Origin of the sequence: Paraburkholderia aspalathi (assembly GCF_900116445.1) — a bacterium.
Lineage (GTDB): Bacteria > Pseudomonadota > Gammaproteobacteria > Burkholderiales > Burkholderiaceae > Paraburkholderia > Paraburkholderia aspalathi.
Genome location: NZ_FPBH01000006.1, coordinates 173015 through 230685 on the forward strand (window position 1 = coordinate 173015; position 57671 = coordinate 230685).

General features: G+C 57.9%; 47 protein-coding genes (2 of these 47 running past the window's edge). 24 read left to right on the plus strand and 23 right to left on the minus strand.

The genetic code is table 11. The features are described 5' to 3' along the window. The 3 genes from BM438_RS12505 to BM438_RS12515 form a co-directional block, all read right to left on the minus strand. A protein-coding gene (locus BM438_RS12505; RefSeq protein WP_167378376.1) for an ImmA/IrrE family metallo-endopeptidase crosses the window boundary here: on the minus strand, nucleotides 1-47 show its start. Its footprint begins 1195 nt before the window's first position; only the first 47 of its 1242 coding nucleotides appear in the window; its start codon is at nucleotides 45-47; the stop codon falls past the left edge of the window. Nucleotides 48-337: 290 nt separating this feature from the next. Then, the gene (locus tag BM438_RS12510; protein WP_093634572.1) at nucleotides 338-1900 is read right to left on the minus strand and encodes an SIR2 family protein; all 1563 of its coding nucleotides are present in this window, start codon (nucleotides 1898-1900) and stop codon (nucleotides 338-340) included. A 172-nt stretch (nucleotides 1901-2072) separates the two neighbouring features. After that, a complete protein-coding gene (locus tag BM438_RS12515) occupies nucleotides 2073-2693 on the minus strand; it encodes a helix-turn-helix domain-containing protein (protein WP_093634573.1) in 621 nt (206 codons plus the stop codon). Between the two features lie 756 nt (nucleotides 2694-3449). Between BM438_RS12515 and BM438_RS12520 the strand changes: the two genes are divergently transcribed. The 8 genes from BM438_RS12520 to BM438_RS12555 all read left to right on the plus strand — a co-directional run bounded on the left by BM438_RS12520 (nucleotide 3450) and on the right by BM438_RS12555 (nucleotide 11367). Next, nucleotides 3450-4235 (plus strand): hypothetical protein, encoded by a 786-nt coding sequence (locus BM438_RS12520; RefSeq protein WP_093634574.1) that lies wholly within the window; start codon nucleotides 3450-3452, stop codon nucleotides 4233-4235. Further along, complete coding sequence (locus BM438_RS12525; RefSeq protein ID WP_093634575.1) at nucleotides 4232-6220, plus strand: DDE-type integrase/transposase/recombinase; 1989 nt, start codon at nucleotides 4232-4234, stop codon at nucleotides 6218-6220. Before BM438_RS12520 ends, BM438_RS12525 begins: the two co-directional genes overlap by 4 nt. Next, nucleotides 6217-7194: a TniB family NTP-binding protein gene (locus BM438_RS12530; RefSeq protein WP_093634576.1), complete on the plus strand. Its 978-nt coding sequence runs from the start codon at nucleotides 6217-6219 to the stop codon at nucleotides 7192-7194. The genes BM438_RS12525 and BM438_RS12530 overlap by 4 nt, the downstream gene beginning before the upstream one ends. Next, the gene (locus BM438_RS12535) at nucleotides 7191-9047 is read left to right on the plus strand and encodes a TniQ family protein (protein ID WP_093634577.1); all 1857 of its coding nucleotides are present in this window, start codon (nucleotides 7191-7193) and stop codon (nucleotides 9045-9047) included. The genes BM438_RS12530 and BM438_RS12535 overlap by 4 nt, the downstream gene beginning before the upstream one ends. 144 nt (nucleotides 9048-9191) lie before the next feature. Continuing rightward, a complete protein-coding gene (locus BM438_RS12540) occupies nucleotides 9192-9695 on the plus strand; it encodes an HAD domain-containing protein (protein ID WP_244179358.1) in 504 nt (167 codons plus the stop codon). 384 nt (nucleotides 9696-10079) lie between these two features. After that, nucleotides 10080-10841 (plus strand): hypothetical protein, encoded by a 762-nt coding sequence (locus BM438_RS12550; protein WP_143131701.1) that lies wholly within the window; start codon nucleotides 10080-10082, stop codon nucleotides 10839-10841. 99 nt (nucleotides 10842-10940) lie between these two features. After that, nucleotides 10941-11066: a hypothetical protein gene (locus tag BM438_RS47190; RefSeq protein ID WP_482811912.1), complete on the plus strand. Its 126-nt coding sequence runs from the start codon at nucleotides 10941-10943 to the stop codon at nucleotides 11064-11066. Continuing rightward, nucleotides 11053-11367 (plus strand): hypothetical protein, encoded by a 315-nt coding sequence (locus BM438_RS12555; RefSeq protein ID WP_093634581.1) that lies wholly within the window; start codon nucleotides 11053-11055, stop codon nucleotides 11365-11367. The genes BM438_RS47190 and BM438_RS12555 overlap by 14 nt, the downstream gene beginning before the upstream one ends. A 1341-nt stretch (nucleotides 11368-12708) precedes the next feature. On the opposite strand, the gene BM438_RS12565 is transcribed toward BM438_RS12555, so the two are convergent. From BM438_RS12565 to BM438_RS45485, 5 genes are all read right to left on the minus strand, one after another. After that, a complete protein-coding gene (locus tag BM438_RS12565; RefSeq protein WP_093634583.1) occupies nucleotides 12709-13611 on the minus strand; it encodes a plasmid partitioning protein RepB C-terminal domain-containing protein in 903 nt (300 codons plus the stop codon). Continuing rightward, entirely contained in the window at nucleotides 13608-14477 is an 870-nt protein-coding gene (locus tag BM438_RS12570) for a plasmid partitioning protein RepB C-terminal domain-containing protein (RefSeq protein ID WP_425270735.1), read from the minus strand. The genes BM438_RS12565 and BM438_RS12570 overlap by 4 nt, the downstream gene beginning before the upstream one ends. 29 nt (nucleotides 14478-14506) lie before the next feature. Further along, complete coding sequence (locus BM438_RS12575; protein ID WP_093634585.1) at nucleotides 14507-16072, minus strand: recombinase family protein; 1566 nt, start codon at nucleotides 16070-16072, stop codon at nucleotides 14507-14509. Nucleotides 16073-16240: 168 nt separating this feature from the next. Continuing rightward, entirely contained in the window at nucleotides 16241-16684 is a 444-nt protein-coding gene (locus BM438_RS12580) for a hypothetical protein (RefSeq protein ID WP_093634586.1), read from the minus strand. Between the two features lie 1054 nt (nucleotides 16685-17738). Further along, nucleotides 17739-17876 (minus strand): hypothetical protein, encoded by a 138-nt coding sequence (locus BM438_RS45485; RefSeq protein WP_167378378.1) that lies wholly within the window; start codon nucleotides 17874-17876, stop codon nucleotides 17739-17741. Nucleotides 17877-18250: 374 nt separating this feature from the next. Here BM438_RS45485 and BM438_RS12595 point away from each other — a divergent pair, with 374 nt between their 5' ends. From BM438_RS12595 to BM438_RS12615, 5 genes are all read left to right on the plus strand, one after another. After that, nucleotides 18251-20722: a type VI secretion system Vgr family protein gene (locus BM438_RS12595; RefSeq protein ID WP_093634587.1), complete on the plus strand. Its 2472-nt coding sequence runs from the start codon at nucleotides 18251-18253 to the stop codon at nucleotides 20720-20722. Nucleotides 20723-20743: 21 nt separating this feature from the next. Further along, entirely contained in the window at nucleotides 20744-21622 is an 879-nt protein-coding gene (locus tag BM438_RS12600) for a DUF4123 domain-containing protein (protein WP_093634588.1), read from the plus strand. Between the two features lie 10 nt (nucleotides 21623-21632). Next, on the plus strand, nucleotides 21633-24191 hold the full coding sequence (locus tag BM438_RS12605; protein ID WP_093634589.1) for a T6SS effector BTH_I2691 family protein: 2559 nt from the start codon (nucleotides 21633-21635) through the stop codon (nucleotides 24189-24191). A 3-nt stretch (nucleotides 24192-24194) separates the two neighbouring features. Then, on the plus strand, nucleotides 24195-25268 hold the full coding sequence (locus BM438_RS12610) for a DUF6708 domain-containing protein (RefSeq protein WP_093634590.1): 1074 nt from the start codon (nucleotides 24195-24197) through the stop codon (nucleotides 25266-25268). A gap of 179 nt (nucleotides 25269-25447) precedes the next feature. Then, the gene (locus BM438_RS12615) at nucleotides 25448-25972 is read left to right on the plus strand and encodes a PAAR domain-containing protein (protein WP_167378379.1); all 525 of its coding nucleotides are present in this window, start codon (nucleotides 25448-25450) and stop codon (nucleotides 25970-25972) included. A gap of 218 nt (nucleotides 25973-26190) precedes the next feature. Here the strand turns inward: BM438_RS12615 and BM438_RS12620 are convergent, their stop codons facing one another. Both BM438_RS12620 and BM438_RS12625 read right to left on the minus strand, forming a co-directional pair. Next, nucleotides 26191-26622 (minus strand): hypothetical protein, encoded by a 432-nt coding sequence (locus BM438_RS12620; RefSeq protein ID WP_093634592.1) that lies wholly within the window; start codon nucleotides 26620-26622, stop codon nucleotides 26191-26193. Then, nucleotides 26609-27208 carry a lysozyme gene (locus tag BM438_RS12625; protein WP_167378380.1) on the minus strand — a complete coding sequence of 200 codons (600 nt, stop codon included), beginning with the start codon at nucleotides 27206-27208 and terminating at the stop codon, nucleotides 26609-26611. Before BM438_RS12625 ends, BM438_RS12620 begins: the two co-directional genes overlap by 14 nt. A 631-nt stretch (nucleotides 27209-27839) precedes the next feature. Between BM438_RS12625 and BM438_RS12630 the strand changes: the two genes are divergently transcribed. After that, entirely contained in the window at nucleotides 27840-28259 is a 420-nt protein-coding gene (locus BM438_RS12630) for a hypothetical protein (protein ID WP_093634594.1), read from the plus strand. Between the two features lie 285 nt (nucleotides 28260-28544). Beyond that, nucleotides 28545-29117, plus strand: a complete 573-nt coding sequence (locus tag BM438_RS12635; protein ID WP_093634595.1) for a hypothetical protein — start codon at nucleotides 28545-28547, stop codon at nucleotides 29115-29117. Between the two features lie 566 nt (nucleotides 29118-29683). Here BM438_RS12635 and BM438_RS12640 read toward each other — a convergent pair. From BM438_RS12640 to BM438_RS12650, 3 genes are read right to left on the minus strand one after another with little or no spacing between them, the layout of a single operon-like run. Then, nucleotides 29684-32359, minus strand: a complete 2676-nt coding sequence (locus tag BM438_RS12640; protein WP_093634596.1) for a DEAD/DEAH box helicase — start codon at nucleotides 32357-32359, stop codon at nucleotides 29684-29686. Beyond that, on the minus strand, nucleotides 32349-34268 hold the full coding sequence (locus BM438_RS12645; RefSeq protein WP_093634597.1) for a phospholipase D-like domain-containing protein: 1920 nt from the start codon (nucleotides 34266-34268) through the stop codon (nucleotides 32349-32351). Before BM438_RS12645 ends, BM438_RS12640 begins: the two co-directional genes overlap by 11 nt. Further along, entirely contained in the window at nucleotides 34265-35677 is a 1413-nt protein-coding gene (locus tag BM438_RS12650) for a hypothetical protein (protein WP_093634598.1), read from the minus strand. Before BM438_RS12650 ends, BM438_RS12645 begins: the two co-directional genes overlap by 4 nt. Nucleotides 35678-36271: 594 nt before the next feature. Here BM438_RS12650 and BM438_RS12655 point away from each other — a divergent pair. Beyond that, entirely contained in the window at nucleotides 36272-37027 is a 756-nt protein-coding gene (locus tag BM438_RS12655; protein ID WP_093634599.1) for a hypothetical protein, read from the plus strand. A gap of 338 nt (nucleotides 37028-37365) precedes the next feature. Here BM438_RS12655 and BM438_RS12660 read toward each other — a convergent pair whose 3' ends face one another. The 6 genes from BM438_RS12660 to BM438_RS12685 all read right to left on the minus strand — a co-directional run bounded on the left by BM438_RS12660 (nucleotide 37366) and on the right by BM438_RS12685 (nucleotide 44058). After that, the gene (locus BM438_RS12660) at nucleotides 37366-38268 is read right to left on the minus strand and encodes a plasmid partitioning protein RepB C-terminal domain-containing protein (RefSeq protein ID WP_093634600.1); all 903 of its coding nucleotides are present in this window, start codon (nucleotides 38266-38268) and stop codon (nucleotides 37366-37368) included. Next, the gene (locus BM438_RS12665) at nucleotides 38265-39167 is read right to left on the minus strand and encodes a ParB/RepB/Spo0J family partition protein (RefSeq protein WP_093634601.1); all 903 of its coding nucleotides are present in this window, start codon (nucleotides 39165-39167) and stop codon (nucleotides 38265-38267) included. The genes BM438_RS12660 and BM438_RS12665 overlap by 4 nt, the downstream gene beginning before the upstream one ends. Continuing rightward, complete coding sequence (locus BM438_RS12670) at nucleotides 39164-40729, minus strand: recombinase family protein (RefSeq protein ID WP_244179359.1); 1566 nt, start codon at nucleotides 40727-40729, stop codon at nucleotides 39164-39166. Before BM438_RS12670 ends, BM438_RS12665 begins: the two co-directional genes overlap by 4 nt. A gap of 167 nt (nucleotides 40730-40896) precedes the next feature. Then, nucleotides 40897-41361 carry a hypothetical protein gene (locus tag BM438_RS12675; protein ID WP_093634602.1) on the minus strand — a complete coding sequence of 155 codons (465 nt, stop codon included), beginning with the start codon at nucleotides 41359-41361 and terminating at the stop codon, nucleotides 40897-40899. A 602-nt stretch (nucleotides 41362-41963) separates the two neighbouring features. After that, a complete protein-coding gene (locus BM438_RS12680) occupies nucleotides 41964-42536 on the minus strand; it encodes a hypothetical protein (RefSeq protein ID WP_208620652.1) in 573 nt (190 codons plus the stop codon). A gap of 655 nt (nucleotides 42537-43191) precedes the next feature. Continuing rightward, complete coding sequence (locus BM438_RS12685) at nucleotides 43192-44058, minus strand: AraC family transcriptional regulator (protein WP_093634680.1); 867 nt, start codon at nucleotides 44056-44058, stop codon at nucleotides 43192-43194. Nucleotides 44059-44313: 255 nt separating this feature from the next. Between BM438_RS12685 and eat the strand changes: the two genes are divergently transcribed. Genes eat through eutC form a run of 3 tightly spaced genes read left to right on the plus strand, consistent with a single transcriptional unit; the run spans nucleotide 44314 to nucleotide 47937 of the window. Next, entirely contained in the window at nucleotides 44314-45717 is a 1404-nt protein-coding gene (gene eat / locus BM438_RS12690) for an ethanolamine permease (RefSeq protein ID WP_054037086.1), read from the plus strand. Between the two features lie 43 nt (nucleotides 45718-45760). Further along, the gene (locus BM438_RS12695; protein WP_093634603.1) at nucleotides 45761-47155 is read left to right on the plus strand and encodes an ethanolamine ammonia-lyase subunit EutB; all 1395 of its coding nucleotides are present in this window, start codon (nucleotides 45761-45763) and stop codon (nucleotides 47153-47155) included. Beyond that, a complete protein-coding gene (gene eutC / locus BM438_RS12700; protein WP_093634604.1) occupies nucleotides 47152-47937 on the plus strand; it encodes an ethanolamine ammonia-lyase subunit EutC in 786 nt (261 codons plus the stop codon). Before BM438_RS12695 ends, eutC begins: the two co-directional genes overlap by 4 nt. A gap of 16 nt (nucleotides 47938-47953) precedes the next feature. Here the strand turns inward: eutC and BM438_RS12705 are convergent, their stop codons facing one another. Both BM438_RS12705 and adh read right to left on the minus strand, forming a co-directional pair. Then, nucleotides 47954-48349 (minus strand): DUF779 domain-containing protein, encoded by a 396-nt coding sequence (locus tag BM438_RS12705; RefSeq protein ID WP_093634605.1) that lies wholly within the window; start codon nucleotides 48347-48349, stop codon nucleotides 47954-47956. A 64-nt stretch (nucleotides 48350-48413) separates the two neighbouring features. Beyond that, entirely contained in the window at nucleotides 48414-49934 is a 1521-nt protein-coding gene (gene adh / locus BM438_RS12710) for an aldehyde dehydrogenase (protein ID WP_093634606.1), read from the minus strand. A 324-nt stretch (nucleotides 49935-50258) separates the two neighbouring features. Between adh and BM438_RS12715 the strand changes: the two genes are divergently transcribed. After that, nucleotides 50259-51302: a helix-turn-helix domain-containing protein gene (locus tag BM438_RS12715; protein WP_093634607.1), complete on the plus strand. Its 1044-nt coding sequence runs from the start codon at nucleotides 50259-50261 to the stop codon at nucleotides 51300-51302. Here the strand turns inward: BM438_RS12715 and BM438_RS12720 are convergent. Continuing rightward, nucleotides 51299-51622: a double zinc ribbon domain-containing protein gene (locus BM438_RS12720; protein ID WP_093634608.1), complete on the minus strand. Its 324-nt coding sequence runs from the start codon at nucleotides 51620-51622 to the stop codon at nucleotides 51299-51301. The genes BM438_RS12715 and BM438_RS12720 overlap by 4 nt on opposite strands. A gap of 45 nt (nucleotides 51623-51667) precedes the next feature. Next, nucleotides 51668-54172, minus strand: a complete 2505-nt coding sequence (locus BM438_RS12725) for a heavy metal translocating P-type ATPase (RefSeq protein WP_234488020.1) — start codon at nucleotides 54170-54172, stop codon at nucleotides 51668-51670. Nucleotides 54173-54252: 80 nt separating this feature from the next. Between BM438_RS12725 and cadR the strand changes: the two genes are divergently transcribed. From cadR to BM438_RS12745, 4 genes are all read left to right on the plus strand, one after another. Next, entirely contained in the window at nucleotides 54253-54684 is a 432-nt protein-coding gene (gene cadR, locus BM438_RS12730) for a Cd(II)/Pb(II)-responsive transcriptional regulator (protein WP_093634609.1), read from the plus strand. A gap of 111 nt (nucleotides 54685-54795) precedes the next feature. Then, nucleotides 54796-54996, plus strand: coding sequence for a hypothetical protein (locus BM438_RS12735; protein WP_028197690.1), 201 nt, complete (start codon nucleotides 54796-54798; stop codon nucleotides 54994-54996). Between the two features lie 53 nt (nucleotides 54997-55049). Further along, nucleotides 55050-56453, plus strand: coding sequence for an ATP-dependent RNA helicase DbpA (dbpA, locus tag BM438_RS12740; RefSeq protein WP_093634610.1), 1404 nt, complete (start codon nucleotides 55050-55052; stop codon nucleotides 56451-56453). Nucleotides 56454-56840: 387 nt separating this feature from the next. Next, a protein-coding gene (locus tag BM438_RS12745) for a pyridoxal phosphate-dependent aminotransferase (protein WP_093634611.1) crosses the window boundary here: on the plus strand, nucleotides 56841-57671 show its 5' portion. 324 nt of this gene lie beyond the right edge of the window; the window shows 831 of its 1155 coding nt (coding positions 1-831); the start codon lies at nucleotides 56841-56843; its stop codon lies off the right edge, out of view.

Consider the following 57671-nt stretch of genomic DNA (forward strand, 5'->3'; position numbering starts at 1 on the left):
CCGTCATCCATTGCTCGGAGCACCAGTTGGCGTGCTCTCTGTTCCATTGTCTCTACAGGGTCCTTGCCATCGGCGAATGCGGTAACCGATGCGTTGGTCCAGTGAAATCTTGTCGTCATGGAAGGTGAGAGTTCGGAGTGGGTTGCGCGACAAAAAGTATCCTCATTGTACTCTTCGCGTGCGGCCATCCGACGGCAGACATCATCTGCCAAAGCGCCTTCAAATCGTTCACGCGCCTCACCTTACAACATCGCCCCCAGCCCTCGAGCCGGCGTGCACGACCGCCTTGGGTGCTTGCAGCGTCCATACGATAGTCTCGGGCGCGAAGCGCCGACGTTTACTCCCACCCGTAGTTCGCGCGGTCGTACAGGCAGGCCAACTTCCGGAACGCTGTTGAATAATTCGAGTTGCGAAACCGGTCGGCGTGCGCCGCGAGAAATTCATGGATGACTTCGTAATCGTCACGAGTCCACTCGGTGAACGGAAGATACTGCGCCACAATCTCCGGCGTGCATCGCTGAATCATCTCCGAGACGGTCAGGTCGCGGTAGTTGCGCATGAATCCTTTCGCCAAGCTTTTCGGCTTGAATGCGGCTGGCGTCAACTGCACGTACTTGTCGACGTCGAACCCCGATGCGGCATATTCAGCAGTGGAATTGATGCCAGCAGCCCGAAGTAAGAAGAACACGGGCAGATAGGTGAGCCCCTTCGACAGTCGGGGCATCGCCTCCTGAAGCACACGCCCCGCTTCGTAGCCCTTGTCCTTGAAAACCAGGTCGTCGAAGAGGTCCAGTGGTGTGATGCCTCGATACCCGACGTCGCCGAGGCGGCGGCGCTCCTCCTCCTCGCGTTCAGCCGCAACACCGACGCCGACGACAAACTCAATGTCCTGGCGCCCGTTGACCTGGTCCACGTCGACGACTACGAGTTTGCCATGCGGTTCGGTCGTCTTGACGAGCTCGTAAAGCTGTTCCTTGCAATACCGCAGCACCCGTGCCGGAATCTTCCGCTTCGTTGATTCGATGGCCTCATAAATCCCGACGAACGAACTCGCCTTGACCAGGGTGATGGGAATCTGGACCCGTTCGAGAGCGATAATGGTTTGCGAAATCGAATCGTCTTCGCCATCGCGCGCCCGCTGAACAAAAATCAGGTTGTTGTTGAGCTGCTGTAGTTTGTCCTGCCCGATGCAGGCGCAGATTGCCCGCAACAGCGAGATGATGTTGGGGTCGTTCAGAGAGTAACCCATGAAAATCACGGGATGCTCCACGAAAATCGTGATTAGCTTCGCCGCAAGGTAGGCATTGCGTTCATTGAAGTCCTGGTAGTCGTGGCTGGTGAGCACGAGACTCCGTGGCGTGTTCACGCAACCGTGAATCTTGTAGATTTCGCCGATTGACTGCGGGTTCGAGAACAGTAGTTCGTCTTGGCCCACGTACACGCGATAGTCCGGGAACAGGGACTGCAGGAATGTGTCCCAGTTCGTGGTGATGATGCCGTCGACGTTCAGCCGGCTCAAAGCCGCAATCTCGTCGCCGTACTTGCTCTGGCTCAGGTCAGCGAGGCCAACGCTCTTGAGGTAATCGCAAATCTCGACACGAAGCGGCCCGGTCCGGTCGTAAATGTTCTTCGAGTGCTTTTCACGGCTGGCCGCGTAGTCCTCTTGAGTCCACCAGACTTCGTGGAACTCTTCTGCCATCGTTGCTGCGACGGTCGGCAAGTCTCCGTTGGCCGAAGATAGGTAGTACTCGTACGGCTTGATGTGCCGGCAAAAGCGGCGAAGCAGGCCCGCCCAATCTTCCAATCCGAGGTATCTGCGCGAAAGTCCGGAGCCGGCAAAGAGAAAGGGACCGGCGTTATGAGCACGCAGTTGCGTTGCGAGAACTTCAGATATGGTCATGACTCGTCGCCGGAAAAGAGGTACGGACAGCGGGGCAAAGGGATTTTAGACTGTTGCCGCTCATTGACCTCAACGTTGCTTGTTCGTAAGGCCACGGTAGATTGCTATCCATCCGTCGAAGGTGCAACCCTTCCAGTCATGTTTTTCCAAGCGGTCGTTTGTTGTTCGGACTTCAACGGTTCCGCCGAACGGGCACGCCTTCAAGTTCCTCGTTGTAGAGGCCGAGCCGTCGACTTGCGTTCATCATCTTGTTCAAGCCATCTCGCTGTCGGTTCTTGCTGTCTTTCCTGTAGGCGAGCAACGCCGCCTTCGAGATTCGGCGATGGCCGCCGGGAGTGCGTCGAATCTCTCCTAGGGCGCCCGAGTTAACCAGGGCGTTGAGGTGCGTGCGCGAAACGTGCAAAAGCCGTGCAGCGGATTCGCTCGTGAGTTCGTCGTCATCGCCCTCAGGTTCTTCCTGACAAGACTCGACGGCTTTTCCGGTTACACCAGGAATGCTTCGCAGGTTCGCAGTGGTCAGTAGATGAGTTAGCAACGCTCTGCGCCGACGCGTCGACGGCCTGCGGTCCAGAAACGTCTTAACGAACACCTTTTCCACGTAAGAGGGAAGAGCTTGTTCGAGCAACCGTTCAAGTGACTTGCGGTCCCTTCTCGCGGCGACGTCCGGTTCGACGATGAGAGTGCGCAGCTCGGTGACCAGGGAGCTTGCGAAGTCATTCAAAGCGGCACGGGCGGCCCCGAGAAGCTCGGCATCAAGTTTGTCGGTGGCAGAGTCACGAGGACGCTTGGTCATGGAAACCTCCCGGGTCTGCTACATAGTTTAGTGAAATTCGCCAGAATCGTTAAATTCGTCAGTTCCGACCGAGCCAGGCTTCATCAGTCTGATGGCGGTCATGTTGAACTTATGTCCCGCCGCACAATGCTTGCGATACGGGTTCTCAACGGACTACCGTGTCCAAGCGGCGCCAATGCCAAGGGGTTTTCGTACTGCATCGGCAAGAACGCTTGCACTGAGCTTTCAAGACTGGCCACGCCCCGGATTGACGCTTCGCGCGAGCGGCTTCTCCTTTCGGTAGCTTTCCCGCGCCGAGGGGTAGGAAGGAAAGACCACTGTCGCAGCGGCGATTCCCGTCGCACCTGGCGGTCGCTCGAGCAGACCCTCCAGACCCCGGCGATGTGTAGGGGCGCGTATCAACTGGGCGACAAGTGTCGATTGCGGTCTTGTCATCACGCCGTAGGGTCGTGTAACATTTTCGTCGACCAGATACAGATGGTCGAGGTGAGAAGGGCGGCGCACCCCCACCGTGGAACGGACAGTTGGGTCCGATGGTAAAGTGCGAAAAAGTAAAAACTCACCTTTTGATTGAACGGCTGACTGAGGCCGGTGACCAAACGGTCATAAACCACGCGTCGATAACCTCCACCTCGAAGCGTCCTTTTAAAAGCCTGCTTGTTAGCGGGCTGGGATGCTTATGCTCAGAGCTTACGGAAGCGTTTCATATCGTCGTTCGCCGACCGATTCGGCGAGCGGTCGCACGGGGTGCCTGCAATGAGGCGCCCGCAATCCATCAAAGTCCAGTATGGCTCGCGAGAGCAACGCGTAGCGAGCGCAGACGCGGGTGTCCGGCGTGTCGCGCCGACGTTTGGTAAGGCGCTGTTCCTCACCTACAGCACGAAATCGACTGGCCAGCTCGTGGTCGAGTGCGACGCCGAGCGCCTGGTCGCTCACATGCTCACCTTGGACCCCAGAGTCCGAGCGTTCAAACCCCAGCCTTTCAAAGTCGACTTGATTGACCGACGTCTCTTGAAGACGCCGGAAGAAGTAGTCGAGGCGCGCCTCAAGCACAAGCACCGGGAGGGGCGGAAGTTCTACACCCCGGACTTCTCGGTCGACTGGCACAACCGCCCACGAAGCATTACGGAGGTGAAAATTGAAGGGCGCGTGCTCAACGAGGAAGACGAGTTAGCACTTGAACGGGCTTCGGAAATTCTGGAGGCACACGGATACCGGTTCTCCACGGCAATAATGCCCGCCAGCCCTAAGCATCCGCTACGCAGCAACCTTCCGCTGCTCAAGAAGGCGGCCTCTCGCAGTGACCTGTGGCCTTCTCCGGAATTGCTTCGAAAAATCGAGGCGGTCTGTACCGGTCGGCGCGTGACACTACGCATGCTATGCGCTGAACTCGACCTATCCCCCAATCTCGTACCGGCGCTGCTTGTTAGTGGCGCTGTTGGCGCCGACGTGGTGCGGAACGCCATTCACGGGGAAATGATATTGGCGCCCGCTTTGGGCGACCTGAGCCATCTTGAATTGCTCGAGGAAATCACGTTATGAAGCGTTCCCTGCTACATAACGACGAATTGCGCGAGCAGGGCAAGGAGACTGCGCGCTGGCAAGTGGTTGACCCGACGCCGCGCGATGGGTGGATAAAGGTATTCGACCGTGAAACGCATCAGGAGGCATACAAGGCCCTATCGGAAATCAGCGACGGCATCGCTGACGACCGGCTGGTGCTGGTCCGACATCGGGCCCCGCGTGTCAGCGCGGCGGCGCAGGATGACCCCGAACTGGACAAAGAACTGCAAGCGGCGCAGGCGTGCCTGCGCAAAGTCGAGCAGACTCAGAAGAAGTACGGAGTCAGTTTTCGAAAAGCGTGCGAGATTGCCGAGGAAGAACACAATCCTGAGGCTGACTCCGCAGACCCATTTCCGTCTCGAGCCACCCTTTATAGATATGCCGAGGCAAGACGAAATGGCTTGCCGCTGTTGCGAGGTGACAAGAACAAGGGGAATCGCAAGCAAAGGTATGACCAGCAAATCGTTGACCTGATTTGCAATGCGGCAAAAGCTCTCTTCCTGAAGCAGGGGTCAAGGTGGACTTTAGTCGACCTCGCCGAGTACGTAAATGACCGAGCCCGAGAGTCAGGGTGGCTCGCTTCAGGCAAACCCATCAGTCGCCGGTTCGTCGCGAAAACGATTCTCCTCAATCTAAGTGCCGACCCGGAAATCGACCGGATGGACCCCAAGGACGTCGCAGCCGCGAAGTCCATCGCGAAAAACCGCATCATCGTCGCTCTGCCGTTTGACCGGGTGGAGCAGGACGCTTTGCACTTGCCATTTGTTGTAATGACCCGGCATGGCGCGACTAGCAACGTGTACCTGGTTCATGCCATCGATTGCTGCACCGGTCTCCCCGTCGGCTGGCACATGGTAATTGGCGCCGCGACCGAGTCCGACGGACTTCGATGTGTCGAATCTATCCTGTTTTCGAAGAGGACCCGGCTGGCGAAGCTCGGTCTGGCTTACGACCTTGACGTCTTCGGCGCGCCGCACCAACTGATATTCGACAATGGCCCGGAGACAAAGGGCGAACGGATGGACAGGCTGACCCGTCTCGACATCGACCCCATGCATTGCAAATCGCGTCATGCGCACGGGAAGCCGTTCATTGAACGGCTGAACCGGTCGCTCAAGGATGCCCTGCAAACGCTCCCCGGCTGCACCCGCGTCGACGGCAAAGATGGTCAGCGTGACCCGGTCGCGCTGGGCGACAAGCTGATGTCGGAAGAGGAACTGGAACAGTGGATTGTCCGCTGGTATTTCGAGGACTGGGCAAATACCGAACTCGAGCGCCATGTACGCAGCGATTTCCGCGATATCACGAAGTTAGGTAGCACGCCAGCGATGCGCTGGAAGAGCCTGACGCAGGAACACCTCTTTGCCATGCCTTTACCGCCGCCCAGGTCGGAGTGGCTAATGACGTTATACGAGCATGAAGTCAGGACCTTGAGCCGCAAGACGGGCATCTCCTGCAGAGGCTTCAATTACAAGGGGGACAACCTGCCCTACCTGCTGAACAGATACGGCGAAGTGCCACTCGGTGTGTTGGTCAACCCCGACGACTATCGGCAAATATATATCGACGATGGCCCTGACCGGCCACTTGTCGCGTTGACGGAGGAGTTTGTCGATGAGACGACACCTGCGTACTCCTTCGCTCACGTTAAGGAACTCCTTAAGGACACGATACCGATGAGTAATGAGTCACCCGTGAAAACGGCATTTCGTCGTGACGTGCATACACATGCCATTGCATCGACGGGAACGCCAGCTTCGAAAAAGCAGAGCAAGGCCGAGAAGAATCGGGCGACCGCTAACCGCGTCAAGGAATCCATGGCCATCCGTCGCGCCGCCGAGAACCCAATCCCACCAAGGAGCGATATCCCTCGTGCGAGCGACCTAGGGTTCGAACAGCCGTCCTTCGATAATGTGCCTCCGCTGGCAGTGCTGAATCGAGTCGACGGAGAAAAACAGAAGTGAATCAGGCTCAGAAACTTCGGAAAAGTATCGAAGGCTGCGAACTGCAGCACCTCGCGTTTAAGGAGCACCTCGATGTGCTCACGAGGTACATCGCGGATGCGAAAGACGGCTATGCATCACGCATCGAATGGATTGTGGGGCCATCACGCGTGGGCAAATCGATGCTCCTCAACGCGCTTGCGCGGGCCAATCCAGAATCGAAACCCGATGGCAAGCGGCGGGTGCCCGTCCTGGTTGTGCCCGTGTTGCCCAATATCTCGCCTCTGCTGCTCCCCAGCAGCGTCCTGTCTGCGTTGGGTGTTCCTCTACAGCAGAAGGGCCTTACCTCGGGGGTGATGTTCAATCGCATGGTGGACCAATTGCGACTTGCAGCGACGCGGGTTCTATTGTTTGAAGAGGCGAGTCACCTCGTTGAACCCGGGGCCAGGGTTCCCCCGCGAGCGGCAGGAGACTGGTTCAAGTCTCTCGCAGACGCTCTCAACATCACCATCATGATGTTCGGCGTGCCTCGGCTGGCGAAACTGTTTGAGAGCAACCAACAACTGCGTCTGCGCGCTTCGGCAAAAAGGGAGTTCAGGCCTTACGACTATCGCAGCCAGTCGGACCAGACGGCGTTCGCGTCATGCGTACGCACTTACGCTGACCTGTTCAGCGAATTCGGCTGGCCCATTGAGCTTCCTCTTGGATTGCTGGTGACCCAGTGCTATCTGCTGACTGGCGGCCTGGTGGGTGTGTTGAGCAAATTCATGCAGGAACTCGCTAGCCAGCTGAGGTATGAAGCACCTCGCCCGCTGACCATGGAAGACTGCCTGCTCGCGGCCGGCGCAATCGAGGCCGCCGGACATCCGGACTTTCCCGCCTTCGTGAGGTCTGAGGTCCCACCGATTGAACTCACTACCGCTCATGCCTACGTGCTGGAGACTAACGGCATGTCGATGAAGCGCATCGTCACCCCTTCAGGAGATGTCCGATGAGCCTGGTCAGCACCTTCCCCCCGTTCGACGACGAGTCAGGATTCGGTTACTACAGGCGTCTTGCCGCGAACAATGCTCTCTGGGGATGGCGCGAGCTGGCGGGCCTCGCAAACGTGACGCGCGGCCGGAGCGCGCTTCTCGGACATCCGGACCATATCGCCGCAGAGCTGGGTCTCGACGACAAGTGGTCCCGCTTCGCAAGCCGGCAGGAAAAGCAATGCCGTAGCTGGCGGGGGCTGCATCGTTCGCAGTCCGACGCCGTATGCCCGGCATGCCTCGCCGATGAGGTGTATCTGAGACATTACTGGGAACACGCGTATGTCACCGTCTGTCCGGTTCACAGTACGTTGCTCGTTGACCGTTGTGAGGGGTGTGGCGACCATCTTTCGACGAATCGCGAGCGCATTGAGCAATGCGCGTGTGGGCACGACCTGCGCACTTTCGTGGCCGTTGCTTCGGCGCCGTCCCAGCGTTGGTTATCCACGATGATTGCGAGCGACGGGCGTTCGTCGAGCAGTGTCTCTCCGAAGCTTCGCCACGTGAAGGTTGACGCGTTGTGCGCGCTAGTGCGAATCCTCTGCCTGCATGCCGACCCGTCGACGCCTCCACCTCGTCGAAGCGCTGCAAGCCCGAAATCTGTTTCACACGCTGTTGAGTTCCTCGCTCCGCTCGAACGCCTGCTAGTCGACTGGCCAATGGGATTCGAAAAGCACGTCGCAGAGCGTATTGCGGCTGGCAATGCGCAAGCTCGTACGCTGAATACGCTGCTCGGGCAGTGGTATGTGTCCGCGAAAAAGATTTGCCAGGGAAATGCACTTGAGCCGTTTCTCAAAGTCGTCATCGAAGTAGCTGCCAAAAATTTCGACGGTGTGCTCGGCCTGGATGTTGCGAAGGAAATCGCAGTTGATGTCACCGAGTATGTTCGGCTTCCCGACGCAGCCAAGGGCATTGGTGTCAGTCGGGACCGACTGCTCAAGGCTGCAAATGCCGGCGAATGCATGTACCGAACTCGCCGGCTGGGCACGAGGGGGCTCGTCTACGAAATCCCGGAAGCAGAGATTGAACGCATCAATCAACGACGCAGTGAATGGGTCAGCGACACGCAGGCTTGCGAAATCGCGAAGGTGCCTCAATCGGTTCTCAATCATATGGTCCACGCTGAGGTCATTGCCGCTGACGCGAACTGGAGGCATGACATCCACAAAGGCGGACCGATTCAGTTGCAGTCGTTACAGAGCCTGTTTGAAAACGTGAAGCGGTTCGCGAAGGACGACGCACAAAACGATGACGAGCGCATGACTCTGGCAGAGCTGACAAGCCGGCGTATGGGCGACAAGAGGGCGATTCAGACAGTCATGAAAGCTATCGCCGCCGGCAAGATGGTTGCAGTTGCTCGCGGACGCCATCTCGGCCAGATGGCGTTCCTGCGTTCCGATGTATCAGGGTACTTTGGTACACCCCTGCTCGAGTCGGGCATGTCGGTTCAGCAACTGGCGAAGTCTACCGGCTGGAAGTGGGAGAGCATTGCTTACTGGATAAACGTTGGCTTGCTGGAGTCGCGGGAAATCATGCTGCGCGGGCAACCATGCCGAGTTGTATCACCTCAACACCTGCTTGCGTTTCGGCAAACCTACGTCCCGCTTGCCGACCTCGCAAAAGCCATGGGTACCACGTCATCATCGCTTTCCACCACGCTCACCGGCGTCGATATTGTCGGGGCACTGTTGTTGTCGAACGGTTCCAGAAGAGGCGGTCTTGTTCTAATGGCCGACATCGGACGACTGGCGGTCGTCGGTGCGCGGGCCAGACGTGCCTTTGCTTCGGCGGACTCTGGTAGCCAATCACTGACATAGATAGGAGGATGCCGTGCGGTACGTTCCAGACGATTTTCATCGTGAATCGTACGACGCGTCGTTAGCCGGCTCGCAGCCTGCAGCGGAACGAGCTCGAGTTGCGCGAAAAACGCCCGTTCCTCTCAGATGCGACGAGGGCCTGACATGAGACAGGTGCTTTTTCTCGACTATGACGGCGTGCTGCATCGAGGCGATAGCTACGTTACACCACATGGCGTTGTTAGCAGCGCACCAGACACGATTCAACTATTCGAATTTGCGCCGACGTTACTTGAGCTGCTTGAGCCGTGTCCGCAAATCGAAATTGTCCTTTCAACCGACTGGTGTCTCCGCTTTGGATTTGAGCATGCGCGCGATTCGATTCCCCTGGAGGGTCTGCGCCAGCGCGTGACCGGCGCTACTTACGAAGCAGAGCTCGAGGATTCAGCGTTATGGCCGACCCGTCAGCGAGGTGTCCAGATTCTCCGCTATGTCCGGCGTCACAGCATTGTGTCGTGGCTGGCTGTCGACGACCGGCTCGATGGATTTCAGGGTTACTACGACCGGCTGGTTCACTGTCAGACCGATTCGGGACTGGGCGACCGGGCTGTCATCGAACTGTTCAGCTCGCGTCTGGCTGAGCGATTTGGCGGGAGGCCTCTTGTCTGAATTCTTGTTGTTGGCCTTTTGGTCAAGCTGATATTGGAACTCTAAATCCGATTATGGAGACGACAATGATGTTTCGCGAGGGAGTCGAGCGACAGGCGCTGGTAGCGCGTCGTGAGATGGTGCGCAGCAGGGAGTTGCTCACTCGGGCTGAGTTCTGCACGCGACTTGGTGTGAGCGAGAGGAGAATTGCAAGGATGGTCGCAACTGGAAGCGCGTTCTCGATAGAGGTCGATGGTGTCGAGTATTTCCCGGCCCTCCGAGCTAATCGCGAAAGATGGCCATTGGCTCGAATGGCCATGCTGAACGCCTGGCCCCGCGACAACCGGCCGACACAGACTTTCGGCGTCAGCGCTTGTCATCATGCGTAAGGCGACACCGCGTTGGTTGGAAAAAATGCTGCGCGATGCACTGCGAGCGCGTCGACAGATGATACGCGACGGCGAACTCCTGCCCGAAGATGAATTTCGTCGACGGCGGAGAGTCACGCCGACTCAGCTGGCACGTCTGAACGCGAGCGGTAGCGTATTTTCGATTGAGGTAGAGGGGAACGCCTATTACCCACGTTTGCTCGTCGACCCGATACACAACTTGCAGCGCCTGGCGTACGTATGTCGTATTTTGTGGCCTGCTTCCCCGGACTCCCGACTCGACTTTTTAACGTCGGAAAATGGCGCACTGGGCGACATCACACCGTTGCATGCGCTGGCAAACGACGACAGCTATCGAGAATTGCTAACTGTTGCTAGAGGCTGGGCGTCAGAATTTTCCCGGACGACAGTGAAAATCTGCGCGGGCGAATTTATTCGTGGAATTGAGTTGCCCACCGTATGCACCGGCGTAGCCGAGATTGACCCCCGCAAAAACATATGGCGTCGAGCAATGGAGGCACTTCAAGAAGGAGCAAACTTGCGGCCAGCCGGTCCGTTTTGTCGAGCGAAGGCCGCGACCGTCTTCGTTTCTCGAAGCACTGCAGGGAAACCTGGCGAGCTGATGGAGGCCAGGCTTGACGTGATTGTTATCAGGGGCCTGGCACACACCGGGGTAGTGACCGGCAACGCACCTCGCTGTGACCTAAGCCCGGTGAGCGTCGAGAAGGTCGATGACGTTGTTACTGTTATACGGAAAATTTTGGCGGCGTGCGGATGAAAATACGCATACACGCTGAACGCCTTGCGGAGCAGCGGCGGATTCAGCACGTCACTAGGATGCCACCGAAGCCAAGCGTTTCTCTTTCTGCGCTGGTGGTTGCGCTCAATCGGTCCCCCCGTAGAAATTTTGGCGCCGCAAGCTTTGAGAGAAAGAGTTTGCTCGGGACTATCTGGCCCTCGCGAACCGGTATGGCTAACCAGGAGTAGAGATGACCGCTGCTGAACTGATTGAGCGCCTACAGACTGCCCACCCGGACGCCAGGGTGATGTTTTTGCCTTTCGGCGCCGATGAGGACGAGCTGGAGGACGTGGGCGTCGCTGAAGTATTCGCGATGCCTTGGACACTCAAGCGCTGTTATCACGACGAGGATGTAGATGAGTTCTTGTATTCGGGCAAGCCTGAGCAAGCGCGGGCCGACGAATGCGGGCGGGTCGAATATACGTCGGTCAGGGTCGTAGTTTTGTCTGTGGACGAGGGGTTTCTTCGCTCTCGCCGCTACGTACGTTCGCCAAATGGCGAATAACTGTCAACGATACACGCGATGACGTTCGGTCGCATATCCCCGACGATGAAATACGAGTCTCAGCTACGCGGCGAAGCCACTCGGGCAGTATGCGCGGTCGCTCGGGCGGGCCTAGCGCGCTTTCATCTGCGCAAAACTGCGGGCATGCAAATAGAATTGCACGGCATGGCCAGTTTCACTCAATTCTATTTGCATTTGGGAGCGGCACAACGTCTTAGACCTACCAAGTTCGTCGAGTTGATAGCTTAAGATGTCTTGAATCGATTGGGCTCTGCCCCGTGTTCCACTGCGAACGCGGCATGCGCGATTCCCTCGACCGTCTGCAGCGACTCCGTCGAGAAAAGCGCAGGGGCGGCCGATTTCGAGCGAAGGCGCGACCCTCTGTGAAGACGCCTCGATGAGTCGCGTGAAGGGCACCGCCCACCATGTACCGTCCAGGGGCGTGCCGCTATATTCTCGCGCCTAGCTCGATGTCCCCGTCGCGGAGGCCGTGTAGTCGCCGACTGCCGTGGGTGTACCCTCGCGTCGATTTGGCTGCGTCCGCGAACCTGGGAGCGAACTTTGCGCATTGCGGTTTTTTGCAGAGCTTCATCCGGATACCCTCTGGCAGGTTAAGCGGCGGGGCAGTAGGCGTGTTCGGCGCCGACAATCCGCCTCTTGCTAGTTCGTACCCCAATTGGCCGTGTAAAATTGAAAAACGAGTTTTATACGGCCAATCGTTTTGAATCAATCAATTGGCTCGCTGGAGCCACCGACTTGCGTGTGAAGCCTCAGGACGTCTCAACAATACTGCACCGGCGAGAGTACCACCGCCCCTGCATCCTCTGAGCATGGCCCACAAGAATCTGCGGATTTCTTTCCGGAAGATGGACACTGGCGTGGGGAAAGTCATCGACTGCACCATTCCAGCGAGTCGGCTATATCAGCGTCGATGATATATATCAAAGTCCGTGATATAGGGTGATAGCCGCGCCAGCCGTCTCCGCTCTGAAGGAGAGCACGCTTCGTTGTGACAGACGGGCCGCCGGCGCTAGGGGTACAGGAACGGGCAACCCGATGGCGGGAAGGGTAAGGGGCGCAGGAGAACTCCCGACAAATGCGACATCGTTGGCGAGTTCGCACCGGTCGGTTCGACGAGACGAAGTACGACTACGTGGGTGTATGCCCGAGAATCAACATCTGCGCACATCCATCGAAGCTATCGAACCGCAGCCAGTCATGCAAACGTCAGAACGACGCGTAGTCCTTTCCCTCTCGTCGGGAGGGCGACGAACTCAAGCGACGACGCCTATTTCGCAGCTCGTCGAACGCTATGTGGGCCGCATCTAAGCGAGGGTTCGACTAGAGGGCCGGGCTGAATTGCTGCTGGTCGAGAGAAATGGTGGCAATGATGGACTCGAATTCCACCATCAGGTCCGGATGGCGTTGGGCAACGTATTGCCGCGCAGATTCGTTTTCGAGAAGCTTGGTTAGATATCCTTTCGCGAGCACTAAATTCAACACGTCTTGACCGTAGGTCTGTTCGACGAGCTTGTACTGCCCCTGCAGATTGCTCATTTCCCGCTCCATTTTCGCCATCTGCTCTGGGCTAACACCGGTCAGTTTGCGCGGCTTCTTGCCCTCCACAAGTCGCGCTGCAGGCGTCGCCACCAGCAACGCCTCGGCGTAGGAGACTGAAACATTGTTCGCAGCCACCATCAGCTCAACGCATTCGACCTGCCGCGTGGGCTTCATTTTGCGAATAGCGCGAACAAGCTCCGCCGAGAACTGCAGGTCTGCAAGAAGTTCAGCCGCTTCCGGGCAGACGCCGTCCAGCAGCGACATCTTCTTTATAATCTGTGATACGTCCACGGAAAGAGCTTTCGCCAATCGTTCAGGCGATACGCCTCTATCAATTACTCGCCGTATCATATAGTGCTCCTGGATTGTAGAGAGGCGATTGACACGGTTGTTATACGTGTAGCTCTCGTCGTCGGTCGCGACAAGGCAGGCAGCACGCTCGTGCCCCAAGTCCTGGATGGCAAGTAGACGTAGATGCCCATCGAGCAGAACATGTTGCCCGGAAGACTGGTCCGCTGGCGTTACAGAGAGCGGTTCGATGAGGCCTACCTCCTCAATGGAGGTTCTTATCTGCTTAAATTTGCGCGACGCGACCACGGGCGCCGGTATTTTGCGCGATGGCAGAATGCTGGAGACTGGCACCAACAACGGCTCGGGGATGAATCCAAGAGTTACACCAGTCATGTCGCACTCCCGTTTGGCCAAACGCGTTCGGCAAGATACTTCGGCAAGCTGGCCAGTCCCTCCGCGCGTAACAGGTTGATGAAGTTCTCGTCGGCAAACAGTTGCCTCAAAGCGCCGACCACAAATAGCAACCGCTGTTGCGTGAACTCGGCCTTTCTCACCATGGACTTCTGGCGTTCTACCTCGTGCTCATACGTCCGCACGAGACTAGATGTCGTGACAGCGGCCGACTTGCTGGTCATATTGTGCGATGTGCTTCGCCCGAGTGCTTTTCTGCGCTCGAGTACGCGGCGAGCGCTCATCAGTTGCTTGCCCCGCAATTTGCCAGACTCATAGGCCTCCTGGAGTGCTGCTTGAATTTCAGCATCGTCGTCGCCGGCGCCAACAATCGTCAGGGCCACATTCAGGGGGACGAGCCCTTTCTCCACAGCAACCACAAGTCTCTCTTCTCCCTGGCGTAGCAGCGTGAGGATGCCGTGAACGTAAGTCGGCGTGAGACCTGTCTTTTCGGCAATGACTTTCGGCGCATATCCTTGCTCCTGCAATTGCCGAATGCCGGCGAGCCGTTCGAGTGGGCGACACTGTCTGCGCGCGATGTTTTCAGTCAGACTCATTACGAACGCGTCTTCGTCGCTCACGCTCACAACGAGTGCGGGAATAGTCGCTTCCCCAAGCGAGCGGAATGCCTTCAATCGCCCCTCGCCGCACACGAGCAGGTATTTTTCTATGCCGCCGGCCGTTGCTCGTGGCGTGACAAGGATTGGTTTCTTGAGACCGATGGTCTTTATGTTATCGACGATTTCATTGAAAACTCGACCGTTGCGCTCTCTGGGATTGATGACTTCAATCTGATTGACGGGGACCATCCGGATTTCTCCGAGCTGCTGCCGTGAGTTCACGCTACTCTCCTGAGACGGGCGCGCTCGGCCATGCCATAGAGGTAGTCCAGCGTGTCGAAGCGGTAACTCTCAAACTCGATTGGATTTTGGTCAGCGAGGTGAATACGGGCTTGTCCAAAATCGAGGCGTGGCAACAGGTAGTAGTCGAGCGCCGAAGAGTTCGTTTGGTCGAGCCGCACCGCAACCGTGATATCCGGCAGGAGGCTCGTATCGAAGCGCACCTTCCAGTGATTGCGGCCATTGTCATGTACCTGGCAGCGTGCGAGCGCAATGCAGGCCGTGAACTCATCGTTGACCGTCAGCAGGTCGGTTGCCGGGTCGCGTATCACTGCGCCGCCCAGGTCCGCGATTTTCCTCTCTGTCTGCGCAATGATTCCCGGATGCAGCTGTCGCAGGAAGCGGTTGGTCTCAATGTATCGATAGTCTCGGCCGGGAGTAAAGCCGACTGTCTGGTAGGCACGAATCAGACTCCCAAACCGGTACACATAGACCGATGTAGATGGCATGCCATCTGTTTCATCAATCACCACGCCGGACAGAAACCCACGACTGCGGTACAGGTTGCGCAAGCGTTCGATTAGCTCCTCATTCGAGTAATGGCGTGCTCGCGCTCTCATAATGCCTTGGGCCGTGTAGAACGTCTCGCCTGGCACAATTGCCTGAAATGCTCCCTCCTTTCGAATCCACATGTCCGGTGTGTTGGTCACCCGCATCTTCTTCAGTTTGAACGACACCCGGTTGTACACGTTATTGCCGATGTATTTCTCATTCGTCAGTACTTCCCGTACCGTGGCTCGCGTCCACTCGCGGTCGAGGTCAGTCCGCACATGCATGCCGTTCAGGCGAGCTGCGATTGCACACTCGTCGAGCGACTCGTCGATAAACCAGTTGTAGATTAGATTGACGGTTCGCACTTCGCTTTCTGGCCCGGGCATGAGGACTACCCGGTCCGTCTGCAGGCTTTTATGTTCGCCGCGACACAGTTCCGCTTTCATGAGGCCGTGCTGGTCGACCAATACGCGGCGCAGCCCGTAGCCGGCCAGACCCCCTTGCCGGAAGCCCATCTCAATCAAGCGGCACTGACCGGCGAACACCTTCGCGGACAACTCCCGGCTGTACTCGCCAGCCATTGCCCTCTTTACGCCTTTCACGATGGTCGAAACAGGTGACCCGTCGTTCTCGAACTGCTCGGCGCAGTACGCAACCTGGATGCCCGCACGGCGACAAATGTACTCGTAATACGCACTCTCGTCGGCATCTTGAAATCGCCCCCACCTACTCACGTCATAGACGAGGATTACGCAGAAATCGGCATTGCCGTTTACGACATCGGAGATGAGTTTTTGAAGTGCCTGGCGACCATCGATTCGAAGGCCGCTTTTACCTTCATCGGCATATGTGCGGACGATTTCGAATCCGCGACGAGTTGCGTAGTCTCGAATTCGGTCCCGCTGATTCTCGGTCGAATACTGCTGGTGTTCCGTCGACATGCGGACGTACTCCGCTGCCCGTCCTGCCTGACAGCCGGCTACGACGGCTGTACCCGCGTTATTGAATGACATTCTCCGCTCCGCAACTCAGACACCGACACCCGGCAGGCACCGAGCGCACGGGGAGCCCCAGATGCGAACGCCACGGCTTCACATCAGGTGGTGGCGGATGGTTGCGAACGGTGACAAGGCAAAGGTAGCAGGCCCGACGCCAATGTAAATCAAGTCATCTCTTTGCAATCATATGGGCGGCGCTGCAGGCGCAGACAGCACGGCGATGTGGACGGTCCACGCACCCATATTTGCAGCACCGGCATCATCTGCGCCGCGCAGTACGTAGAAGCCAGACCCCAACGGCTGCTGGGACCGAATGACGTCCATGTTTGCAATCGGCTCAAAATTTCGCTGCGCATTGCGTGTTTTCTGCATGCAGCGGTTGCGTTCTCGATACGCTGGATGCGCAGCTCGATATTCGCGCCAATAGCCCGAGTGGCCCGCGCGCCATTTCGCCTGCGCCCGGGCCTGGTTGTCGCGATAGTCGTCGTCGATACGAAGCCGGTGGGTCTGCCAGTCGCGTCGACGAGCGCGCTGGCAAGCTTTCGACGAACAGTAACGCTGACGGGGAACGTGCAGCAGTGGCTCGAACGGATTGCCACAGGCGAGACAGATGCGGGTGGATTTCATAAGTCCCCTCCAGGTCGGGTAGCGACGGGCGGACGCGGACGCCTCGACCAGCCTTCGCGGTCACTGGCCTGAGACGGAATAGAGAAAGGGCCTAACCTGGTAACTGCAGCGTTAAGCGGTCATCGCAATTTGCTTGACGCTGTAGTAGGACGGTCGCAGAAACTTGGACATTTCTTGACCGCCGGCGTGCGATGAGACGATTCGCTCACGAGCGCAAATTACTAGATTTGTCGCATCTGAAGCGCAATTTTTTGCGGCTCCCGGTACAAAGCTGAGCGACGGCTGCTGACGCGACAGGGCCAGTTCTATCGCGTGCTCGCGGAAACGTATAAAATGTTATGTGTGGGACGTGAACATCTGGTTTGTCCCAACCCGTTCGATGGGTACTCAATCTCTTAAACGCGAGAGACACAATATAAATTGTTAGGCCCAGTAGGGATTTCTCAATTTATGCCTGACTTTGTCTCGCCTTATGCAGGCGAAGATGATGCAAACCCTTGATTTGCAAAGTGGCAAATTCTCAGCTTTTGAAGCTTCCTACAGCGTTGGTAGTGCAGGGAAACCGAATTAGTGAGACTCGGGCGCTTTTCGTGAGACTGGATTTACCGAATTAGTGAGACTGCCCGGATGGGTGGTCGCTTCTTACGAATATCAAACGCGGAATTTTTAATGCTGAAGATCTTCAGAAGCGGGAGCAGAACGCGCTAAGTGCGTTACGAAAGTTCGATAGCGGCGGAGGAAAACTCCTACGGACTCTTGACGCAATCATTGATTACCAGCAGTTTCTTACGCTGGGACACGGCCTCCCCATTGAAAAACATGAAATGGAACTCAATAAAATGCGTGCGTTGGTCGAGCGCACGCTTGATGAGGCCCCTTGGAAACGTTGCCGTTGCCCCATCTGTAGCAAAGCAGGTGTCGAAGTCATCATCTTCCGGTCAAGCAACCGGAACAAGCGTCGTGGCTTTCACAATTTGGGCGTCTATCACAAACACGTACAGCGGACGCTTGAGAATCATCTGTGAATATTTATCGATTCAAGGCTATTCGTGCATCACAGGCCCCCACGCGTGATGTCTTTACGTTTGCAGCGACTCCTGGACAGATCCGGGGCTTCGCTGAAATCGAGCGCGTGGGCCGAGAAGAAGACGGCCAGCTGCGTGGATTTCAACGCCACCAGATAGCCTCGCATACCCTTCTCTCCTTGAACGATCATGTCGCGCTGCTTTTCCTCTGGTCAGTCAAACAGTGCTAGGCGCAAGTCTGTTTGATTGACTCGGTTCAAACGCATCATGCGGTCTATTACCACCCGACTAGGCGGTCCAACTGCTGACCTTTCCGTGTCGCATGGCTAAAACGGTTGATACTCCAATGCGTCGGCAAAGCCTACCCCGTTCTTATCCTTGTCGAAAGCAGGCAATAGTTACCCATTTTGCGTTTTGCATTATTTATAGGGAATAATTTCCGATCAAGTTGCGCGAGAAATGCATCTATTACATTTGACACTTTTCGTCTGGAGATTCTGTAAAATTCCGTCACCGATCGGGGCAGCAATAAGAGGGAATCGTGGTGACCAATCTTGCTCAAGACTTTCAAAAAGTCTTTGCGGACCGCCAGCAAAGCAGACTGCTGCGCTTAACTTTTCCGCATGGCGACGCGCCATACCCGACATTGCTCGCAAATCGATTGACAGGCACAGAAAGTCTGTCGCGCGATTTCGAATTCAAGGTCGAAATCCTTTCAGATAACGCGTCACTCTCCCTTAAAGATTTCCAGGGGAAGATGATTACCGTAGAACTTGCGCGAGCGGACGGAACGTCGCGCTACTTTAACGGCTATATTTTTGCGTTCCGACACGTCAAAACCGACGGTTCCGTTGCCTTCTATGAAGCTACGATCGGCCCATGGCTGCGCTTCCTGACCCTTCGCACGAACAACCGCCTGTTCCAGGATCAGGATCTGCATACACAGACGAACACGCTGCTGCAGGACTACGGCGTACTTCCCGACTGGGACTGGAAGGTGGCCGGCACGGATCCCGTTATTACAATGGCGGTCCAATACGGCGAGAGCGATCACAACTACCTGCACCGCAGGTGGGAAGCCGCTGGTTTCTACTACTGGTACGAGCACACGGCAAAATCGCACAAGCTCATCGTCTCCGATGCGTCAATTAACGCAAAGCAGATCGATGGCAATTCCGCATCCGTGCCATTCCAGCGGGATTCGGGCTCCAAGGTTGAAGACGGCTTGGCGCTCTGGAGCCCGGTGCGCTCGGTCATGCCGGGGCAATACACGGTCGCGCGCTTCGATTTCAAGAGTCCGCGGCCGGCGACTGCCGGAGTGCCCACCATAAACCAGCAAGGTGGCGTACCGAGTCTCGAACAATATGAATATGTCGGCGCCTACGGCTTCGGAGGCAGTCAGGACGGTGATGGGTTATCAAAGCGTCGTATGGAAGAGATCGAGGCCGTCGCCAAGCGCTTTGAGGGCGAAGGCAACAACCGGTATGTGATGCCTGGACGCTGGTTCGAGCTGACCGATCACTTCGGGCATGCCGATGGCTCCCAAGACGACAACCAGTTCCTTGTTGTCGGGGTCGACCACGTCGCCAGTAACAACTATCTTCAGGGTGTCGATGTGCCGTCCGACTATCGCAACGACGTCATCGCGATCCGCAAGAAAATTCCGTGGCGTCCCGGGCGTGGGTACAACAGTGTCGATACGCGCATCAACGCGCCCCAGACTGCAACTGTTGTGGGACCGTCGGGACAGAGCGTTTACACCGACAAATACGGCCGTTGCCGCGTGCAGTTTCACTGGGATCAGCTCGCCAAGGGCGACGAAAGCAGTTCTGCATGGGTTCGCGTGGCGACCGCGTGGGCGGGCGGCGACCAGGGATTTGTTGCGCTACCACGCGTGGGTTCAGAAGTAATCGTGCAATGGCTGGAGGGCAGTCCCGACAGGCCCATCATCACTGGTCGCGTTCACAACGAATCCAATCTGCCGTCGTGGCAATTGCCCGACCAGAGCGCCCTTATGGGGTTCCGGAGCCGGGAACTCTCCGGCGCCAACGGCAACATGGCCAGTGGGCGGAGTAACCATCTGCTGTTTGACGACACGAAGGACCAGATCCAGACCCAGTTGCGAAGTGACCACGAGGCGAGTCAGCTTTCGCTCGGACACATTACGCGCGTCGAGGACAACACGGGGCGACAGGACGGTCGCGGAGAAGGCTTCGAACTGCGCACAGACAGCGTTGGCGCGATTCGGTCGGGCAAGGGCATGCTGATCAGCACGGACGCCCGGCCACTCGCCAAATCCCATATTTCCGATATCAATGAGGCGACTACAAGACTGGGTAAGTCCCAGACGCTGCAGGCGCAACTCGGAAAGCTCGCTCAGCAGCATAGTGCGCAGGAAAGCGGCGACCAGTCGGATGTGGCCGACGCGCTTCAATCCCAGAATGATGGGCTAAAAGGCTCCTCCAGCGGCGGTAATGGGTCATTTCCTGAGCTGAACGAGCCGCAACTGCTTGTGGCCAGTGCGGCCGGCACGGCCGTGTCTAGTACGGGGTCGACACACGTCGCGAGTGGCGAGCACACGGCCGTGACGGCAGGCTCGAATATCTCGCTTGGCGCGGGTAAATCGATTTTTGCGTCGGCGTCCGAGAAACTGTCGATTTTCGTTCACCGTATGGGCATGACGCTAATTGCCGCAAGCGGGAAGGTACAGATCCAGGCACAGAACGACGAACTTGAAGTACTCGCGAAGAAAGTTGTTGGCATCATCAGCACCACTGACTGGGTCAATATCACTGCGAAGCAGGGGATCCGCCTGACCGCTGGCAATAGCCAGTTTGTCGTCAGCGCTGAAGGCATAAACGGCTTTACGCCTGGCGGCAATACAATTCACGCTGCAAACCACGGGACGCAGGGGCCTCAAAGTATTCCAGCCCAGTTCCCTGGCGCCGACCTGTGCCAAACCATGACCAATAGCGCGGCCGAAGCGGGGAGCGCGTCTGTGCCGCTTGCTTAGGGTGAGGGGAGAAAAATAATTATGGATGCCCTATTGCGTGCGGTGCCAGCACCGCAGGCGCCTTTCAGCCAAGGCTATGTTCTCATCGAAACAGCGACGATAGGTTACGCCGCAGGACTTGAGACATTGCCCAGCGTGCCTTGCGCGCCAGCAGCCCTTTCGCATCGCATCGAATTGATGCCGCGCCTCGTCAATGTGAGTGCGCTGAGCCCCGAGCAGCAGACTGAAATCGCGGAGGTCATGCGTGACGAGCTTGACGGCGATCGCCCGCCAGTAATCTGTGCATGGCTACAAAGTTCCTGGCCTGTAGATCGACTCGCTGAACACGTGGCCCGTTACCTTGTCGGTCCTGGCGCCAACGGAAGCCCGGTGCTATGGCGATACTACGATCCGCGTGTGATTTCGCTTGCGACCAGCGTGCTTGAGCTGGCCAGGTTGTCCGCATTGCTCGGTCCGGTGGACACGTGGACCCTACCGGCCGTTGGACGGTGGTGGACGATTAGAGGTGATGGGCGCGAGGCGCCCCCGCTTGAAGGAATAACGCCGGCTTGGCCAACGCCTTCGCAATGGGAACGGATTGAGTGCAGCGACCTTGCGGCCCGCGCGCTCGCCCGACTCAGTGACCAAAAGTACGATTTCAGAGATCTATCCAGGCTGATGGGCGCGCTGTGCAAGAGTTTCGATGATGCGAAGCAGAAGGCCGGGCTTTCGGACCCTGACGCGCTTATTGACTATGCGGTCCATGACATGCGTTATGGTCGCGCTTTCACCGAACACAAGAAGCTCGAGCAGGCGTGGCCGGCAATCCGTCGAGGCGAGCTCACCTGGCCGGGAGCCCTTGCGCTACTTACATCCGCCGATTTCGAATCACTAAAAGATCAACACGCCGTCATCGCCTGAAGGACCGACCATGCCCGTATCCTGCAACCTGTGTGACCGCAAATCGCTACTACTTTACCCGGTGCGATATGCCGTAGCCTGTCCTCACGGCGCCGCGAAGGCACCGGCCCTGGAAGGCAACTTCACGATCAACTCGGCGAAGGCGCCAGCTTTGGTCGGGACCGCCAGATACACCCTGCGGGCCATGCGGGCTGGCTACCTGTACGTCTATGAGGAAAAGCGCAGACGCCTGAAAGCGTACATGGTTCTGCCGAGCGGCATGATGTGGAGTTTCATCCCGGGAGTAATGCCCCCGAATCCAGCAGTCGTTCCGACGAATTGCCTGGACGGGCAGCAACTTTCGCTCGGCTACTGCATCGACGTTGAGCACAGCGACTCCGATCCGGCGACCAATATCTGGATCGGATGGTCCAACGTACTCTGGACCAAACGACTCGTCGGCCAGGCCGATGAAGCAGGGTGGCGGGCGCTTCATATGCAATGCATTAACGTGCCCGCAATGCTTTCGCCCAAGGGCGCCACCGATACGGGCGAATTTCAGGCAAACCATTCAAAGATCGCCCATTTTGCGATGGACGAAAAGGCGATGAAGACCGCCTTCAAGTTCAGTAACACCGATCCCAAAATGGAAAGCCGTCTGCATACGGTGGCGCCCCGCATTGCAGCCGCCATGGCGCAGTCCCCGATGAAAAAGGGATTTATCGTGGCAGTGAACGACCCAGTTGGACTGACCAACGACCTTGGCGAACTCGTCGTTCCCAGCATCGACAGCGGATTCAACGCAGACGTTTATCGCGGATCAATCGCCAAACAGTTGCTTGCCCGCGCAGAGCAGGGAATTCGTGCGCAGGCCAGCGAAGAAGCGGGATTCGAATATCGCACGTCGGAAATGGTCAATCAGGCGAATCAGAATCCCATTTCGTATTCGACGGGAGGTCCTCCCGTCGATATCATCGGCGCATGGAAATTCGTGACCGGGTCGATCAAGGCCGGCGGCATTTCGAACTACAACGCACAGCAGGCCGCCCAGGACAAAAAGTATGGCGCCGACGAGGCAGGGCATCAGAACGCCGCTGCAGATGAAGCGTGGGACGAGGCGAGTCACACCGGCGAGGGCAGCGCGCGCAAGCCTTCGATCGATTATAAGCATCTGAATAGCTTCCCGCGGGAATACAACGACGCGCTCGACAAGTTCAAACCCCAATGGGACGAGCTGGTCAAGGCGCATGCCGGATGGCTGAACTGCCAACTTCTGTCAGACTGGATGAGCGGTGTTCATGATGATGCAGATATTCGCAGTGGGTATGCGTACAGCGAGTCGTGTTCTCAAAGCATCGGCAGTGCGGCAGCTACAGAAGCGTGCGGCAAGGTCCTGAACGACTGGCTCGAGACCGGACAGCTTACAAACAGTCGCAATCTGTATGCACGCGCACTCCTTTTCAACCAGAAGCAGCTGATCGATGCGGCTCAGGCGCAGATCCACAAGTCTGATATCCAGTACGAAAATTTCCTCAACCTCTACAAGCAAGCGCTCGCGCGTGTCAAACCCGGCGAAGCAGCTCGGCTTCTCGATAAGCTTGTCCTGACAACTGGAAGCGTGATCGTCAAGGCCTTGACCAAAGGCGCACGGAGCGTTGCCTTCGTGCCAATCATGATCCGGTTGTCGCTTCATTCCGGGACGGTCATCCGAGCAAGCTCCCAATCGAAAGCCGAGTTGCGTGCATGGGCGATCGACGAGGCGAAAAAGGCGGGCATCAAACTGGAGACAGATCGAACACAAACGCGTGCCGATGCGCTCAAGGCTGCAAAGACTGCGGTCAAGGCAGGTCCGAAGTCCGACGTCAATGTGGTCATCTACGAGCTCGACGTCGATGCGCTTGAAAAGGCTGGCAAGATCGAAGCTGGATCTATCAAGACCGTTAAGCTGCCCGGCGCGGATAAAGTGAAGTCCTGGCTCGGTTCTTCGGCTCCTGAGGCATTCCATCTTGGCGTGGCCACATTCATCTTTCAGCTCTTCACGCTCGAGGCCGCGGCGGAAGATGTCGCGGGTAACGATAGGTTCAACAGAGTCGAAACAGATTCGAAGGCTGCCGCAGCGGTTGTGAATATTATCGGCGCGATGATGGAGACGGTCTCAGAGACGGTGGAAAAGGCACCCACGCATCCACTTTCGTCCTTCATTCTGAAGCAATGGTCACTCGGGGAGCGAGAACTCGCTGGGCTCAAAATCGGAGGGAGAGCGCTCGGAGCAATCACTGGTGCCGCGCTGGCGGTCTTCGACGTGATGAACACCTGGGAGGCTTACCAGAAAAAGGAGTACGGGTTAACGGCCTTGTACGCAGCCAGCGCATCCCTCGGTTTCTACGTGGCCTATTTTGCGTTATCTGGCGCGATTCCGGGATTCTGGATCGTGCTGGTTGCGTCGATCCTCATCGCCCTCGCCATCGCACACTACAAGGCTTCGGCCATGAAAGAGTGGATCGATCGGTGCTACTTCGGTACGGGCGAGAAGAAATATGAGACGCTTGAGGAAGAGTTGTCGGCGTTCAGTTCGGCAGCAGGAGGCTAAGCGATGGATGAACGTGTGATGAAAAAGTGCGTGGGTCAGCCTGTTCCCGAATGGGATCTGGCTCATCGCCTTCCGATCAATCGTGTTGTTGGACCGGACATGTGGGACAGCGGGACCATTTTTCGTTTCAACTCTACCTTCATGGACGTAACTGACCAGTCGTTCCTGGAGAAACAGTGGATGATGGGTGCGACGCTGATTGCGACGGTCGCGGCGCTTTGCTGGCTGGTTTTCTTCTTCATAGTTTTGCGGGACCCCGATGCTCCTTCCTTTCTGCGCATCTTCCTCCTGGCATTGGCCGTCGGCTTCGGATATCTCGTCTTCCGGGCCGCAAAGAGCAATATGTTCGCGCTGACTCGCAACCCGATCCGGTTTCACCGGAAAGCGCGAAAACTATTCGCCGTCCGCGGGCGACGCTACTTTGCCCGGAAAGGCCAAGGTGATCACGTCTGGGAAATTCCCTGGAACGAAGACGAATTGTTCTGTTTGCATAAGGAAAAGACGCAGTTCGGCACGGTCTTCCATATTCGGCACTATGCCGTCGACGCGGCGGGCAAGGTTACCCGTGTGTTTTCTTTGGGCCGCGAGTGGACGGGCAAGCCTGAGATCGAGATCTTGCTGGCGCAGTGGAATTACTGGTGCGCGTTTATGAATGAAGGTCCGCATGGCCTGCCCAAGCCTATGTTGTTCCATACAGAGCACGAGACGCCGCGAGAGTCATTCCTGTATTCGCTCTATGGATTTGGACTGACGGGGTCACTCTTGTGGCGACTTGTCACCATGCCGCTGGTGCTGATCTTTACACCATTGCGGATGCTTGCCATCGCCACGTCCCGGGCACCTGTCTGGCCAGAGTCGATCGAGGAAATCAGTCGGCTCGATCCAAGCGATGCGTACGCTGAACCGAGAGAGGGCACCCCGGTCGGTTGGGCAGAGACTGTTCTGGCGCAACAGCGCAAAGAATATCCCGACGCCCCGCAACGCAAAACGGACGGATGGTCTGGCATAAAGGACGGCGTCGAAAATGCTAATCAATGGGCTCTTGATCAGCCGCCGAAGAACATGGCGGGCGGCTAACGGCGCAGAGTGCAGTTGACGCGCAATTAGCTATTCACTTGCACTACCTGCAGCTTTTCGAGTTCTCGTAAGGGCGTACTCGTTGCGCGACGATTCGGCAGGATGGGCTGGCGATGGATGTAGTCGCTAATCGAAGACAGTCGGACCACGCGAATCGGTCAGAAAGGGGCTTCACGAAGATGCTACGAAAAATCATTCTTGTCGGCGACCCCCCGAGCACCGGGGGCGCTGCTCTGCCTCACGATGGGGCCTACATCACCGGAGTTGACGGTAGACCCGCCGCGCTCATCGGCGGGCAGGTTTCATGCAATGCCTGTCAGACCACCGGTGTCATCTTCAAGGCCGGTGGTCCATACCGAAAGCGGAATAACGGGCAGGAGATTGCCCTCGAGGGAGACCGCGTCCGCTGCAAGTGCGAAGTCAATCCGACCATGGTATCTGCGGCGGGCTACGATTGGCTGCCGCAGGTTGACGACCAGATCGAAGGACTGGGGCAATACATTTGCTATGACCAGCAATTCCAGCTCAAAGACAAGAATGGCACACCAATGACTGAGATTTACTACACCGCGAAACTACCAAGCGGCGAGACTCGGCACGGGATAACCGACGAGCTAGGAATGACGGAACGATACCAAACGGAATCGCCGCAAAAAATCGCCATTCATCTCGGGCACCTCCCCACAGAATCGAGCGAAGGATAACAACTACAATTCTCGTTTGTGAGTGCCTCGAAGCCCGCTATGTCATAGCTAGCACTGCCAAGATGTTGAGGACGGGACGCTCTATCTTCATAAAGGCTGCCGTGATCGCCAGCACGGGCAGCGGCGCCGGCCTCCCGGTGCATTCCGGAAGCCGGCGTTGAGCCGAATTGAGACTTTACAAGGATGCCCGCCCGAAGGGCTGGCGGTACATAGATTGATCAGTTCGTAGTCGACTTCACCAGATCAAGAATGCTCTGCAGATGCTGATTCTGGTCTTTCCGCAGATCGTAGATGCACTCAAAATACGCAATATCGTTGATGTTGCGTACCTGTGGAGCGGTAATGTCTGGTTTCCACTTTGATCCGGCAAATTTGTTGATGGTGCAGAATCTCTTCATCCTGTCCTGTTCGCGCATGTAGTCCGAAAGGAGAGCGGTGTTGGGATTTCCCTTGGGGATCGATTGGGCGATCGCCGCATAAAGTGCTTTGTTAGCTGTTTCCATATCGGCGGCCGCTACCATGAAGCAATTTGAGTCCATGCTGCCGCTACCGCTCAGGTGTTTAAGGCACTCCTCGTCATCACTCCCATAGGCACTCCCGGAAATGAGCGCAAGTGCGGCCAGTGCTGGGACTATCTTAGTGACTCGCATCGTAGACTCCGGAGGCAAACATGTTAGCCTCGCTTGAACGTCGCGGAAGCAGGCGCGGATTTCGTACATAAAAATGGCGAATGGATTCCGGGATTGTCGAATAATTACCGGCATTGACGATATCCGCCATATCGTCAGCCGCGCTGCCACCGCCCGCGTTAAAAATGACGCTCACCAATGCGTCGTATTCGTACTGATAAAGCGGCACGTGAATCTTGGAATTGATGGCCTTTTCTGTGCGTACGAGATCCGCACGCAGTAGCTGTTGTCCGCGTTCAAGCGTGATCGTGTCGCCTGCATGGAGATGGTCGGCTGGCACAACGAGGTGCCCGCACCCTACAGTAGGGTTGCCTTGGTCGTCGTTGTAGACTGTCAGGATCATGCCATTGGTGACATGATAATCGTGGTGAGTGTGATTGCTGTAGAAGATCCGGACCACGCCATTGAGGCTTCCGCTCTCCCACTCGGCTAAGAATGGCAACACGCGATCGGACGCGTGCCACGGCTTTGCGAGTCGCTCACTTGTACCTGTAACGACCGAATTTGGATCGCTGTTCGTTGCTCCAGTCGCAATCGGCTGGCTCATGATCTTTCTCCCGAGTTTGCTGCGGCCTAAGAACATAAGGTGTGACTGACTGGATGCGCCAGCACTCATGTCGACATTGCTTGTCCATGGCAAGCGCATCCCATGGCTTGGCCTTTCGATGACACCGGGGTGAATATAACTAATTAGATGCACTTTATCCACGGGCGAGAACGTCCCACGGCAATATTGGACTGAATCGATGCTGATTGAATTTAGAGCGATAAGCGAAAGGATTTTAGGAAAATACTTCCTGTGGTCGACCCACCGAGCTCGCGCCGAAAGGTGCCCGTTCCCACGGGTATCACTCAGGTGAGGGAAGCCAGCAGGTCCCACTGGCGGGCGGGTATAGTGCGACTGCCTGTCATGCGGCGGGCGTTACCTTAAAGAGTGGTCCCCACCGAAAGCTGAACAATTGGCGACACATGGCCCGTAACGGGGAGTGCTTTCGATGAAAGCGTCCGGTCAATCCGACGATGGTGTGCGCAGCAGGCTACGAATGCCTAGGGCAGGTCGACGACCAGATCGCCGAGCTCGGCGGACACCTGAGTTATAGGTGACGGGCCAAGGCCCAAGAATACGTTCGCTCATTGGGGATACACGGAGACAAAGATGTTTCAAGCGGGAGTCCATCATGCAAAGCACTAGCAAGTGGGGCGGACTGGCGCTGCTGTTGTTGGCGAGTACGGCAACCTTTGCGAAAGTGGATGAGTCGTGCCTTAAACAACTTGGCGGTACCAGCTACGACGTAGCGTGCTTCGAAGCACTCACGAAGGAGGTCGCGGCAGATACGAAAGCAACCTACGAAGAGATCAGAAAAACGATCCCGCAAGGAAATAAAAATCGGGACTTACTTGATGCCTACATGAAGGCAGAGGACGATGCCGAGCGGTTTTGTAGACTTGAAAAAGAGACCGGGACAGGTTGGCTATCGTCACCGACGCTGGGCCACTACAATATGTGGGACTCTGCGTACGCAGAATGCGTATACGATCAGCGGAAATTGCAGAATAAGCGCCTTCATGAAATTCTCAACGAGCACAATGCTCAATAACAAACGCTAAATTGCTTGCGCGGCTGGATGGTTCGCACCGTGCTGGCTCTGCCGCCGGCATAGCGCTGTAGTATCAGCTTGGGCCTGCTTCAGGGGCGACAAAAGATCTTGATGAAAGAGCTGACCATCCCCCCTTTACGCTTCCGACGAACCGGCGAAATCTCAGTAAGGCTTGTATTCGTAAGCTGAACGTCACGGGACGCGCTCGGCGCTATCATCGGCATTGATGTCGCGGTGCTTAGACACCCAAGCGCTATTGACGCTCTCAGAAAAGGCGAGAAGTGGATGGGCCTTGCGTACACGATGAGTGAGTCATTTGGAAGCTTACAACCGGGTTCATTGACGATGAAAAAAACAGCTCTTGCCGCTCTTCTTTTGATCAATTCAGGTCTGGCTTCAGCCGAGCCTGGCTGCAACCTCGACCAGCTAAAGACGAACTCCACGACATGTGATCGCAATCAGGTCTCAGTTCAAGACAAAACATCCTATGTTGACTTCAGAGTTAAGGAGGTCGCCAGACTCCGGCCGGACGACGTCCAATCATTTTTGGATTCCTTAAAAAACGCGGTTGAGTCGAACGACAAGGTGTACCTCAGCAATGTAGCCCGGTATCCCCTCCGATATTTCGAACATAAAAAACGAAGATCTGTGAGGGATCCCGCGCAGTTTTTAAAAAAATATAAGAATATTTTTACCAACAAGGTCAAGCATGCGATTGAGAGCCAACAGTATCAGAACCTCTCCGTCGATTCTGAAGGAATAATGCTGGGCAATGGTGAGGTATGGGTATCGGGTATCGTGGAAAAGACAACTCCTCAGAGAACGAATATCAAAATCATTGCTATCAACAATCACTGAAAAGTGCTCGGAAGCGTGTATCCGAATCATCGCGCTACTGATTGGCGAGGACACACTGCTCAATCCAAGTAGGGGATCCGCTGACGATTGAGAATGGCTTGCACTCGCTCAGCAGTATGGCGCCTCAAGGCTCGGGAGATCACGCTCCTCATTTGCTTCGCGCACTCGGACGTCGGCCGACGACGCACAACACACAGGCCGCCCGAGGTGTCGGGTTTGGGCCGGGTAAATCCCGCACGACAACATGGAAAGTCCACGCAGGCCGGCTCCGTCCCATTCCCGCCCAAAGGTTCGCTAGTCCACAAGGATGCGACGCTATCACTAAACTTTGACGTCAACGAACAAGCGACATGCCGTCCGCGCCGGGTCATCGCTCTGGAGTTACCACGTCGCACAATACGTGCGCACGTCTACTCATCATCAACAATGTTCTCCGATTTTTCAGAGACAGGCGATTTCCAGTAAACCATTGCGTCCACCGGTTGAATCCGCCGGTCAAAGCTGACGTTTGTCCATCGACCTAGATTTGCCGATTGACAGGTGACCATATCGCCAGTCAAACACGACTAATAGTCATTAGCAGGCTTTTCATCTCGCATGAACGGAAAGGGATCAGATAGGACGACTGATTTCATGTCCCGCCCCGGCTTACGAAGGTAATTCCGCCACATCTCTCCGACATGGCGAAGATCGATCTCCGAACTGAAACCGGAATGACGACAACCATCCATGCGCTCCTCAACTTCATGCTTGAGCCTGATGAACGACGCCAGTTGCTCCTCGTCGAACGAGCGCACGAGATAAGGATAGTGAATGGCCAGCTCGGCGCTCCCATCACGCTCGAGTAGTGCGTTTACCTTGCCGAACAGCCGGTCGACACGGCCCACACGCTGCTCGTTGTCGCCGGGCGTCCAGGCAATTCCGTAGTGATGGACCTTTCTACATTGCAGGTGCAAGTTCACGCCCTCCTGGAGCACTGAGGTGGCAGCCAGTACATTTGGGTAGAAAGGGCTGTTGAAACCCAGGATCAGCCTCTGGCGATCCGTAACCGCACTGCTGGCATAGAGCGCGGGACTGTTCAGCCCTGTAAGTACGTGCCAGTCGTGATTCCAACCGGTAAGCGCGTGGCCAGAGATGTCCTCACAGAGCGCTTCGAAAGTCTCCAGCGCGGCGCGGAAGTAAGCGAGTATGACGGAGCGCGTCAGCTTGCCTTTGATGAAAGCAACGAACGACAGATAGCGCTGCTGAGCGTCACCCGTCTTTTGGATTTTACGGAATTCCAGATTCCAGCAATACAACTCGACGATGACTGGGCTGGCAAACAAGAACCCATTCTTGATGTAAGTGCCGAAGCTCTCGGCTATACCCATATCACGTTCGAGCCACGATTCGATCCGCTCGCGCTCGGCCTGCGTGAGCAGATCGTACATCGCCCCCCACAAGGTGGGCATGGGCCTCGCAAAGTCGAACTTTTCGCTCGGGACAACCGCGGCGCGTGCCCCGGCACGCGCATGACGGGTATCACGTGCCGCCAGCCCGTACTCGTCCCGGAGCCGGTCGCCCGCTGCCTTGCGATAGTAATGTCTGTACCTTCCATTTCGATAGTCGCTGGCAGGCTCGAGTAACAGCGAGAACAGGCTCTCCGGCTTTCGCAGGCGCAGGCTGAAATTCGAGCAGTCTGTACTGCGCTCGCCCGACTTCTTCACAACGAATAGATCAGCTATCTTCGAATGGACATCGGCATCCGCGTCGACGTGTCCCTGAGGCGCATCTCCTTCGGAATCCAGCAGCGATGTCGGATGTTCTTCGTCATCCTTTGCGTCGCTCGTGAAGAATCCCTTGAAGGTTTTGCGCGACCAATGGCTGGCCTCCCATTTTTCCGCCTCCGGATCTTCCAAAGCCAGCGCCTTCGTGATCCTCCTCCCGAACTGCAAATCATAGGCCGCGTTGATCCGCTTGGCGATTTCGCGAACCGACGGAATCCGACGGACAAATACGAGGTGCTTGTGCTCATGGACATCGAGCCTCGCGTCGAAGACATCACGAGCTACACACTGGTTCACGAGAGCATCGTACTTGGGATGCGCCGGCAGTTTCCCCAGGCTCCTGTGCATCCGCGCAAGCCGCTTGAGGATCTCAGTGTCACTTGCTCCCTTGAAGTCCCGACCGCTCTGGTCGACCTCTGCGTCCGGTTTATCGTCGTGGGAATGCGTCTCGAAGGATTCGAAACCTTCAAGGTAACCGTACAAAAAGCGCTTTCCGTCTGCGATCTGCTGCTTGACCAGCAACTTCTGATAAAGCGCGAAAAATAGTTCGGCTGCGGGATCCTGACCAAAGTCCGCCTCTATCGCGGTCTCATTGCGGTAACTGTATTTGTCATAGGTGCCGTCTCTGCCCTTCATGCGTCGCAACCGGCGTAGCGAGTACTTCTTCAGCAGTTCCTCATGCGTATCGATACCGACGTCCGTCACATAGCTGAGTATCGCCGTGATGTTGTCCATCGACGAGTGACTAGGCGTTGCCGTCATCAGCAGGGCCTTGCGGCCCAATCGCTTGCCCTGAGTGCCGAAGAACTCGTGCGCCGCCACGGCCCGCTGTGACTGCCCCTCGTTGTTGCGAAAATAGTGGGCTTCATCCACGACAAGCAGATCGAAGCCCCGTTCATCCAGTGCGCGCATCAACCTGCGATGGATGTTCTTGGCCGCGTCCGCAGCGCCTACAAGCTTATCGAAGCCCTCGCCGGATTCACCGCGAACCAGCGTGCTGAGCGCGTAAATCGTGGTGATGAACAGGCAGCCCGGGCCTGCCTCCACAGCCTCGGCTAGGTCGCCAAGCCGCCAGCACAACTGAGGTTCGTGAACAGGTCCGCCATCCGCCGCTCGGCGCACCACGTCGTCAGACGCGCGGTAATGGTTCTTGACGAACTTCCTGAGCTCTCGCTCCCAATGCCTGCAGATGTCACGGTTGGGCGCCATGACCAGCACCTTGGCATGCTTATTTTTCTTCCATAGCAGCGACATGACGCCGAGCGCCTGAAGCGTCTTGCCCGTACCCACTTCGTCGGCCAGCAGGGCGGCGTCGTGCAATGCAAGCTTGTTCCATAGTCCGGCAACGCCCTCGGCCTGTCGGGCCGCCATCGACTCCTCGGCCGCGCTGTAGACCCAGTCGGCGTGGCCCCGATTGAATGTGATCCAACGAGACACCCGCTCCGGCGTCAAGGCACCCCAGTCGTCAACGCTCATAATCGCAAGCCTCCCTGAGCTCCGCCATGTAGCGGCTCTTGCCGCTGATTTCCGGCGGCAAGGACACCGCATGTTTTTTCGGTTTCAGGCTGCCCCACTTGGCTTTGGGCGGTGTGATAGGCGCGTACCTGGCCCGGTTCTGTTCATAGGCGTCTAACGCCACCGCGCGAAGAGAATGCATTTCTTCCAGTAGGAACCAGTTGAACACCGTATTGCCAGTGGCGCCGATTTGCTCGTTGACTTTAACCACCAGCTCCTGCAGGCTCCCGGGGTAAACGAACAAGATCTTTTCCAGTTCGTCCATGGATGGGGTCGCCCGCAGCCTTTTCCTGAATTGCGCGAAGGCGTGAAACAAACGGAAGTAGCTGACGCTTCCTCCTTCCTCGTTGAGAGTCGAGCTGGCAAGTTCTTCCTCCGGCACGTCGTTATGCTTGAGCACCTTGCGCAGTCGAGCAGTCCCACCACTTCGCGGGTCGACGTCGTTGATCAGGTCGTTCAACAGATCCTTCAAGGAGTCATAGCCTTGAGCCCGGCGATGATCCTGCCCAGTCTCCAGGATCAGGCCACGGTATTCAACAATGCCGTCTCGACTGACTTCGTAGCAATGATTTGCGAGCAACGCTTCGTTGTCGATGACTTCGCGCGCGATTGACTCCAGCGGATAAGCCCCCATGCGCCGAATCACTTTCCAGCAAAGCGGGATGGGTTTGATCACGCCTGGCAAGCGCAGCAGATAGGGACGGCCCTTGACCGGCTCGAACAGCTGGCCGTCCACGTCATAGCGGCCCGACTCCCAGTCGAAGCGAACCTGCAGATCGAAGGGCAAGGGGTAAGGGGGCGCTATGAGCTCCTCATCGTTCAACGACTCCTCGGTGCTGAAGTCCTTTTTCGTCAACTCCAACTGCCCGCCAAACATCGTTGTCGCGGGCGGGACGTTCAGCAGGATTCCTGCTTCGACATTACGCTGCTCGAAACTCGCGGTTCCCGGCTCCGTGCAATTCCACGAACCCACAGCGAGGCGCGCCTGACTTCCCGACGCCAGCCACAGCTTGGCGTGCGTCATCTCTATCTCGTCCGCACGCGGCGACGGATAGTCGTGGAAGGACAGAACACCCCCCTCCTGCAGCTTGCCGAGTGCTTCAGTCCAAACGGTTCGGAGATGCCGGTTGCCGATTCGATCGGGCACGATGCGAAACCTCAGCTTGCGCCCCGTCGCCTCCTGAATCCGGCCAACCAGGCCGGCGAGATCGCGCGACAAATAGGGCGACCACACCGTCAGCTTATCAGCCTCGGTTTCTGCCATCAGTTGCTGAAGAAAATTCCGCTTATGAAAGCTGTGCGCGAAACGCCAGTCCTCGTCTGTGCCGACGAACTTCCGGCGCAAGCCAAGAGGCTGTACTTCATTCTGACCGAGCGATTTCGTTAGTGGATCGAAGAAGCGCTTGATCTGCTGGTATTGCTCGTTGTTGCTGACCGTACGGAAAGCGAACGCCTCCTGGTTCCGCCCCCAACCACTGACGGTCAGGTTGGCACTGCCTGCGCCCAGCACCATCTTGCCGGATTCATCCTCCAGAAAGATCACCTTAGGATGGAACAGAGAATCCTTGCCAAAGCCGTTTAGTGCAAGGCGGCTGGGCAGGATGCCATGCACGGGGATGGCCGTGCGCTTAAGCTGATCGGCGTCCATCATTCGCAGATCGCAAAACACACGTAGGTCGATTTTGCGATCGGCCATCTGCTGCTGCATGGTCTCGTAGTCCATCCGGTTGGCCGGCTGGTCGGAACCCAGCAGTACGGGCAGTACGTGAGTCTCGAAGAAGGGAATGCCGAGATTGAATGTCGTAAACCAAGCACGCCTCACGTCGCCCAGCCCTTCGATCTCCTTGCGAAATGAGTCAAGCAGCTTCATGCATTCCCCCACAAACCCGACAAGAGGTGACGAAATTGAGGGATGTAGTAGTGGTGGATCCAAGTCCCCACAGGCCGCTCGTCCTTGCCGGGCAATACACGAGGGCGAACGTCGATCTTCAGCTTGCCGTCGCTCAGCAAGCGTAGCCAGGGCGACTGACCACGAGCCTCCATGATCTTGTCGTGGTACTTCAACAGCCGCTCGCTCTGTTGCTGGATCTCCACCTCCTTGGCGAGATCGAGCAGGTCTTTCAGGCGCTCCGAAGCCGTCCCGGCAATCTGCTTGCTCATCGTCAGGTTGGTGACTATGGGCGCCGCAAGCCTGGGGAGCGTATTCTCGTCGCGGCCGAGTGCTTTCCACCTAGCGACGACCTCATTCAACGAATGAGACTTGGCCGAAAGGATGACGTCGAGCAACAAATCCAGCTCACCCAGGAACGGTTCAAGCAGGCGCACATGTTCGAGCTTGTCTTTGTCCGCGCTCGCGAGCAAGTTCTGTCCAACTGATCGCGCAAAAACCTTGTTAGCCGACCACGGACCCGTCGCGCCGCCCCGCCGCAACTCTTCGCTCAACACCCGGTAGAGGGCGCCAGGTGCCCCCTGGTCGAGTTCCGTGACCGAAAGCCAGAATTCGCGCGCATAGGAGCCTACCGCCGTCGGTGAACTAAACGAGCGGACGAACGCTTTCCTGAGTTCGACAGGGACTTGGTCGAACAGACGCTCCGGTTCACGATTGGGCTCGGCGAGGAGCTCAGTCACGTGCACGTGCACGAGCTTGTGCAATTTCGCGAGCGGTCCCAAACCTGTAGTCAACTGCTCCTCGACCTTCTTCCACAGGGATCGGGCCGATGGCAACGCATAGTCATAGGCGCTATCGAAGAAACCCATCTGCACCAGCGGCGTCTTGTAACGTCCACTGACGCCAAGCAGATTTTGACGAACCAGGATATGGGCCTTGGACTCATGGCTAAAGAGCAGTCGAGGTTTGCCTTGGCTTTCGTCCCATTTACGACGCGCCTTGGAAATGCCGAGGACGCCAGCGGTTTCCACGCCGGCCCGTGTCTGTGCGTCGACCATGCAAAACGCGAACAGATTCTCGAGATAGACCAGGCAGGCCTGCCTGAAGGCATACGCGTTCTTGCCCTTGCCGGCATATGCCTTTTCGCTTTGCAGGCCCTTGCCCAATCGCACTGCATCGTCGTCGGCGATGCTCTTGACCACCCAATGGTTGAACAGGTTGAGGGTGTAGTTTCGAACGTCGTTGGAGATCGAACTGACGCGATTGCGGAATATCTTCTGACCGTAAGCCGACCAGATGACCTGCAGGCCCAAAGGGTCGAGATTCAGTTCGCTGCTGATGCGGTCATCGAACTCAGTTAGGATCTGTTGGAGCAATCTCGGGGGAGTCATATGCGTCGATCGTCCGCCACAGCCATACCGCAGACTTTGTTTCTCATTTTTTCTCGATCCAGTCTGTACTGATTTCGCCAGTTCTTATCCGCGTTGACGTTGCACCGGTTCAAGTATTAACGGACGCAATCGGCCCGTTCTGAAGGGCGTTCCGTTGCAATTCACGCCTTCCTGTCGCCTAGGTCCCCTGGCAGGTGAGAAGCTGCCGTTCGAGCGTCGTTGCTCGCACTGCGACGAATGTCTCTTGGCCGAACTCGGTCCAACACCGGACTTCCTTAGTCGACCCGTTGCGGCCGGTCGAGCGCAGAAAATCGAGTGGCTAGTTTAGAAGGTCAACCAGCCGCCCGATCCAGATCAAATCTGGTATCCACTGGGACATTCCCCCCGCGGAGCGCAAGCGCGGATGACGCTGATGACCGTATTCAGCAAGAACGAAAAATATCAGCCGGCCACAATCACAACGCCTCCAATTACGGTATCACGCTCTGCGCCGACGCCTGCGGTGATGACTGGTTGGTTTTGCAATAAACGGCACAAGAGCGCTGGCGTTCCTAGCCGGATAGAATGACGCCACTAAACAAGGAGCGTGGATATATGACCTTCGATGGTTACGTAGAGATTGGCCAGGATGGCGCGGGCATAATTGAAACAAAAGACGATGCCAGAGGGTTATTCACTTACAAGATAGAAAGCTGCCTGATCGAGATTTTTCTGTGCATGAAGGCGACTATTCTTATCCACGACTCCAAGCAATTGAAGCTTTCTCAGATTGAAAAGCTCATCAAGAAGTATGGAGCCATCAGGCAAGTGATATTCGTCCGTCGCAAGGATTATGATGGTCGCCACGATGAAAGGATGAAGAAACTTGTCAAGGCGGCGGGGGCCAAGAATGAAGTCTTAATTGCCTCGGTTGAACCATTTGCGATCGCTTGCTCGAAACAAGGCGCTGTTAAAATTTTGCCTCATGGTGTCCCTGAAGGCGTTAAACAGCTTCCAGAGAGCGAGCAAAGGCAAGCCGTGTGTGAGGTCAATAACTGCTTTCTGAAAAAAGATGCTCAAAATTTGGCGCTCGACATCCAGTATGTGAAGGGTGAGTTTGGCGCTCCGAGAGCGATAGACAAACCATTGCCTGAACTGTTGGAAATGGTAAAGGCTCAGCCGCAATTCTTCTTCATGAACTTGGCGGTGCTTGGCAACGCGCACGCTCATGGTGTGCTGGAATTGCCTGAATACCTGCTTGCGCTGTATGAGCGGCATGACGTTGGACGCTTTCGGTCGCGCCACCTGATACACGAAGAACGAAGCTTGGAAGCTGAGGAATACAAGGCATACGTGAGCGCTCTGACGTGATTGCCTGTGTCAATGGATAGAAGCCCCATGCAGTTTTTTTTACTGTCTCCCTGAACTGCTCCGGGTTTTGCGGAGGCTCCGCACTTCTCTCACACTCCATCTGGCGATGGCGGGCGTGGATTATCGATCGCTTGCGATCGACTGGGGGCTGCTTTCGGAGTATCACTGACGTTCGAATGTCGGAGCGGACCTCCCGACGAGCGGCGCATGTTGGCCGCCTGCTGCCTGTCACCTACGCGGTCCGCTCTCAAAACTAGTGTCTTCGAACAGCAGAGGCTGGCCTACAATTTCAAGGTCTAGTGTGACGCCACGCGTCGCATTGGTGATGCTGAGCGCGGCTAGGTGAGAACGCTGAATTGCTGCTGTTCAAGCGAAACCGTCTCGACAATCGTTTCGAACTCAGCAAGTAGATCTGGTTGACGCTGGCGCAGGTATTGAGCTACCAGGTCATTCTCCACGAGTCTGGCGAGGTATCCCTTTGCGAGCACCAGGTTCAGTACATCCTGTCCGTAGGTTTGCTCGACAAGTTTGTATTGCCCCTGAAGATTGCTCATCTCTCGCTCCATCTTCGCCATCTGCTCAGGCGTCACACCGGTCAGCTTTGGCGGCTTCTTTCCATCTACCAGTCGCGCTGTGGGTGTCGCGACAAGCAGTGCTTCGGCATAAGGCACGGTCACGTTGTTCGCCGCTATCATCAGCTCGACGCATTCGACCTGCCGCGTCGGCTTCATTTTTCGAATGGCACGAGCGAGGTCTACCGAGAACTGGCGATCTCCCAGAAGTTCAGCGGCTTCAGGACATATGCCGTCCAGCAGCGAAAGCTTCTTTAGGATCATGGACACGTCCATAGCGAGGGCCTTTGCCAACCGCTCCGGCGACACACCCCGTTCGACGACGCGCCGGATCATATAGTGCTCCTGGATGGTGGACAGCCGGTTGACGCGATTGTTGTACGTGTAGCTTTCGTCGTCGGTTGCAACCAGGCACGATACCTCAACAAATCCGAGCTTTTGCATCGCAATGAGGCGCAGGTGGCCATCAAGCAGCACATGTTGACCCGTACTCTGATGTACTGCAGTAACCGACAGTGGCTCAATCAGGCCGATCTCCTCGATCGAGGCCTTGATCTGTTTGAACTTGCGGGAATCGATGATCGTCGCCGGCATCTTGCGCGACGGCAAGATGCACACTAAGGGAACAGATAGAGGCTCGGGAATGAAACCGAGCATTACGCCTGTCATGCGACGCTCCCGCCCGACCAGACGCGCTCGGCAAGATATTTCGGCAACGTCGCCAGCCCTTCTGCACGCAGCAGATTGACGAAATTTTCATCTGCAAAGATTTGCCGAAGCGCGCCCACGACGAACATGAGCCGCTGCTGCGCAAATTCGGCTTTACGCACCATCGACTTCTGGCGTTCGACTTCATGCTGGTAGGTTCGCACCAGGCTCGACGTCGTCACATCCGCGAGCTTGCCCGACATGTTGCGGGCAGCGGAGCGCCCAAGCGTTTTACGTCGCTCGATAATCCGGCGGGCATCCATCAATTGCTTGCCACGTAGCTTGCCGGATTCGTAAGCTTCCTGCAGAGCAGCCTGCATTGCCGTGTCGTCGTCACCGGCGCTGACAATAGACAGTGCGGCGTTGAGTGGAATCCGTCCCTTCTCCACTGCTATGACCAGGCGCTCTTCACCATGATGCAGTAGCATCAGGATACCTTGGACATATGACTGCGTGAGCCCCGTTTTTTCCGCGATCACCTTCGACGCGTATCCCTGTTCCTGCAATTGCCGGATGCCGGCGAGGAGTTCGAGCGGCCTGCACTGACGACGCGCAATGTTCTCCGCGAGACTCATGATGAATGCGTCTTCGTCACTGACGTTCACGACCATCGCCGGTATGGTCGTCTCGCCAAGTGAACGGAAAGCCTTCAGGCGACCTTCGCCGCACACAAGCAGATACTTCTCGACGCCATCTGCTGTTGCACGCGGCGTGACCTTGATCGGCTTTTTCAGGCCGATCGCCCTGATGTTGCCGACGATTTCGTTGAAGACGCGGTTGTTACGCTCACGAGGATTGATGACCTCGATCTGGTCGATCGGAATCATCCGCACCTCACCCGCCTGTTGCTGCTGGTTCATGCCACCCTCCGGAGGCGGGCCCGCTCAGCCATGCCATAGAGATAATCAAGCGTGTCAAAACGGTAGCTCTCGAACTCAATCCTGTTCTGGTCGGCGAGGCTGATACGCGGCTGGCCGAAATCCAGGCGCGGCAGGAGGTAATAATCGAGCGCCGCGGAATTCGCGTGGTCGAGCCTAACGGCTACGGTAATGTCCGGCAGCAGGCTCGTGTCGAACCGGACCTTCCAGCGATGCCGCCCATTTTCGTGTGTCTGGCAACGGGCGAGAACGAGGCAGGCAGTGAACTCATGGTTGACGGTGAGCATATCTGTGGCTGGGTCACGTAGCACTGTGCCGCCAAGATCAGCAATCTTCCTCTCGGTCTGCGCAATGATTTCCGGGTGAAGCTGACGGAGGAACCGGTTGGTTTCGAGATAGCGGTAGTCGCGACCAGGCGTGAAACCCACGGTCTGATATGCGCGGATCAGGCTGCCGAACCTGTACATGTAAACTGAGCTCGATGGCATGCCATCTGTCTCGTCGATAACCAGGCCAGACAGGAAACCACGGTTGCGGTAAAGGTTGCGCAGACGCTCGATGAGTTCCTCATTCGAATAGCGCCGGGCGCGCGCCCGCATGATGCCCTGTGCTGTGTAAAACGTCTCACCTGGTACGATAGACTGGAATGCACCTTCCTTCCGGATCCACATGTCCGGTGTATTGACGACGCGCATTTTCTTGAGTTTGAACGACACGCGGTTGTAGACGTTATTGCCGATGTATTTCTCGTTGGTCAGTACCTCCCGTACAGTCGCTCGTGTCCATTCCCGGTCGAGATTTGTGCGAACACGCATACCATTTAACCGGGCCGCAATCTCGTATTCATTTAACGACCCGTCGATAAACCAGTTGTAGATGAGATTGATAATCCGGATTTCGCTCTCGGGCCCTGGCATAAGGATCACCCGATCGGTCTGCAGGCTCTTGTGCTCGCCGCGTTGAAGTTCTCCTTTCATGATCCCGTGCTGATCGATGAGCACACGGCGTAAGCCATATCCAGCCGGTCCCCCCTGCCGGAAGCCGAGTTCGATCAGCCGGCACTGGCCGGCAAACACCTTGGCCGACAATTCCCGGCTGTATTCGCCGGCCATTGCCCGCTTCACGCCTTTCACGATGGTGGATACCGGCGAGCCGTCGTTTTCGAACTGTTCGGCGCAGTAGGCAACCTGGATGCCGACACGCCGGCAGACATACTCGTAGTACGCACTTTCATCTGCGTCCTGGAATCGCCCCCAGCGACTCACGTCATAGACGAGGATCACCTGAAAATCCGCGTGGCCGCTTTCCACGTCCTTGATCAGTTGCTGCAGCGCCTGCCGTCCGTCGATACGCAGACCGCTTTTACCCTCGTCAGCGTAGGTGCGAACGATCTCGAGACCGCGTCGCACGGCGTACTCCCGGATCCTGTCGCGCTGGTTCTCAGTCGAGTACTGCTGGTGCTCAGTCGACATCCGAACGTATTCGGCCGCCCGTACCGAGGGGGCCTGCGCGACGACGGTATCGCCTATGTGATCGAGTGACACGGTCCTGCTCCCGCTGCTTCGAATCCTCGCTCCCCTGAGCTCGCGTGTCCGGCATCGCGTCGGACACGTAGATCGTCACTTTCGAAACGCAACCGCGTCGCAACTGCGGTGGTGTCTGATTCAGAGCGGGTACAAGGCAAAGGTAGCAGGCCTGGCGCGGAAGTCGATCACGTCATCTCTTTGCAATCACGTATGCGTGGCCCGTTTGGTGCCGACAGCACGGCGATATGGACGGTGCACGCGTTCATCTTTGCAATGCCCGTTTCGACGGCACGACGCAGTATGTAGAAGCCCGACGCGAGCGGGTGTAAAGGCGATGACGCGTCCATGTTTGCAACTGGACTGGAACTTCGTCGCGCATTCCGCTCCCGTTGCATCGCGCAATTGCGCTCCCGATAGGCCGGGTGCGTCGCGCGGTATTGACGCCAGTAGTCCGGGCGACGAGCGCGCCATTTGGCCTGCGCCCGCGCCTGGTTGTCGCGGTAGTCGGGATCACTTCGAAGTCGCTGCTGTTGCCAGCGTCGGCGTCGCTCTCGCTGGCAGCCCAGGGCGGAACAGAATCGTTGATTTGGGATGTGAGACAAAGGATGGAAGAGGCTGCCACAGGCAACGCAACGGCGAGCGTTATTCATCACGCGCTCCATACGTAAGGTAGCAATCTGGAGCACGTTGGCAGCCGGGCATCCAACCCGCCTGAGAAACGCTGATGCGCAATCCGCGAAGACTGCGAGCGCTCAATCAGCGCGTTTTTTGGGTGGGTGACTCAGTCTAACGAATTCGCGACACAAATCCGGGTAGTCCAACTAATTCGGTTCGGGTGCTGAAAACGATTGGGCGGAAAAAGTTAGCAAGTTATTGATTAATAAGGGATGCCAGTCTAACGAATTCTGTCTCCCTTCAGGTAGATGAACTCATAACCTGAGAATCTTGGACCCATAAGCTGAGAAACTTACGGGTCCTTTTTTATTAATAGCTCAGATTTAGGGGTTAATCATCTGCAGGCACCTTCGCATCAAATATTTCGAGTACGGATGAGCGTCTGAGATATCGGCAACGGGATGACGAAGCTCGCGTCCCGGAGGGTGCACACAGGCTGGCGGGGCGAATCGGGGCCACATATTGGCGCCGCAGGAGTCGAAGGGCTTTCCTAGGCGCCAATGCTATAGGGAGGTCAGGGCTTGACCTCACTACCTAGTGACTCAGATCCACGGGGACGTTCAGGGCTGCCATGGCTCTAATGATCCGCTACCCGATCGAGCAAACCGTGAAGCACTTTCCTCTGCAAAGCCCGCAAACGCGATTTAGGCACTTCGAAAATCCGACACCGACCGTCGCGCTTTTCGATCGCCTTGTAAGAATAATGATGAAGCGGTGTCGCCGCACTCTGCGCCGGCACACGCCGGCGATCGGCAAACCAGTCCAGCTCGTCCGGCTCAACTTCCAGCCATGCAGCCAGATCACCAAGCGTCGGCAACTGCGGCAGCACCACGTCGTGCAACCAGGGCGGAGGCGGCCGCTGAACAGGCGGTCGAGGCAATACACGCACAACCCGCGGCCGGCTCTCACCTCTCCAAGCCGCGACAAACCCCGTGTTCTCAGCAACAACCTTCGACAACTCTTTACCGTCGACACTGTCCCACCGCGCGCCAAATCGCTTCGCAACCTTGCGCGCTAATCCATTCATCCAATCCGCGCGTTCACCCAACACAAGCGTCATCCGCTCGACCATCGCGGCGGCCTCGGGCGGCCCGGCCAGCATGGCATCGGCGATCGCGCAGGTGACAAATTGCGGGGAAAATTGCGGCATAGGGCAGAGATAGGGGCGGGCCAGCCAGTCAACGCGTCTTGTGCTGCGTGAGCTCGTTTGCGTAACGCGCAAGTGACGCTCATGCGACGAACTGCGGAGGCCATTCTGATCCACGGGGTAACCCCGTAGTGCCCGGGACGAATACTGCCCGTACCTTGGCAAGCTTGACCAGCCGACCCGCGAGCCGAAGATAAGCGACGCGCCTAACTGTTGTCAACGCATTGGCAGTACGAATCAATCTTTCGCGACAAAGTTTTACGTAACTGCCGTCTAGCCCACAAAGGCGGTCCATTTTTACGACGATCGAGTTCGATCTTCGCACCGCCCACTTATCCACAACCCCCTCTGGACAACTTTTGTACAAGCCACCTGACACGTTGTGGGCGAAACTTTGATAAACCAGCGACCTCGCAAGGTCAGTCAAAAGTTTTCCCGGGCTCCCCCGTCCTGTTCGCCCACCCCCCGCAGGGTTATCGATTCCGCATCCCCTTGATCCGTAAGCGAAGATCCAAGTTATCCACAGAAACGCGAGGTGCTTGTTAACTATTACTACGTATACATATACAAAGACTATAAAAACCAGAGAAGCATCCCCAAACCCCGCTGCGTAAACATGCACAACGCAAGCACAACAACCAAACCAGGACCCAACCCCTCAAACCAACGGCAAACAAATCTCCGTCAGCAACTCAGCAGGTGCAGTCTCCTTCGGACTATTCAAATACTCCTCAAACACCGGCGCATCCGCAGCCTCACGCCCCGACTGCACAAGCCACGTCCCATACAACCACTCATAAGCCGCCCGCATATCGCTATACGGTCCCTTATGCCGTAACACCGCGTACTCCCCACCCTTCACATGCGCCACTGAAACCGGCGGACTCACCGTCACCGAAGCCTGCACCGGATGTGGCAACAACACCCCGGCCTTCGACCGCAACTCATCCTCCGCAACAACACCAGGATCGTCGTAGTAAATCCCGATCATGCGCATCTGTCCCGCCAGCAAATTATGTTTCGCCAACCAGCCGAACAACCCATCGAACGCCTTGCCGATCTGCATATACGGCCCAACGTGATCCACCGACAAAACCTCCATCGGCTCCACGTTACGAATCACCACTTCACGCATCGTCATTTGAGCGTCTCCTGAAAGTGCTGGACGAAACCGGCTATGCGTACCCTGCTTGCGATACTGCGCCGGCGGGATGCCAAAAACCGCGCGGAAGGTGCGAGTGAAAGACTGCAGACTGCTATAGCCCGAGCGCTCGGCAATTTCAGCGATCGGCATCGAGCCATTCGCCAGATACCCCGCCGCGCGATGCAAGCGCAAACGCCGCACGGTTGTGGCCACCGTCTCGCCATACATCGCCTGAAAGATGCGATGCCAGTGATAGGGCGACATGCAGGCGATTTGCGCGAGACGATCGATATCCAGCGGTTCGTCGAGATGATCGTAAATATGGTCCAGCACGCGGCCCAGCCGCGTTTCGTAGCGCGCCCGATTGTCCGATTGGTTCATGACTAAGTGGCCAACAAAGAGAAGATTGCCGAAGGGATGCGAATCAAAGTACCACGTCCCCATTTACCAAATCCTGCGAACTTCGCCAAAGCAACCGTGAACAGAATTAAGCGCCCACTAACACAATCGCGCCCGAACTTTGCCGAATTTCGATAACACGTTGAATAATGGCTTACTACCATCGGCTGAAGCCTGTCCGCCCATGCACCGCAAAGCCTTGCGGCGTCGAGCAAGCGAAAACATCAGGAGCACCCGATGAAATCAGAGTCAAAAAGTCAGCACGTCGGTAAAGTCACGCATCACGAGTTGAAGCAGACGCTCGGCACGTGGCAACTGTGGGGGATCGCGGTCGGTCTGGTCATTTCCGGCGAGTATTTCGGCTGGAGCTACGGCTGGGCGAGCGCCGGCACGCTTGGCTTCGTCATCACGGCGGTTTTTATTGCCGCGATGTACACCACCTTCATTTTCAGTTTCACCGAACTCACCACGTCGATTCCGCATGCAGGCGGCCCGTTCGCCTACGCGCGCCACGCTTTTGGCCCGACCGGTGGTTATCTGGCGGGCGCGGCGACGTTAGTCGAATTCGTGTTCGCACCACCGGCGATTGCACTCGCGATCGGCGCCTATCTGCACGTGCAGTTTCCGGGGCTCGAACCGAAACACGCGGCAATGGGCGCGTATCTCGTCTTCATGGCGCTGAATATCGTCGGTGTGCAGATCGCCGCGGCCTTCGAGTTGTGCGTGACGCTGCTCGCGATCTTCGAATTGCTGGTGTTCATGGGCGTCGTGTCGCCGGGGTTCCAGTGGGCGAATTTCACGAAGGGCGGCTGGTCTGGCGCGGACACCTTCAGCATGGGCTCGTTCCACGGCATGTTCGCGGCAATTCCCTTCGCGATCTGGTTTTTCCTCGCGATTGAAGGCGTGGCGATGGCTGCTGAAGAAGCCAAGAATCCCAAGCGTTCGATTCCGATTGCTTACGTCGCCGGTATTCTGACCTTGGTCGTGCTCGCCATCGGCGTGATGGTGTTCGCAGGCGCCGCCGGCGACTGGACCAAGCTGTCGAACATCAACGATCCGCTGCCGCAGGCCATGAAATTCATCGTCGGTGAACATAGCGGCTGGATGCATATGCTGGTTTGGCTCGGCCTGTTCGGGCTCGTCGCGTCGTTTCACGGCATCATCCTCGGCTACTCGCGGCAGATTTTCGCGCTGGCTCGCGCCGGTTATCTGCCGGAGTGGCTCTCCAAGGTGCATCCGCGCTTCAAGACGCCGCATCGAGCGATCATCGCGGGTGGCGTGGTCGGCATCGCCGCGATCTATAGCGACGAGCTGATCCAGTTCGGCGGCCAGACGCTGACGGCGAACATCGTGACGATGTCCGTATTTGGCGCTATCGTGATGTATATCATCAGCATGTTGTCGCTGTTCAAGCTGCGCCGCTCGGAGCCGAACATGGAACGCCCGTTCCGCGCGCCGCTGTTTCCGTTCTTTCCGGCGTTCGCGCTGGTGGCCGCGGTGATTTGTCTGGCAACGATGGTCTACTTCAATTTCCTGGTAGCCGTCGTGTTCGCGATCTTCCTCGCGCTCGGCTACGTCTACTTCCTGTTGACGCGCCATCAACGCGAAGCGGCACCGTCGGACGCTTTGCTCGAAGAGTGACGAATCGAGCCGCTGCGCAAGCAGCGGCGATGGAGTCGTAGAAATGAGCTATACCGAGACAATCGGCAGTCGCACGTATCGCTTCGCCGACCTGAAAACCTTGATGGCGAAGGCCAGTCCGCAGCGTTCCGGCGACCAGCTCGCGGGCGTCGCGGCGGCGAGCGAAGAGGAGCGCGTCGCGGCCAAGATGGCGCTCGCTCAGGTGCCGCTGCGTACGTTTCTCAACGAAGCATTGATCCCGTACGAAAGCGACGAGGTCACGCGTCTGGTGATCGACGATCACTCGCCGCAAGCGTTCGCTGAGATCTCGCATCTGACGGTCGGCGATTTTCGCAACTGGCTGTTGAGCAGCACGACCGATGCCGACGCGCTCACGCGCATCACCGCCGGCCTCACGCCGGAAATGGTCGCGGCAGTCTCGAAGTTGATGCGCAATCAGGATCTGATCGCGGCGGCGCGCAAGCGTCCGGTGATTACGCGCTTTCGCAATACGATCGGCTTGCCCGGTCACATGTCGGTGCGTCTGCAACCAAATCATCCGACTGATGATGTCAAAGGTATCGCCGCGTCGATGCTCGACGGCCTGATGTACGGCTGTGGTGACGCGATGATCGGCATCAATCCGGCCAGCGACAATCTTGCCGCGATCACCAAGCTATTGCTGATGATCGACGACTTCCGCCAACGCTATCAGGTGCCCACGCAATCGTGCGTGCTGACTCACGTCACGAACACGATCGCGGCGATCGAAAAAGGCGCGCCGGTCGATCTGGTGTTTCAATCGATTGCCGGGACAGAGAAAGCGAACTCGGGTTTCGGTATTTCGCTTGCGCTGTTGCAGGAAGCGTATGAAGCGGGGTTGTCGCTGAATCGCGGCACTGTCGGCAATAACCTGATGTATTTCGAAACCGGGCAGGGCAGCGCCTTGTCGGCCGATGCGCATTTCGGTGTCGATCAACAGACATGCGAAGTCCGCGCTTATGCGGTCGCTCGCAAATTCAATCCGTTTCTGGTTAACACGGTGGTTGGCTTCATCGGACCGGAGTATCTGTACGACGGCAAGCAGATCACGCGGGCGGGTCTTGAAGACCACTTCTGCGGCAAGCTGCTCGGCGTGCCGATGGGTTGCGACATCTGCTATACGAATCACGCCGAAGCCGATCAGGACGACATGGATAATCTGCTCACGCTATTGGGCGTGGCGGGTATCAATTTCATCATGGGCATTCCAGGTGCGGACGATGTGATGCTCAACTACCAAAGCACGTCCTTCCACGATGCCCTTTATGTGCGCGATGTGCTGGGCCTGCGCCGCGCACCGGAATTCGAAGAATGGTTGGAGTCGATGCAGATCACCGACGCGCGCGGCACGTTGCTCAGCGCATCGTCACAGCAACCGCTGCTGCAAGGCGCGAATGACTGGATGGGCATCGCATGAGCGACTTCCTCGAAAAGAATCCATGGAACGCGTTGCGGCAGTTCACCAACGCGCGCATCGCGTTAGGCCGCGCGGGCAACAGTTTGCCGACTGCACCGTTGCTGGCGTTCAACCTGTCGCATGCGCAGGCGCGCGACGCGGTGCACCATCCGCTCGATACGGACGTGCTGCACGAACAACTGCGTGCGCAAAGTTTCACCACACTGGATGTGCATAGTGCCGCGCCCGATCGCGAGCACTATTTGCGGCGTCCGGATCTCGGCAGGCGCCTGAGCGATGAGAGCCGCGCAGCGCTTGGACAACTCAAGGTCGAATCACCCGAAGTGGTCTTCGTCATCGCAGATGGTCTGTCCGCGTTCGCTGCGTCGAAACAATCGATTCCGCTGCTGCAAGCCGTTTGCGCAAAACTCACGGACTGGAAGATCGGTCCCGTAGTAGTCGCACGTCAGTCACGCGTCGCACTCGGTGACGAAATCGGCGAACTGCTTGGCGCCAAACTGGTTGTGATGTTGATCGGCGAACGACCAGGTTTGAGTTCGCCCGATAGTCTCGGTATCTACCTGACTTACGCGCCGAAAGTAGGCTGCAGTGATGCGCAACGCAACTGCATTTCCAACGTGCGTCCCGAAGGTCTTAACTACGAGTTAGCGGCACACAAGTTGCACTATCTGCTGACGCACGCAAGACGCTTGGGTCTCACGGGCGTTGGTTTGAAAGACGACAGCGATTCACTGCTAGCGAGTACGCCGACAACACCCGCGGTCGGCGACGACTCGAACTAGGCACGACACAGAAACGCTAAGCATCCGCCCGCTCGACCGGATGGGTCTCCAACCAAGCGTTCTCTTCATCCTCGAAGAGCCGTGAGCGTGTCAAGAAACGCAATCCGCTTGGCCGCTCCAAAGAAAACATCCCGCCATTCCCGGGCACCACATCGATGATCAACTGCGTGTGCTGCCAGTATTCGAACTGCGATTCGCTCATATAAAACGGCACGCCGGCAATCGTGCCCAGTTTCACATCGGACGAGCCGACCATGAACTCGCTCTGAGGGAACATCATCGGTGCGCTGCCGTCGCAGCATCCACCGGATTGGTGAAACAGCACGGCCCCGTGTTCCGCGCATAGCTTATCGATCAAATCGACCGCAGCAGGCATGGCGATCACGCGGGCTACTTCCTTCTCATCAGCCATTACATGCCCTCGTTGAAAAAGAGCGAGCCGCGCAATGCGGCCCGCTCGTACAGGGTTGTTACGCTCAGAAGAAACCGAGCGGCTTATCGCTATAGCTGACGAGCAGGTTCTTGGTCTGCTGATAGTGATCGAGCATCATCTTGTGATTTTCGCGGCCGATGCCCGACTGCTTGTAGCCACCGAACGCGGCGTGCGCCGGATACGCGTGATAGCAGTTGGTCCACACGCGGCCCGCCTGGATTTGCCGGCCGAAGCGATAGGCGCGCGTACCGTCGCGTGTCCATACACCGGCGCCCAGACCGTAGAGCGTATCGTTGGCGATCTCGAGCGCTTCGTCTTCGTTCTTGAACGTCGTCACCGAAACGACCGGCCCGAAGATTTCTTCCTGGAAGATGCGCATCTTGTTGTGGCCGCGGAATACGGTCGGCTTCACGTAGTAACCCTTGCTCAGTTCGCCGCCGAGCGTATTGCGCTCACCGCCGATGAGACATTCAGCGCCTTCCTGCTTGCCAAGGTCGACATACGAGAGGATTTTTTCCAGCTGTTCCTGCGAGGCTTGTGCACCGATCATCGTCTTCGTGTCGAGCGGATGGCCTTGCGTGATCGCAGCCACACGCTTCAACGCGCGCTCCATGAAGCGGTCGTAAATCTTTTCGTCGATCAGCACACGCGACGGACACGTGCACACTTCGCCCTGATTCAGCGCGAACATCGTGAAGCCTTCGAGTGCCTTGTCGAAATAGCTGTCGTCCGCATTCATCACGTCGGCGAAGAAAATGTTCGGGCTCTTGCCGCCGAGTTCGAGCGTCACCGGAATGATGTTCTGGCTCGCGTACTGCATGATCAGGCGGCCGGTCGTCGTCTCACCCGTGAACGCGATCTTCGCGATGCGCTTGCTCGATGCGAGCGGCTTGCCGGCTTCGAGGCCGAAACCGTTCACCACGTTCAGCACGCCCGGCGGCAACAGATCGTGGATCAGTTCGAGCAGCACGAGAATCGACGCAGGCGTTTGCTCGGCCGGTTTCAGCACGACGCAATTGCCGGCGGCCAATGCAGGCGCGAGCTTCCACACCGCCATCAGGATCGGGAAATTCCACGGAATGATCTGGCCGACCACGCCGAGCGGTTCATGGAAGTGATATGCGACGGTGTCGTCGTCGATCTGGGAGAGCGAGCCTTCCTGCGCACGCACGGCGCCGGCGAAATAGCGGAAGTGGTCGATGGCCAGCGGGATATCGGCCGCCATCGTTTCGCGTAGCGGCTTGCCGTTGTCGATCGTTTCAGCTACGGCGATGCGCTGCAGATTCGCTTCCATCCGATCGGCGATACGGTTCAGGATGTTCGCGCGTTCGGTGGTCGACGTCTTGCCCCATGCTGCCTTCGCACGATGCGCAGCGTCGAGGGCGAGTTCGATATCGGCTTCGCGTGAGCGCGGGATCGACGTGAACGGCTCACCGGTGATCGGCGACACGTTGTCGAAGTACTCACCGCCTACGGGCTTCACCCATTCGCCGCCGATAAAATTCCCATACTGCTTTTTGTACGGAAATTCGGTAGTCAGAAACTGCATCTCTGCGTGATTCATCTGTGTGCTCCTCACATGTTTGAATGGGCTATATCCGGCGCGATATTTCGCTGGCCGCGACAGACTAGAGCCAGAACTGTGCCAATGCACCGCGCTGGTGAGTTGTGCACGCGCAGCAAGCACGCCCGCAGGCATGGCGCGCAGACCTGTTCATCTTGTCAAACGATGAACGTCCCGTTTCTGATCAGTGTGCGCAGCCCTGTTCATGAATTGAACAGGGCGTGAACATGTGCGGCCGCGGTCAAAGCAATGTAAGGAGCGAACCCGTTCGGCATGGGAATTGCCTTCCAGATCTCCTCAATACTTCGATTTCGTAGATCCGGTATGACGATTGAATTCCGAACCGACAGCCCGACAGCATCGACGCACGCGCAACAGCCGAGCTTTTGCGTGCAGACCTGCGTCGCCTACGACGCCGACGAGCAGGCGCGCAACCTCCATGGCTGGAGCCAGACCTACGACCAGTTGACCGCGGGCCGCTTCGTCGGCGGTTTGACGGAGTTGTGCCTCGACCACATGCAGGTGTTTGTCGAAACTACCAGCCACACGCTGCGGCAGACCTGCGAGGTGCAGGAGGACGCCTACTGGTTCGGCATTCCGACTTGCCCCGAGGGTTCCGGTCGTATCGATACGCAGGTGATCTCGAGCGATGCGCTCGCATTTCGTCCGGGCGGGATCGAATTTGAACTGCTGACTTCGGCGGGCTACGAGATTTTCGGTGTGGTGGTGAAGGGTGAAGTGCTGCGCCGCTACGCGGCGGAAGTGGAGCGGGTCGGTCTGGCCGACCATCTGCCGAACACGGAAGTCGTGCCGATCGGCACGGCTCGCAAGGAGCGCTTGTGCGCATCGCTGCGTCAGCTTCTGGACGATGGCGCGGCGAATGGCGCGCCGCTGTCCACGTTCGCACGCAATAATTTGCAGGCGTCGGTGCTGGCCTCGTTGTTCGACGTCGGTGCGTTACCGGCCAACGGGCAGATTGAAATGCCCACGCGTGGGCGGCGTCAGTCGATCGTGTCGGAAGCGCGCGACTATGTTCTGGCCAATCGCGAGCGCGCGATCAACGTGCCGGAGTTATGCGAGCGCTTGCATGTGAGCCGCCGCACGTTGCAATACTGCTTTCAGGATGTGCTCGGCATGGCGCCCGCTACGTATCTGCGCACGATTCGCTTGAATGGCGCGCGACGCGATCTGTGCAACGCGTCGCGTGAATCGCGTTCAGTTCAGGATATCGCCGCGGCATGGGGCTTCTGGCATCTGAGCCAGTTTGCGACCGACTACCGGAAGCTGTTCGGCATGCGGCCTTCCGATACGTTAAAGGCCGCCCTTGGCGCTCACCAGGCAACGGGTCGCCGTTCGTTCTCTCATTAGCGCTGCGCCGCCGCGCCGCATTGCTGGCAGAAACGTGCGCCGGCCGGCAGCAAGGCTTGGCACTCTTTGCATGCGGCCGACGCCAGTGACGCGCCGCATTGCTGACAAAAGCGGGCGCTTGTCGTGTTGACAGCCCGACAGCCCGAACAGGTTACGCCGGTCGTCAACGTCGATGCAGGCGGCGGCCTGCCGCCATTGCCATCGTCCCGCGATCCGTTGCCGTCTCCGCGTCCCCAGTCGCCATGTCCGCTACTCCGATACCCACCGCCATGGTGACCGCCGCCGCGATGCCCGCTCAACATCTTTTCCCAGAATCCCATGCCAACCTCCCTTTTCCAGCAATTGAAACGGGCCTGCTGCCGCGCTTAACTGCGCAACAGCCGCAAGCCATTCGCCACTACCAGCAGGCTCGCACCGACATCGGCGAATACGGCCATCCACATCGTGCCCAGACCCATCATCGTCAGCACGAGGAAGACGCTCTTGATGCCGAGCGCGAGCGTGATGTTCTGCACCAGCACCGAATGCGTCGCCTTCGACAAACGGATGAACTGCGGAATCTTGCGCAGATCGTCGTCCATCAACGCGACGTCGGCGGTTTCGATTGCGGTGTCGGTGCCCATCGCGCCCATCGCAAAGCCGATGTCGGCGCGCGCCAGCGCGGGGGCGTCGTTGATGCCGTCGCCAACCATGCCCACCGTCGCGCCTTCCTGCGACCACTGCGCCACCGCGCTCAGCTTGTCTTCGGGCAACTGATTGCCGCGTGCTTCGTCGATACCGACTTGCTGTGCGATCGCAGCGGCCGTGTGCGGGTTGTCGCCGGTGAGCATGGCGGCGCGCACGCCGAGGCGCTGCAACTCGGCGATAGCGGTGCGGCTCGTGTCCTTCACCGTATCCGCGACGGCGAACAGCGCGAGCACACGTTCGGCATCCACCAGCATCACGACGGTTTTGCCTTGTCCCTCGAGCGTATCCAGCCGCGCTTCGAGCGACGCCGAGCAGCGCCCGAGCTCTTCGACCAGCCGATGATTGCCGAGCCAATACGGCAAGCCGTCGATGTCGCCGCGCACACCACGACCCGCCAGTGCCTCGAACGCCTCGACCGTGGCGCTGGTGCTAGCGATGCTGTCGCTTTTCGCCGCTGCCGCGATCGCCATCGACACCGGATGATCCGAGCGGCCCGCAAGACTCGCCGCGAGCGTCCTGCAACGAGCGACGTCGACGTCGGCCAGTATCTCGAACTCGGTTTGCACCGGCTTGCCGTGCGTGATCGTGCCGGTTTTGTCGAGCGCGAGCCGGCTCAGCTTGCGGCCCTGTTCGAGATAGGCGCCGCCTTTGATCAAGATGCCTTTGCGAGCGGCCGCAGCAAGGCCGCTGACGATCGTCACCGGTGTCGAGATCACCAGTGCGCACGGACAGGCAATCACCAGCATCACGAGCGCCTTGTAGACCCATTCGTGCCACTGTCCGCCGAACAGCAAGGGCGGCAGCACCGCCACGGCGAGCGCGGCGGCGAACACTATCGGCGTGTAGACGCGCGCGAACTGATCGACGAAACGCTGCGTCGGCGCTTTGGTACCTTGTGCTTCCTCGACCGCGTGGATGATGCGCGCGAGCGTGGTGTTGCTGGCCGCGGCCGTGACGCGGTAGTCGAACGAACCGGCCTGATTGATCGTGCCGGCGAAGACCGCGTCGCCAACGGTCTTGTCGACGGGCAGGCTTTCACCGGTGATCGGCGCCTGATCGACGCTCGAGCGGCCCGCGACGATTTCGCCATCGAGCGCGATCCGCTCACCTGGCTTCACGCGTACCACTGCGCCGAGTGCGATCGCCTTGAGGTCCATGAGACGCCAGTTGCCGTCCGCCTGCTGCACGCTCGCCTGTTCGGGCGTCAACTGCATCAAGCCTTGGATAGCATTGCGGGCGCGGTCGAGCGACTTCGCTTCAATCAGTTCGGCAATCGTGAAGAGCACCATCACCATCGCCGCTTCGGGCCACTGTTGCAGGATCAGCGCGCCGGTTACCGCAATGCTCATTAGCGCGTTGATGTTGAGGTTGCCGTTGCGGATCGCGACCCAGCCCTTCTTGTACGTCGTGAGACCGCAGGAGGCGATCGCGAGGAGCGCCAGACCCGCTGCCAGCCAGACGGGAGCGCCAAGCCAACTGGCGGCCTCTGAGCCGACCGCAGCAATGCCTGCGAGCGCCAGCGGCCACCACGGCTTCGACGGCGCTTGAGGCGCGGCGGCTGCCGTGTCCGGATTCGCGTCTGCCAGTTCAGGCGTGAAGTCGAGCGAACGGATTGCGGCGAGGATCGTTTCCAGGGCGTCCGGCGCGTGCACGACGGTCAACACGCGCTGCATCAGGTTGAAGTCCATGCTGCGAACGGACGGCATGCGGCTGAATTTCTTGCGGATCAGCGCTTCTTCGGTCGGGCAGTCCATCTGCATGATGCGGATCGCGGTGCGCAGATCGCTGCCGACGGCTTCCGATTGCGGGAGCTTGACCGGCGGGGCCGCAGCGTGCGCGGTTCCGCAGCAGGACGCCTCGGCGTGGCTGCGGGCGTGTGCGTGGTCGTGATTGAGCTCGTTCGCTGCGCCGCCATGGCTGCAGCTTTCACCGTGCTCGTGAGCCTGTGCTTCGTGGTCATGCGCCTGGTCGGGGTCATGTGCTTCGCGGCCGTGACCGCAGCTTTCGCCGTGCTCGTGAGCGTCTTCACGAGCACCCGCCTCATGTCCGTGACCGCAGGATTCGGGATGACCGTGGCCATCCGCTTTCTCATCGGAATGGTCGCGGACATGCCCGTCATGCCCGTGGGCACTGGCTTTGGCCCGTTCCGGGCGATCCGCTTCGGCGAGGTTGGCGTGAGGCATGGGTGGCTTCCTGGTTCGATTTGTGGTCTAGTAAACACCTTGAAGCCACTACAAGGTCAAGGCCGCATTCCGGAGGGACCATGAAAATTGGCGAACTGGCGAAAATCGCCCACTGCACGACCGAAACCATCCGTTTCTACGAAAAAGAGGGCCTGTTGCCCGAAGCGGAGCGCACCGAAGCCAATTACCGCAGTTATTCGGCCCGACACGTCGAACGGCTGCGCTTCATCCGCAACTGCCGCGCGCTCGACATGACCCACGACGAAATCCGTGCGTTGCTGCGTCTAACAGACGCACCGGCAGACGGCTGCGGCGGCATCAATACCCTGATCGACGAGCACATTGCGCACGTCGACACGCGTATCGACGAATTGAAGCAACTGAAAGCGCAACTGACCACGCTGCGCGAGCAATGCCACGGCGAGCAGGCCGTTGAAGACTGCGGCATCGTCCAGGGCCTCACCGAAATGGACGTGGGCGCCACGCGCGCGCGGCATACGCATCTGGGTTAAAGCGCTCTGCCCATGCGGCCGGCGCCGCCGACCACGGCAGTGACAGCATTCCCGGCTGGGCCACTTATCCGGCTCACCCAATAAACAATCGAATCCAGTTGGAGAATCAACGTGTTTACCTGTAGAAACCAGCCCTGCGGCGAGCAGTGGGAAATGTCGGACGTCGTCATCAAGAATGAAGGGCAGGGGCTCCTGTTCCGTTGCCCGATGTGCGGCGCGCGCAATTACGTCGAACGTTTCGACGGGGAAGATGGCTCGGTGCTGTACGAGCAGATCGAAGGCCGTCCCGCCACCGGCCCCATGGCCGAGTAGTCCCTGGCCTTCAGTCTCTTCAGCCTCTTCCGTCGATAGCGAGCCCTCACCCTATGAACACTCCCACTCAAGCCGGCGCGCCGTTTAGCCAGCTACCGCTACCGCCCGCCACGCTCGCCAACCTGACGCAACTCGGCTATGTCGAGATGACGCCGATTCAGGCCGCGAGCCTGCCGATCGCGCTGGCGGGTAACGATCTGATCGCCCAGGCGAAAACCGGCAGCGGCAAGACCGCGGCGTTTTCGCTGGCGTTGCTCAACCGCCTCGATGTGCGCAACTTCGCCGTGCAGGCGATGGTGCTGTGCCCGACGCGTGAACTCGCCGACCAGGTCACGCAGGAAATCCGCCGTCTGGCGCGCGCCGAAGAAAACATCAAAGTGCTGACGCTGTGCGGCGGCACGCCGATGCGTCCGCAAACGGCCAGCCTCGAACACGGTGCGCATATCGTGGTCGGTACGCCGGGCCGGATCATGGATCACCTCGAGCGCGGCAGCCTGCCGTTGCAGTCGCTCAACACGCTGGTGCTCGACGAAGCCGACCGCATGCTCGACATGGGTTTCTTCGACGACATCGCGACCGTTGTGAAGCAATGCCCGAAAGAGCGGCAAACGCTGCTGTTCTCCGCGACGTATCCCGAAGGCATCGTCAAACTCAGTCAGCAATTCCTGCGTAATCCGAAGGAAGTGAAGCTCGCCGAGCGGCACGACAACACGAAGATTCGCCAGCGCTTCTATGAAGTGACCGAGGACCAGCGTCTGCATGCCGTCGGTTTGTTGCTGAACCACTATCGTCCGGTGAGCACGCTGGCGTTCTGCAATACCAAGCAGCAGTGCCGCGATCTGCTCGACGTGCTGCGCGCGCAGGGCTTTCATGCGCTCGCGTTGCATGGCGAACTCGATCAGCGTGAACGCGATCAGGTGCTGATCCAGTTCGCAAACCGGAGTTGCTCGGTGCTGGTTGCGACGGACGTTGCCTCGCGCGGTCTCGACATCGCGGAGTTGGAAGCGGTGATCAACGTCGACGTGACGCCGGACCCGGAAGTGCACGTGCACCGCATCGGCCGCACGGGTCGCGCCGATCAGGAAGGCTGGGCGCTGAGTCTCGCCAGCATGAACGAGATGGGCCGCGTGGGCAGTCTCGAACAGGCGCAAAAGCGTGAGGTCGAGTGGCACAAGCTGGCCGATCTCAAGCCGGCGAGCAACGAGCGTCTGCTGCCGCCGATGGAAACGCTGCAGATTCTCGGCGGCCGCAAGGAAAAGATCCGTCCGGGCGACGTGCTCGGCGCGCTGACCGGTGAAGCAGGTTTCGCTGGTTCGCAGATCGGCAAGATTAACGTGACCGAAATGTCCACCTACGTGGCCGTGGAGCGTAGCGTCGCGCGCGAGGCACTGCGCAAGCTCAGCGGGGGCAAGGTGAAGGGCAAGAAGGTCAAAGTTCGCATGATGGACGACGCCTGATCGTCGATTAGTTTGCTTTTGACGGCTGCGACCGCCTGGTCGCAGCCGGATTGTTCTGCAGCGCCACTGCGCGCCGTCGTTGCAAATAGCAGCAATCAGCAGCAAATCGCCCCATCGCATTACCGCTCCGCATCACATTACGTCATACCTCTGCTGTTTTCCGTGCGCTCCATGCGCCTGCATTTCTCCCGCCAAACCCCCGATTTCATTGCCATACCCTGCTCCAGAACGGCATTGCGCGAGCCATGACGTAAACGCATGCCGCGCATGACAAAGTTTCGATTGTGACGGTTCTTTGGCTGATGCCTAATCATCGAACCGGATGGGACCGCTGCGCTGTGGGCAGTCCGCGAATCCGCTGCCGGATGGAGAAAGGGAGAAAGCCTTATGCAGAGCGCCATGCAAGCTCGCTCGAAACTGCCTGATGTAGGCACGACGATTTTTACCGTGATCGGCCAACTGGCCGCGCAACACGATGCGCTGAACCTGTCGCAAGGTGCGCCGAATTTCGCGCCCGACGCGAAGCTGATCGACGGTGTCGCGCAAGCCATGCGCGCCGGTCATAACCAGTACGCGCCGATGGCCGGCATCGGCGCCCTGCGCGAAGCGCTCGCCGACAAGGTCGAGACGCTGTACGGCGTGCGCTACGACCCGTCGAGCGAAGTCACGGTGATCGCCAGCGCCAGCGAAGGCCTGTATTCGACGATCAGCGCATTGGTGCATCCGGGCGATGAAGTGATTTACTTCGAGCCGTCATTCGATAGTTACGGCCCGATCGTTCGCCTGCAAGGCGCAACGCCGATCGCGATCAAACTGTCGCTCACCGATTTCCGCGTCGATTGGGACGAGGTCGCCGCCGCGATCACGCCGAAGACGCGCATGATCATCATCAACACACCGCACAACCCGACCGCGACCGTGTTCAGCGAGGCCGACATTGCGCGTCTGAAGGCCGTGACGCGCAACACCGACATCGTGATTCTCGCCGACGAGGTCTACGAACACGTGGTGTTCGACGGCGCCAAACATCAAAGCATGGCCTGCGATTCCGAACTCGCTGAACGTAGCGTGATCGTGTCGTCATTCGGCAAGTCGTATCACGTGACTGGTTGGCGCGTGGGCTATTGCCTCGCGCCCGCTGCGCTCATGGACGAGATCCGCAAAGTCCATCAGTTCATGGTGTTTTCTGCTGATACGCCGATGCAGTACGCGTTTGTC

Bases quoted from the DNA above. Each gene is read 5' to 3' on its own strand.
- BM438_RS12510 (WP_093634572.1), bottom strand. From the start codon at position 1,900: ATGACCATATCTGAAGTTCTCGCAACGCAACTGCGTGCTCATAACGCC.
- BM438_RS12515 (WP_093634573.1), bottom strand. From the start codon at position 2,693: ATGACCAAGCGTCCTCGTGACTCTGCCACCGACAAACTTGATGCCGAG.
- BM438_RS12520 (WP_093634574.1), top strand. From the start codon at position 3,450: ATGAGGCGCCCGCAATCCATCAAAGTCCAGTATGGCTCGCGAGAGCAA.
- BM438_RS12525 (WP_093634575.1), top strand. From the start codon at position 4,232: ATGAAGCGTTCCCTGCTACATAACGACGAATTGCGCGAGCAGGGCAAG.
- BM438_RS12535 (WP_093634577.1), top strand. From the start codon at position 7,191: ATGAGCCTGGTCAGCACCTTCCCCCCGTTCGACGACGAGTCAGGATTC.
- BM438_RS12540 (WP_244179358.1), top strand. From the start codon at position 9,192: ATGAGACAGGTGCTTTTTCTCGACTATGACGGCGTGCTGCATCGAGGC.
- BM438_RS12555 (WP_093634581.1), top strand. From the start codon at position 11,053: ATGACCGCTGCTGAACTGATTGAGCGCCTACAGACTGCCCACCCGGAC.
- BM438_RS12565 (WP_093634583.1), bottom strand. From the start codon at position 13,611: ATGACTGGTGTAACTCTTGGATTCATCCCCGAGCCGTTGTTGGTGCCA.
- BM438_RS12570 (WP_425270735.1), bottom strand. From the start codon at position 14,477: ATGGTCCCCGTCAATCAGATTGAAGTCATCAATCCCAGAGAGCGCAAC.
- BM438_RS12575 (WP_093634585.1), bottom strand. From the start codon at position 16,072: ATGTCATTCAATAACGCGGGTACAGCCGTCGTAGCCGGCTGTCAGGCA.
- BM438_RS12580 (WP_093634586.1), bottom strand. From the start codon at position 16,684: ATGAAATCCACCCGCATCTGTCTCGCCTGTGGCAATCCGTTCGAGCCA.
- BM438_RS45485 (WP_167378378.1), bottom strand. From the start codon at position 17,876: ATGCGAGGCTATCTGGTGGCGTTGAAATCCACGCAGCTGGCCGTCTTC.
- BM438_RS12600 (WP_093634588.1), top strand. From the start codon at position 20,744: ATGGATGCCCTATTGCGTGCGGTGCCAGCACCGCAGGCGCCTTTCAGC.
- BM438_RS12605 (WP_093634589.1), top strand. From the start codon at position 21,633: ATGCCCGTATCCTGCAACCTGTGTGACCGCAAATCGCTACTACTTTAC.
- BM438_RS12610 (WP_093634590.1), top strand. From the start codon at position 24,195: ATGGATGAACGTGTGATGAAAAAGTGCGTGGGTCAGCCTGTTCCCGAA.
- BM438_RS12615 (WP_167378379.1), top strand. From the start codon at position 25,448: ATGCTACGAAAAATCATTCTTGTCGGCGACCCCCCGAGCACCGGGGGC.
- BM438_RS12620 (WP_093634592.1), bottom strand. From the start codon at position 26,622: ATGCGAGTCACTAAGATAGTCCCAGCACTGGCCGCACTTGCGCTCATT.
- BM438_RS12625 (WP_167378380.1), bottom strand. From the start codon at position 27,208: ATGAGCCAGCCGATTGCGACTGGAGCAACGAACAGCGATCCAAATTCG.
- BM438_RS12630 (WP_093634594.1), top strand. From the start codon at position 27,840: ATGCAAAGCACTAGCAAGTGGGGCGGACTGGCGCTGCTGTTGTTGGCG.
- BM438_RS12635 (WP_093634595.1), top strand. From the start codon at position 28,545: ATGGGCCTTGCGTACACGATGAGTGAGTCATTTGGAAGCTTACAACCG.
- BM438_RS12640 (WP_093634596.1), bottom strand. From the start codon at position 32,359: ATGAGCGTTGACGACTGGGGTGCCTTGACGCCGGAGCGGGTGTCTCGT.
- BM438_RS12645 (WP_093634597.1), bottom strand. From the start codon at position 34,268: ATGAAGCTGCTTGACTCATTTCGCAAGGAGATCGAAGGGCTGGGCGAC.
- BM438_RS12650 (WP_093634598.1), bottom strand. From the start codon at position 35,677: ATGACTCCCCCGAGATTGCTCCAACAGATCCTAACTGAGTTCGATGAC.
- BM438_RS12655 (WP_093634599.1), top strand. From the start codon at position 36,272: ATGACCTTCGATGGTTACGTAGAGATTGGCCAGGATGGCGCGGGCATA.
- BM438_RS12660 (WP_093634600.1), bottom strand. From the start codon at position 38,268: ATGACAGGCGTAATGCTCGGTTTCATTCCCGAGCCTCTATCTGTTCCC.
- BM438_RS12665 (WP_093634601.1), bottom strand. From the start codon at position 39,167: ATGAACCAGCAGCAACAGGCGGGTGAGGTGCGGATGATTCCGATCGAC.
- BM438_RS12675 (WP_093634602.1), bottom strand. From the start codon at position 41,361: ATGAATAACGCTCGCCGTTGCGTTGCCTGTGGCAGCCTCTTCCATCCT.
- BM438_RS12680 (WP_208620652.1), bottom strand. From the start codon at position 42,536: ATGCCGCAATTTTCCCCGCAATTTGTCACCTGCGCGATCGCCGATGCC.
- BM438_RS12685 (WP_093634680.1), bottom strand. From the start codon at position 44,058: ATGAACCAATCGGACAATCGGGCGCGCTACGAAACGCGGCTGGGCCGC.
- eat (WP_054037086.1), top strand. From the start codon at position 44,314: ATGAAATCAGAGTCAAAAAGTCAGCACGTCGGTAAAGTCACGCATCAC.
- BM438_RS12695 (WP_093634603.1), top strand. From the start codon at position 45,761: ATGAGCTATACCGAGACAATCGGCAGTCGCACGTATCGCTTCGCCGAC.
- eutC (WP_093634604.1), top strand. From the start codon at position 47,152: ATGAGCGACTTCCTCGAAAAGAATCCATGGAACGCGTTGCGGCAGTTC.
- BM438_RS12705 (WP_093634605.1), bottom strand. From the start codon at position 48,349: ATGGCTGATGAGAAGGAAGTAGCCCGCGTGATCGCCATGCCTGCTGCG.
- adh (WP_093634606.1), bottom strand. From the start codon at position 49,934: ATGAATCACGCAGAGATGCAGTTTCTGACTACCGAATTTCCGTACAAA.
- BM438_RS12715 (WP_093634607.1), top strand. From the start codon at position 50,259: ATGACGATTGAATTCCGAACCGACAGCCCGACAGCATCGACGCACGCG.
- BM438_RS12720 (WP_093634608.1), bottom strand. From the start codon at position 51,622: ATGGGATTCTGGGAAAAGATGTTGAGCGGGCATCGCGGCGGCGGTCAC.
- BM438_RS12725 (WP_234488020.1), bottom strand. From the start codon at position 54,172: ATGCCTCACGCCAACCTCGCCGAAGCGGATCGCCCGGAACGGGCCAAA.
- cadR (WP_093634609.1), top strand. From the start codon at position 54,253: ATGAAAATTGGCGAACTGGCGAAAATCGCCCACTGCACGACCGAAACC.
- dbpA (WP_093634610.1), top strand. From the start codon at position 55,050: ATGAACACTCCCACTCAAGCCGGCGCGCCGTTTAGCCAGCTACCGCTA.